We start from the raw sequence: 57,671 nt of genomic DNA, 5'->3' as shown, positions 1-57,671 counted from the left end.
ATCATCACCTTGACTATTCCAGTGTATTGGAGATTAATAGGTAGAAAGAAAGATATTCGATATAGTGAACCTGTTTGTAGTCAACAAGAGTAAAAATTTAAAAAGTAGCTATCACCAAAGTTTCTGGAGATAGCTACTTTTTTATGAAGTTGAGGAGCTACCCGGAAATTGCAACGCGTCCCCTCGGTAATGCTTTTTTTAATGTTCTATCAGTTATATTACTGGAATTAAATGGTTTGAATTAAGCAATCGTACAAATACAAGAGTTAATCATTTAAAATACTTTCTTCTAAAACCTCTGATTTATCACCGTAAACTTTGACAATATGGTTTTCTCCCCAAGTACATAAAGAATTTAATATTGCTTCTAAACTTTGTCCATATTCACTTAATTCATACTCCACTTTTGGGGGTACTTGATTATAAACGATACGATTAATAACCCCATCCTCCTCTAGTTCACGGAGCTGTTGAGTTAGCATTTTTTGTGTAATATTCGGCATGAGGCGTTTTAATTCGCTTGTCCGCTTTTTTCCATGAGTCAGATGGCAAAGGATCACGCATTTCCACTTGCCTCCAATTACCTCTAAAGTAGCTTCTACGGATATATTGTATTTCTTCTTTTGCATGGTATGACCTCCTATTTATAGGAACTAAAAAGTGCCTACGTTACTTTTTGGTATCTATATTACTTGAAAGTGCGTACTTCAATTTGTAGTTAGTATATCTCATAATAGCATTTGCCGGCTGATTCATACTACAAATTTCATTCATTTGATTATTTGTAAGAAATCATATGTTAGATAACTTCAAGAGGAGAGAATAATATGGATATGGGGAAAAGACAAAGTACCTTGGCATTACTTGCGTTAGCAATAAGTGCATTTGCGATAGGTACTACGGAATTTATCAGTGTAGGATTGCTGCCATTGATTGCTAAGGATTTAAATATTCCAGTTACGACTGCAGGGTTAACTGTTTCTTTATATGCATTAGGGGTAACTTTTGGGGCGCCGATACTGACATCTTTAACATCAAGAATGTCACGTAAAACGTTATTACTATGGATCATGATTCTATTTATTGCTGGAAATACACTTGCTGCAATTTCTAATTCTATTACTCTATTACTAGTTGCACGTGTCATATCAGCACTTTCACATGGTATATTCATGTCGATAGGGTCTACAATTGCTGCAGATTTAGTTCCCGAAAATCGGAGAGCTAGTGCTATATCGATTATGTTTACAGGTCTTACGGTAGCTACAGTTACTGGTGTACCATTTGGAACTTTTATTGGCCAGCAGCTAGGTTGGAGAGCAGCATTTATTGTCATTATTATCGTTGGTGTTATTGCTCTTATTGGAAATGGCATTCTCGTCCCATCCAATTTACGCAAAGGAGTAAAAACAACTTTACGCGATCAGGTTAAACTTGTGACAAATGGTCGATTATTATTGTTATTTATCATTACTGCATTAGGATACGGTGGAACCTTTGTTGTTTTTACCTTCTTATCACCATTACTCCAAGATATAACGGGGTTTAAAGAAAGTACGGTAGCAATTATTTTATTAGCTTATGGAATTGCAATTGCTATTGGAAATATGATCGGTGGGAAACTATCGAATAAAAATCCAATTCGTGCGTTGTTTTACATGTTTATTGTACAAGCAGCTGTCTTATTTATATTGATGTTTACAGCTCCATTTAAAATTGCTGGATTAATAACAATACTTTGCATGGGTTTATTGGCATTTATGAATGTGCCAGGTTTACAAGTATATGTAGTAATGCTTGCAGAGCGTTTTGTTCCAAGTGCAGTGGATGTGGCATCGGCTATCAATATTGCTGCTTTTAACGCAGGGATCGCAATGGGTTCTTATTTTGGAGGGCTTATTACAGATTCTATAGGTCTTATCCATACATCGTGGATTGGTGCATTAATGGTAGTAGGTGCGGCTATTCTAACGGGAGTAAGTAAAGCTTTAGAACAAAAGGATAATCTTATGAAATATAATTTGGAGGTTAATTAACAATGATTAAAAATTTACAAGATACAACAACTTTAAATAATGGAGTAAAAATGCCTTGGTTTGGACTTGGTGTTTTTAAAGTAAAAGAAGGTCCGGAGCTAGTGAATGCTGTAAAAACAGCCATCAAACATGGATACCGAAGTGTTGATACAGCAGCTATTTATGGGAATGAAGAAGGTGTTGGAAAAGGTATTAAAGAAGGCGTAGAAGAATCCGGTATTTCTAGAGAAGAGTTGTTTGTAACGTCGAAGGTTTGGAATACAGATTTAGGATACGAATCTACTATTGCTGCATATGAGAAAAGCATCGAAAAGCTTGGCTTAGAGTATTTAGATTTATATCTGATTCATTGGCCAGTTGAAGGGAAATACAAGGATGCGTGGAGAGCGCTAGAAACTCTATATAAAGAAGGTCGAGTAAAAGCAATTGGTGTTAGTAATTTTCAAATACATCATCTCAAGGATTTAATGAAAGAGGCTGAAATTAAGCCAATGATCAATCAAGTTGAATACCATCCAAAATTAACTCAAAAAGAGCTACAAGTATTTTGTAGAGAGAATGATATTCAGCTTGAGGCATGGTCTCCACTGATGCAAGGTCAATTACTAGATAACGAAGTGTTAAAAGAAATTGCTAATAAGCATAATAAAACCGTAGCACAAGTTATCTTACGTTGGGATTTGCAAAATGAAGTTGTAACGATTCCTAAATCAACGAAAGAACATCGAATTATTGAAAATGCTAATGTATTTGATTTCGAATTAACTAGTGAGGAAATGGAAATCATTCATGGATTGAATCAAAATCTTCGGGTAGGACCAGATCCGGACAATTTTGATTTCTAATTAATTTTCAAAAGAGAAAATAAAGAGCCCACACGATAACAAGTAAAAGTTTGAAGAGTATTTTTGAAAGTAGTAAAGGTAGTCATGATCAAGGAGTTTTTGATCGTGGCTACCTTTTTTAATGTAAAAACCATATTTCCTCGATGATTTACACGCCCAACCGTCTTCATCGCCATCATGTTTTGTGTCATATGGCGGGTGGTGGCTTTGATTTAAATGTTGAAACAGGTGTTTCTGGTGAAGTAGTATTAATTCTCTTCACACTGTATAAATAGTGTTTTTATACTATTGGCAATTATTATTTACTATCAAAATATTCCTGTGTTAATCTATTTATAGTAATAATACCTAAAATTTGTAACTACTTTTTCTTATTTAATAAGGGGGACAAGATGAAATTAAAAGGGATAGGGGCGAAATTAACTACTTCAATTGTTGCATTACTTTTGCTTACTTGTGGGACATTGGGGATATTTTCATATATTAATAGCTCAAACGCAGTCATTGACCAAGTAAAAACAAATTTACAATGGAAAGCTGGAGACATTTCTCATTATATAGAAGAGTATTTTAAACGAACATATGTTGAAATTGAAGCGATTGCCCAACAATCTGTTATTCAAAGTATGGAGATGGAAGACCAACTTACCTATTTAAATAAACAACTTGAGAAAAGTTCAGATTATTTAGGATTTGGAATTGTTGCAGAAGATGGCACTACCTACTACTCGGATGGCTCCACGTCAGAACTAGGAGACCGTGATTATATTCAGGAAGCATTCCAAGGTAAAACAGTTATGTCCGATACAATCATTAGTAGAGTTACAAATGAACCTGTTGTGATGATTGCTACACCTATTGACACAGTAACAGGGGAAAAGGCATTATTGTTAGCGCGTATGGATGGATATTATATTTCATCAGTCATCGAAGAAATTACGATTGGGAAAAGTGGTTATGCTTTTATTGTAAATGCTGAAGGAACAATCCAAGGACATCCAAATCTTCAATTAGTGAAAGACCAAGTTAATTTTATAACTGCTGCTGAAAATGAAGATAAAGCCAGTAAAATGACTGGTGAAAGCCTTGCGACAAAAGAAATGATTAATAATGAAGAGGGCATTTATCAATATAGTAATTCAGATGGGCAAAAACAAATCATTGGCTACTATACACTTGAGAATGGTTGGAAAATGGGCGTGATGGCTGTAGAGAATGAAGCACTCTCTGGGTTAAATGAATTAAAACAAAACTTCCTCATTACATCTATTATCATTATTGGGATCGGTATTTTATTTGCCTTATTTGTTACACGATCTGTAAGTAGACCAATCAATCACGTTGTTCGAATAAGTGAACACTTAGCAGAAGGAGATTTCACTCATGAAATTTCACCAAAGTATCTTAAACGGATTGATGAGTTAGGCGTATTATCACGTTCTTTAACAAAAATGGTTGTTAGTATGAGAGAAATGATTGTGCATGTTGAAAAAAGTGCAAGTGATGTGAATTCAGCTTCAAATGAAGTAATGAATGATGTGATGAATGTGACATCAATGACAAAAAATATTGCACGAGCGATTGTTGAAGTTGAACGGGGTGCAGAATCGAATGCAGTGACTGCTGAGGAAAGTGCAATGGCAATGGAGCAAATGGCTGCAGGTGTAGCACAAGTAGCCAATGTTGCAAATAATGTCTCCGTAAATACGGAATTTATCGCTTCTAAAGTCCATGATGGTCATGAAGCGGTTCGAAATTCAATGCAACATATGAACGAAATCCAAAAAGGAATGGATATTGAAATTGAAGTCATTCGAAAGTTAGATAAAGAATCAAAAGAAATTGGATTAATTTCTAGTATGATTTCTGACATATCTGATCAAACGAATTTACTTGCTTTAAATGCGTCCATTGAGGCAGCAAGGGCAGGAGAGGCTGGAAAAGGTTTTGCGGTTGTAGCAGAGGAAGTCCGTAAATTATCCGAACAAACAGCAGGATCAGCCATGCAAATCAATGCCTTAATTGAAAAGATTCAAGATTACACAGGAGAAGCCGTAAAAGCAGCAGAATCCGGTGAAGTGAAAATCGAGCAAGGTTTAAAATCTATCAATGCTTTAGGGGAGCGATTTGAGGAAATCGTAAACTCCGTAGAACAAATTGCTCATGAGATCGAGGAACTTAGTAGCTCAGCACAACAGATGAGTGCAAATACCGAAGAAGTAACGGCATCAATGGAAGAAATGTCTGCTACTGCCCAATCTTCAAAAGACTATGTGCATGAAGTAACGACATCAACAGATAGTCAGTTGTTATCAGTGGAAGAAATGAAACGACAAACGGAGCAATTATCCGATATGGCAAAAGCATTGCAGGTTGCAGTAAGCCAGTTTAAATTGTAAAAGCAAAAAGTAGTATTTCGGCTAAAATCGAAATACTGCTTTTTTATTAAAATCTAAAGTATAAATTGTTATTCAGCAAACTTCCATTTAATTAAAAAAGGAAAAGGTTTGTTTATCTCGCATTAACGCGCCGTAAGACTCCCGCCTCAAGACTTAAGTAAGGTGTAAAGGGTAGGCGGGAGATTAACGGCACGTAAAAGCCCGATTGGTTCAACTAACAATCAGTGGGGGATGAGGAAAACCCCCACTGATTGAAGTTTCACTTTATTTTTAAAGGAGTTTTCCTATTGTTATAGTAATATAAGTACTAAACAATAATTGGATGTGTTACTTTGACTGAACAGCTATTTAAACAATTAAAAAATATATATGGAGATTTTTCACCTATTCGTTTGGCTGGTGGCTACACAAATGCAACTTTCTTATTGGATGGAACACAACCTCTATTAGTTGCTAAAGTGTCTAATGTATATAGCCAGGATATTGATAATGAAGTAAACTGCTTAAAATTAATCCATGAAACAGGAATAGCCCCAAAATTTTATCAGTTATTTAAAATTAATGAAAATCAAATAAACGTGATGGAGTACCGTAATGGGGAAAATGGTCAATCTATTTTAGATAGTAATAATGCGGAAAATGCAAAAGAATTATATATAAGCTTAGGTGAAAATCTTGCTAAAAACATACATTCTAAAAAATATAATTCTAGTTCAAATGGAATAAAAGAATGTGACCTACACGACATAAAAATGAATTTAGATTTTGTACCTACAGAGCTTATAAATAAATCCAAGTTGATACTGCGAAAAGTTAATGATTCTAAACAGAACTGGGTTTTAACGCATGGCGATTTTGGAGTGCATAATGTGTTGTATACCGAAGATAATGTCCTTACTGTTTTAGATTGGGAATGGTCTGAATGGGCAAATCCTTTAAATGATGTAGGTTGGGTATGCTGGTTCACAAAACTTCACTATCCCGAACAAGCTAATTCATTAAATAGCCTTTTTATTGAACAATATAAAGCCAATAGCCCTATTTTATTATCGTCTGAATCATTAAAGGGTTATTGTGTTTATAAAGTGTGGAAAATATTACATAAGATTAAAAAGGCACCATTGGAAGTGAAGCAGGAATGGGTTAGACGTTTAGAATGGACAATAGAAACAGATATTTTTGATTTTATTAAATAATTTAAAAATTCGATACTATTGGTTAAATTGTATGTAATTAGCAGATGTGGATGTCCAGAAAGCACTACACTTTCTGGACATCTACGTTTCTAATAATAAAATATCGCTAAAAAGCTGTGCTCCTGCGGTAGTAACAATAAATTGTCACTATCCTCGTCGCAAAGGAGCCGTCCAAAATCTTTTTTGGACGGCTCCTTTCTTATGTTTTTAATAATTAGTCATGCTCACTTTTGTTCTGAAGTTTAATTTTTTCAAACGGTTAACTATTTTAAAACTTATTTTGGATATTTTTGGAATATTTTCTTTCTTGAAAAGTGACCAACAAGAGGGAACGGGTTGTGTTGTGTCCTCTCTGTTGGGAATAACTGTTCGTTGGTTGAAAAAAGGTTATAGCTTGTTCAACAATTATGCCATTCTTGAATAATAGCAATGCAACCTTGTAATTGAATAAAACGTATATAGAGTACCATTACATTCGGAGTTTTTGGACTGCTATACAATTCGAATAAAAAGTAGTTGGAGGAAAAGTTATGAAGGAAATCTTTCACCATATAGTAAGAGGGGTCTTAATAGAAGATAATAAAGTATTACTAGTACAATCAAAAGGGTATCTAAATACTTTTTTACCTGGTGGTCAGATCGAACTAGGTGAGAGTGCAAAAGATGCTTTAGGAAGGGAATTTGAAGAAGAGTTAGGAATAACTTGTACAGTTGGAGATTTTCTTGGAGTTGTAGAACACAAATGGGCGCACAATGGGGTGATTCATTTCGAGGTAAATCAAGTATTCGAAATAAAAGAAAGTGAATTGCAAAAAGACGTAAAACCAATATCTGCTGAATCCCATTTAGAGTTTTCCTGGTGCAACGTGAATGAATTGAGTGATAAAAATTTACAACCCTACCCATTTAGGGAATTAATAAAAAATCATTTAAACGGAAGTAAGGATATCTGGTGGGAGAGTACATTAAAAACAGACGAATCTAGTTTCGAGTAATCTATGATAAACACTGAGATATTTAAGTGAAGTAACAGACTGTCAAAGCCTTCTCGACAGTCTATGCTTTAGAAAATGAATTGCTTTACATACACACGCTTTATAAAAATACTAAAATAGCAAGTCAGCCACAACTTGAATAATTAGTAAGAAAAAGATAGATGGTAGCAAAATCTGAAGCCATTTTCCTTTTAAATAAGGGACAATTTTCAGCCCGATATGTGAGCCAACGATTGAGCCAACTGTAACAGGAATAGCAATGCCCCAATCGACAATTCCATAGAAAAAGTAAAATAAAAAAGCACTCATACAACTTGCAAACATCATAAATCGTGTCATTTCAGCGGCTTTCACATAATTAAATTGATTTTTTAGAAAGTATGTAATGTTTAAAAGTGCGGATCCTGGTCCAAACCCACCATCATAGATTCCAATAAAAAATGGGGCTAACAGGTTAGTTCGTTGTTCGCCGTCTCGTTGTTCATTGTCTTGATGATCCGTAACTAATCCAGCTTTATTATTTTTTAAAACAAATATAAACATGGCAATTAACACAATACAAGCAACGATATTCATTGTTAGTTCCGACAATCTTGTTGCGAAAAATGCACCACTTATTCCGCCAAGTCCAGCGAGTAACATGAGTGGAAGCATTTGTTTAAGTTGTACTTTCTTTTTTAATACAAGTACAAGAACTGTCGAAAATGAAGATACGCCCGTTGCAAACTTATTGACCGCAACTGTCGCATGAATCGGTATGCCGACTAATAACAAGGCCGGTAGTAATACGAAACCTGCAGCTCCAAACATGACGCCAATAATGGCTGCAAGTATACCAATGACAAATAATAAGAAACCATCGATTGATAGCCATTCCAATAGTAAGTTTTCCAAACAAATCACCCCTACACTTAAAATACTGCTATATTATTAATAAGAAAAATATATAATTTTTGTTTATTCATAAGATTAAGTTATGAATTGGGTGAGGAAATGAATTTACATACGCTACGGATTTTTACGAATGTTGCTAAACTAGGTAGTATAACCGAAGCTGCGAATTTACTACATATTAGTCAACCTGCTGTCACTGCTCAAATTCGAAAACTCGAGCGGGAGTTAGGAGTCAAATTGATCACTGGCAAGGGAAGAGGGATTCAGCTCACATCCGAGGGTGAATTTCTTTATGAGCAAGGATTACGCTTGTTTCAATTAGAAGAACAAATTGATGAAAAGTTTAAAATCTTTTTGGAAAAGCAGGAAAAAGTGCAAATTGCTTCGTCTTACATATCGACGAATTATATCTTACCGCCAATCATTGCAGGTTATAAACTAGAAAATCCAGGTGTCGATGTATATGTGTCGTTAGGGAATGTGCAGTCTGTTGAGCGCCGTGTCCTTAATTATGAAGTGGATTTTGGCTTTGTAGTCCAAAGCAACATTGGTCATGAAGATTTACACTTCGAGAAAATAATGGATATTCCATTTTGGTTCGTTGTCCATCCAACACATCCTTTAGCAGATAAACAGATATCGATTTTTGAATTAAGTGAGCATGATTTTATTTACAGGGAACGAGGCAGTTCAACACTTGATTTATTAGAAGCGATTTTTTATACCCATAATTGCCCGTTACCGAAGTTCGGCATACAAATGCAAGGCGTACTCGAATCGATCAAGGTTGTTGAGGCAGGTTATGGAATGGCACTTGCACCAGCCTGCAGCGTCGATGAGGCATTAGCACAAGGAAGACTTGCTCGAGTATTTGTGGAGCAGGTGGAAGTCAATCAAAGTTTGTACATTTGTACGAGGAAAATGGATGGGAGCGATCATCCATTCATTCGCTATTTGAGAAAGAATTTAATCGAGTGAGCAACTTAACGCTTAATCTCATTAGATGAGGCCAGAGTTATTCTATTTAATTGTAGAAGGATTAAATAAGAGGGGACGGGTTGCAACGCGTCCCCCCATTCAGATAGAACAACCTTGTTTAATTACTTTTGGAAATGGAAATTATTGGGTTGCTTGAGAATATCAAAAAAGTAATTTATAAAATTCGGTGGTTTGGTTTAGTATTTTTTCAATTCAGCAATTGTTTTTTCCATATCAATTAATCCATCTTCGGTTGTTTGAATATAGTCCATTCGTTGAGCAATTGTCATGGTTCTACCGTTTCCTAGTCTTGCAGGTCTTTGTAAGAAGAGATCTTGTTCCTTCGATTCAGATAAAACTTTCTCCATTGCTTCATTTCTTACTTTTGCTTTGTTTTCTGCATTTGTAGCATCGATTTTTATACAGAGCTTAGTTTGTTCAAGTTGTAGATAATAATAGTGTTCTTTTGAAGAATCCCACCAGAACCCCCAAAAACCACCTGAAGCATTAGAAACATAATCCCAATCTCCGGGAAGTTCTTTTTGTAGTTCTAGATAGAACCCTTGCCAAGCAAGAGCACGCCAACTTTCTATTGGAGTATTCCAAAAAGATGTAACTTCATTTTCGATTTTTTTCAAATGATTATAATAATCGATAAAAATTGTATCCTGAACACCGTTATGAATCCCATCTTCTAAAACTTTCAAGGCTTTTCTGCGATTAAATGGGATATAGCCAGCACTCTTAACCGAACTATAACTGCCTTGATCTGTAATTTTATAATAGATAGGTAATTGAATTAAATTTGGATATGCTGTTTCTATTTCTGCTCTATAGCGTATTAACTGATTTGAATGGTCCTGAGTGTAAGTTTTGTCTTCTATTAAAATAGCGTATTCATCATTGATTATTACGAGAATATCAAGCCCTTTAAATTGTTGTCTAATCTGAATGGATTCTATTGTCGGAGCGAATTTATTATGTAAAGTGAATATTTCCTTAATAAAATCCACCGCTACTACATGCAATTTTTTGTCTATAGCCTGATAATCTTGGTGGGCCCAACTCATTAACCAACATAAAAAAGCATCTTGTGATAATTCACTTGTAGCAAAATGGAATAAATTTGGACGTTCAATTTTGAGTTCGCTCTCTTTTATGGCAATTTCTAAAGCTTTCTTCCAAGTAGATAACCTATTTCGATCTCTCTCAGAAATTCGTTTTGTAACTTCTTTATAAAGATCTTTTGCAAAATGTGGGTTAATATTTTCTGGATGTAACCTTGTCCAAGGATATTGATCTAGCAGTTCAATCCCGGCTTGAAATCCTTTTACATAGCCTGAATTTGATAAATAAAGAGATACATCTTCATCAAGTGATTCTTTTAAAGTGAGTTCGTTTCGGTTTAGTGTAAAAAACCATTCGTTATTCACTTGCAATCCATGTAAAGTGATACTGCCTCCTTCACCTAAAAGTTCAATAATTGTTTCACTTTTATTCATAGTATTCTCCTTTAAGATTGATAAAAGTCTTCTTTGATTTTTACATAGTACCCACAAAATTTACGACAAACCCAGGCAGGATCGACAATTTGTATTTGCATATCTCCATTCGGAAAAAAGTCGATATAATCCCAAGCGTCCTCAATCATTTCTGACCCACAGTTCGGGCAAAACTCTGGGTATTTGTTTTTATTCATATAGGTGCTCCTAAAATATATAGTAAGTTTATATGGGGAAAATATCTAAATTTAATTATAATGTACAATTGATCTCAAATGAAAAAACATGTAAATTAACAATTATTAAAAATCAATTGGAAACAAAGGTTGTTTTTTAGTTCAAATATGAATTTAGTTTATTGGAGGAGAGTAATGTGGATTTTAAGATGGTACTACACTTAGTATTTTATAAGCTGCTGGTGTTTGTTGTTCAATAAATACAGTGCATGTTGAGAAGTAGTAAAATTACAAATTAACAAGTTGCAACGAGTAAAGTAGTATTGAAAGTTACGTAGGGATGTCTTGATATATTTAAATTTCAATATTGAAAAGGAAAACTCAGTAATTACCCATCACTGAGCTACCTCCTGTTAAATGCCTAGCATCCTACACTCTTATCTTCTTGTCAAATTGCTCAAGATACTCACATAATTGAGAAAACTCTACGGAGAAAATATCCTTTATTGCAAATTGATCTTCTATTTCGCCGATGACAGTTGCAAATTTGCGATATAAGCGTTGGGTATAATTGTGATGGCGATATGCATAAAAGCGAAACTCTTTTATATCATCCTTTTCCTCTTTCATCAGTTTTGTGAGTTGTTTAAAATAATATAAAAAGGCACGACTTCTTCGATAATTTGGTTTTAAAACAGCACAATTTACAAAAGCAATATGCTGATCTTCAAATTGATTTTCTCGCGTACCGTATGTATAGCAAGCGAATCCAATCATTTCTTCTTGTTCATCTAAAATCAACAAAACATTCTCCTGTCCAAGAATCAAGTACAGACTTCCTATTGCATCGAATAATGAATAACTTACTCCAAACGCTTCATCGAACATATTACGATTTTGCAAAAGAAAATAGACAAACCTTTCATATTCTTCTTCTTGTTGGCACTTAAGTAGTCTCACTTTCACAACTCCTTTTACTCATTATTAAACACGCCAATGAATTTTTTTACTGATAATCAGATACGAGATATAGGAGAAAATCAACAAGATGAACAATTCATTTCCCGTTGTGGTAGTCCAACCAACTGTGAGCATCCCATGTAATGCATTCGCCACATAGGTTGTCGGTAATAAATAAGAAATCCACTGTAAAATAGATGGAAGCTGATCTAAATTGACCATAACAGGTGTCATAAACGTGACAAACATTAATAAAAACTGAGACACTACATTTGTAAACTGTGGATTGGGTGATAAAAAACCGATTGAGACGCCAATTCCTACTACACTAAAAATAGAGATAAAAGTAACTGGGATTAATAACAACTCAAAATGAAGTTGAATCCCATACACTTGTTGACCTAATATAAATACAATGATAAAGGACGGTAATGAAGTTAAAATTCCATAAAAAAGCAAGGACAGAATAAAATTGATTTTACGGATGGGTAAAGATGAATAATAAGTAAAGTAACCACCAAATTTTTGATGGGAAATGTCTTGAGCTAAGACGTTCATTCCCATTAACAAAATACTAAAAACCATATTCCCAATAATGATACGTGCTAGCTTTTCAGCATTCATATCTCCCACGATAAATTCAAGGAATAAAAGAGTAACAACTGGAAACATGGTCGCCATGCCTAAAATCCATATTAATTGATAGCGAACGATTGAAATTTGGATACGAAATAAAATAAATAATTCCACAAAAAAATGAATGACGGAATGCATTTTCATAACCATTCTCCAACCTTTTGCTCATGAATTTTAGAATATACATCCTCTAAACTAGGTGGAAGCAAAGAAAATTGACGAATGTTAAAACGATCATCTTGAATAGACTCTATAGCGCTAGCCACCTGTTTCTTCTCAATTAATATACGAAATTTCGTATCTTCCATTCTTTCAATTTCTCCAAAAACTCCAAGTTGCTCTTGAATGTGAAGTGACGATTCATCTTGGGTAATGACTTCCAAGCGCATTCTTTGATCGACTCTTTCCTTAAGTTTTGTCACATGGTCGATCGCTAAAAGCTTCCCATGATTAATGACTGCCACTCGATGAACGACTTTTTCTGCTTCCAAAATATTATGGGTTACTAATATAATGGTTACACCCTTTTGATTTTGTTCTTGGATGATTTCCCACACTAATTTACGTTTTAAAGGATCTAACTCGTTCGTTGGTTCATCTAGAATCATTATGGATGCATGTCCGATTAATGCTGTACCTAGACCAATAAGCCTTCTTTGTCCTCCAGAAAGGCTCTTTAGCAATGTATGTCGGTATTCATTCATATCCAGTCGCTCTAATATCCCCTCTGTCTGACACTTCGCTTCATTTCGTGTCAGTCCTCTTAAACGTCCAGTAAAATACAGAGATTCCCATACTTTTAAAAAGGATAAGGCAAAGGTTTCTTGTGAATAGTATGCGACTTGTTTTAATAGATGTTTTGTGTCGTTTAAGATATCTTGCCCTTGAAACTTAATTGTCCCTGATGTAGGGGCTAATTGACCCATCATTTGTTTAATTAATGTCGTTTTCCCTGCGCCGTTTGGTCCTAAGATGCCAATGATCTCTCCTTTATAGATGGGGAAGGAAATATCATCATTTGCTTTCTGTACTGCTTTTTTATAACAATAACTAACATGTTCCAATTCATATATTCGTTCACCCATAGTAGAGGACCTTCCATTCATTTTTTAGAAAATTCAAGGTCTGACTTGATCATGTCAGACCTTTTTGATACTGTGGAATTTTACAAATATTATGGATTACAGTATAAGAAAAACAACCTTGATTATCTTTCTATTTTTCTATCTCCACGATCTGGTGCTGGTACTGAAATAATTCCTCTAACCATTTCCATATTTATGGACACCTCCCTTTTATGCATGTCTTTATTCACAGCAAAAATAGAAATGTTTTACACTTAGCTAGGAATCATTATTTAAAAACTGAATAAATCATCCTAACCTCAGACCATTCTATATCACAAAGGTTAAAATTAAGTTAAATTAGTCGTTATAATTTATTGAATTTCACATCGAAGTTTGTTGTCCCTAATTAAGAAAGCGCCTTAGAATTATATTCAATCTTGGCACACATATAAAAAAGCATGTTTTGTCGTCTGGCACAAAACATGCTTTCATTAATTTATTGGCTAATGATATATCTTGTTACTTCTGTGCTGATTCACAAGCCCAACCATCGCCATTCCATCATGCTTTTAAACGAAATGCTTTTTCATATGTTCAAGCAATTCTGTAGCAGCTAGTAGTTTCTCTCCTCCGCCTTGTGCAAAGGAATCACTTCCTCCACCTTTACCATTAATTAATGGAAGAACGGCATTTGATAGCTCCTTCATGCTTTTTTCTTGATTCTCTCCACGTGCAGCAATAAATTGAAGTTTATCCCCATTATCTGCTACAAGTAGAGCAATGACTTCACTATGGAGTGCTACAATTGCGCGGCCAAGCTTTTGCAATGTTTGGATGGTGCGATTTTCAAAAGTAACGGCAACAATTCCACTCACACTCTTTTCAAATAGCTCTTTTGCTTCAACCTGTAATAATACATTTTGTGCTTCATCAAGCGCTTTCTCTACTTTCTTTACGTCCGTTAAAACCTTGCGTAAAGCTTCCCCTGAATATTCTTCTGGAACACTTAACTGACGAGAAACATCGGATAAAACCTTTTTTCGCATATCTAGCTGGTCTAGTACACGTTGACCACATACAAAATGAACACGAATATTTTTCTTCATTTTTTCTGTTCCCATTATTTTTAGTGCACTAACCTGTCCTGTAGATGGTGGGTGCGTTCCTCCACAGCCGTTGTAATCAAAATCGGGGATAATTACTAAGCGAATGTCATCCTCCACTGCAACGTCTTTTCGCAATGGATACTGGGACAGTTCATCTTTTGTGATCCACTTTGTTTCAACAGGGCGATTTTCTAAAATGATTTCATTTGCGCGTTGTTCGGCAAGAGCAAGCTGTTCCTCTGTAATCGCATTTGTATTCAAATCAATGGTAACAAGCTCACTGCCAAGATGAAAACTAACTGTAGCAAAGTCAAACAACTCTACAAAGGCAGCGGTAAGTATGTGTTGACCGCAGTGCTGCTGCATATGATCAAATCTGCGTTCCCAGTTGAGTTTACCGTGAACCTCACCATTTACCGAATTGGTTGGACCATCAATATAATGGCGAATTTCATCATTTACTTTTTCAACATCCACAACAGGCACATTATTAATCCATCCAGTATCATGAGGTTGCCCGCCGCCAGTTGGGTAAAAGGCAGTATTGGAAAGAACAACATATGGTCGCTCTTTATCGATTCCAGTGCAAACCACTTGTGCTGTAAATTCCTTCATCGTTGAATTTACATAATAAAATAAATCTTTCATCCAATTTCTCCTTTAAGTATTGTATGATTATTTTGGCATATATAGGGATACATGTCATGAAACTTGAATAGAGGCTTTTGATTGACCGTGATATGTTTTTCATTATTATTATAGATAGAAATATGTTCCGATTGAAATATAAAGGAGAAAAAAGATGGAAATTACACAATTCTCATTGGAAGAAATAAAAGATCCAACAAACATTATTGAAGGCAAACGGTATGAATTTTTACTAGACGTTGAAGTAGATGAAGAAGACGAGCTTTATACAGAAGCAGGTATTGAAGTGCGTGTATTAGTTGGTCAAAAATCACCAGAAGAAACTACGATATTAAATTACTTCCTCATTGATAAAACCGATAACAAATATTTAGATTTTGGATTAGAAGATGAAGAAGAAGAAATGATATTAGCTTTTTGTAAAGAACAATTAGCAAGTGAAGCAACAGAATAAAAAAATGATAGGAGCATATTCGTGTGCTTCTATTTTTTTATTGATTTTTAAGTACTGAAAATTTAGAATATTTTATAAATATGTTATGATAAAGTAATCATTGTCGTTAAATAGTCGTAAAAAGGGGTGGGGATATGACTATTCATATTGCAGTAATTTGTTCTTCCGAGTTTGCACAACGAGTACAAACAATAGAATCAGAACTTTCTTCTATTAAATTAGATTATTATTTATATAACGAACCACAACAGGCTGCAAATCTTGTCCGTGAATTAAAGCCATGTGATGCAGTTTTCTTTTCCGGTTCAATACCGTATATCTATGCCAAGGAGATATGTGAAAGTTTACCTATTCCATCACATTATTTGCACCAAGATGAAACAGCCATTTCAACAACGCTTTTATCCATTATGAGAAGGGATGAGCTGTCTACTATTCAAGAAGTCTCAATGGATTTAGTTGAACCGCAAATCATACATAATGTTCTAGAGGATATTGGTTTTGTTTCAATTCCTAAATTATTAAAGATAGATCCAAAAATGGAAATGAAAGAGATTATCCATTTCCATCATGAATTATATGAACAAAAGAAAATTACAAGAGCCATAACGAGTGTACATGCGGTTTACGAAAGTCTAAAACAGTTAAATGTCCCTGTTGTGCGAATGATCGATCCAAAGAGCTCAATTATAAAAGGGATTATTGATACAAAAAATATGGCGTTATTAGCAAAAAGTCAGTCCGCCAAAATCGCGATAGGGTATATACAGCTCAATGGAGATACGATAGATCAAAGTAAAGAATTGCTCCTATTTAGCACCTTGTTTAAGACGAGATTAATACAGGTAAAAAACAACCAATTTATTATGTATATGACACAGGGGGATGTGGAACGGGTTGTTAATTCCTTAACGAATGAAGAGTGGAAACAGCTAAGTGCAGTGCCATTTAAATTGGCATTTGGCTATGGAAAAAGTATAGAAGATGCCACTCAAAATGCGAAAGATGCCTTGAAATTCACGAAGGAAAACTCGGTCAATATTATTACTGAGAAAAAACAATTGAAGGGACCATACCCGCATCAAAACAAATCAATCGAACTCAGAACAAAGGAACCGAAATTAGTAGAAATTGCAAAACGAACTGCTTTAAGTCCGGCGAATCTTTCGAAAGTCTTACTATTTAGTCGTACACATCCAGCCATTGAGTTTACGGCCTATGATTTAGAAAGATTTTTACAGGTAAGTAGACGAACGACCGAGAGAATCTTAAAAAAGTTAGTCGATCATCAATATGCGAAAATTGTTGGTGAGGAAATGACCTATCAGCAGGGAAGACCAAGGTCACTTTATAAGTTAAACATCCCTACGTTTATATAAAAAAAGAGATGTCCAGAAAGCACTACACTTTCTGGACATCTACGCTTCTAATAATAAAATATCGCTAAAAAGCTGTGCTCCTGCGGTAGTAACAATAAATTGTCACTATCCTCGTCGCAAAGGAGCCGTCCAAAATGACTTTTTGGACGGCTCCTTTAATCCATTTAGTTTGCAGTTTCAGCTAGTAACTCTGCATCTTTTTTGTTTAATTCAGCAATTTCAGCTTCCGTTAACTTTTGAATTGTAAAGCCTGTGAATGCGTAAATAATTGAAATAATTGGAACGACGAAGTTTAACACTGCATATGGTGCATATTCAAATGCGCCTACTCCTAATGTACCCAGTATGAATACGCCACAAGTGTTCCATGGGATGAATACAGACGTTAATGTACCGCCATCCTCTAATGCGCGTGAAAGGTTTTTCGAGTTAAGTCCTTTCTTGCGATAAGTGGATGCAAACATACGTGCTGGAACAACGATTGAAATATATTGTTCCGAACATGTAGCATTTGTTGTGAAACAAGCTAAAATTGTTGAAGCAACTAGAGAGCCTGTAGATTTCGCTGCTTTTAAAATTTGGTTCATAATCGATTGCAACATACCTGAGTATTCTAGTATTCCACCAAATGTCATCGCTACAAGAGTCATTGAAACCGTATACATCATAGAATCTAATCCACCACGATTAAATAGGTTATCCACCATTTCATTTCCTGTATCAATCACAAAGCCGCTTTGTAATGAAGCGATGGCAGTTGCTAACGTATCACCTTGAATAAATACTTGTGATAGTGTACCTAAGAGAGCTCCAATGACAAGTGCTGGAATGGCAGGTACTTTCATCACAACGAGTGCAATTACTACAACAGGGATTAATAATAACCATGGTGAAATTACAAAGCTTTCTTCAAGAGCATTGATTGTTTGTTGAATGCTCGCTGTATCAATCGAACCGTCTTTATAGTTCATGCCAATAATACCATATACCGCTAAAGCAATAAGAATCCCAGGTATCGTTGTGTACAACATATGTTTAATATGTACAAATAAATCGGTACCAGTTAAACCAGATGCTAGGTTTGTCGTATCTGAAAGCGGTGACATTTTATCGCCAAAATAAGCCCCAGAAATAACTGCACCTGCGATGATTGGAGCAGGAATTCCCATACTTAACCCAATTCCCATGCCCGCTACACCGATTGTCCCCATTGTCGACCATGAACTTCCGATAGCTAACGAAACAACAATACAAATAAGTGTGATTGTTACTAAAAACATTGAAGGTGTGATGATTTGTAACCCATAATAAATCATTGTACCGACAACACCGCCGCCGATCCAAGAACCAATGATAATCCCTACTAAAATAATGATAACAACAGCTGGTAATGCTAGTCTTATTCCCTTATACATCATTTCTTCAATTTCTGACCACTTAAATCCTTGTTTCCAAGCGACAAGGGCTGCAATCGAAGTACCGATAATTAAGGGGATATGTGGACCCTGTTCTAAATAAATGATAGTTACGATCATTGTCGCAACCATAATAAGTAAAGGTAATAATGCCCAAAATAAAGGTACTTCTTTTTTAGCTAACTCCTTTTTTTCCCCCATCTGAATTCCCCATTTCTGTTTAACCTAGTAAGTTGTGACGTTAAATAGTCGTTAATATTATTAGTGTAATAATATAAGTTTTGATATAATGTGTCAATATTTAAAAAATAGAATTTTAGGATGATAGTTAGAATATTTGAGTCTTAAGGAATGGAATTTTTGCGCGGTTAGATTTGGATGGAAAACAAAATGCCCAGCAGCCAAGTGCGGTTGCTGGGGCATTTTCACGTATATAGGGAGCTATGATAGCTCAACCTCATCTTACTCTATTTATTGTGGAAATAGGGTTATTTTACAAATTCTTAATAAAGATTAATAAACTTAAAATGAGTGCAATCAAATCTTTTCAATTAATTATATCTGTATCGTGTATATTCTTGTTAGATAGAAGCAAGTTATCTATACTTAGATTAATATATTCAGAAAAGAGTGAAAATTAAATGATACATAAACAAACTCAATCTGTACAAGTAAAAGAACTAACGGAAGAAGCACCAATCACAAGTGAATTGCAAAACAATGCTGAAGTGATACAGTCCGTTGAAACGATTTTTGTCAATGAATTTACAAATGGCGTGTTAGATCCTGCAAAGGTAATGCTAGGACCATTAAAAGATGGTGGTACAATTATTGCTAATACAGCACCTGGCTGTTGGGGGCCAATGATTACACCAAATATTCATGGAGGTCATGAAGTAACAAAACCCGTTTACATCGAAGGCGCAGAAGTAGGAGATGCAATTGTAATCGAGATTAAATCCATTCAGGTGACTTCTATGGCAACATCATCAGGAACAGATCAACCACTTCCAGAACGTTTTATTGGAGATCCATTTATTAAAGTAAAATGTCCTGGATGTGGAAAATTGGAGCCAGAGACTGTTGTAAGTGGAATCGGCAAGGGAGCGATAAAATGTGCCACATGTGATACAGAAGTCTCTCCTTTTGATTTAACAAATGGCTATACAATGGCCTTTCATCCACACGGGGAGGTCGGTGTGACTGTTGGAAAAGAGGGGGCACGTAAAATTGCTTCAAATCCTAAGCAATTTATGCGTATACCCGAACAGTCTATCCAAACACCTGTTGTGACACTTGCGCCCACAGATTTAATTGGTGTGATGGCCCGAATGAGACCATTTTTAGGGCAACTTGGGACAATGCCTTCCATAGCAATGCCAGATTCTCATAATGCAGGTGATTTTGGACAAGCCCTTTTAAATGCGCCCCATGAATATGCTTTAACAGAAGAACAACTAGAAATGCATCGAACAGATGGACATATGGATATTAACCGTGTCCGTGAAGGGGCAGTGGTAATTTGCCCAGTAAAAGTACCTGGTGGAGGAGTCTACATAGGGGATATGCACGCAATGCAGGGGGATGGAGAAATTGCAGGGCATACTACGGATGTTTCGGGCATCGTGCAATTAAAGGTAAGTGTCTTGAAAAAAGTTCCGTTAGATGGACCAATTTTATTACCGAACGTTGATGACTTACCGTATACTGCAAAACCATTCTCAAAAGAAGAAAAAAGAAAAGCAAGAGAATTAGCAGAAGAGTTTGGGCTAAAACAAATTGAAGAGGTATTCCCAATCTCGGTTGTGGGTACAGGTGAGAATTTAAACCGTGCAACAGACAATGCAATTACACGAGCTTCAAAGTTACTTGATTTAACGTCAGATGAAGTTAAAAATCGAGCAACGATTTCTGGTGGTGTAGAGATCGGGCGTTATCCAGGGGTAATAACCGTAACGTTACAAGTACCAAAGTCTATTTTGAAGAAGGCGCGTATTTATAAACTGGTAAAAAATAAATATAATTAAAAAATGTTTGTGGAGACGTCCAAAAATTCACTTTTCGGATGTCTCCTTTTCTATTATCATATATTTCTTATTTTCTCCATATAATTTTCTGATAATTTCTAATATAATGATATTTAATTCTACAATTTCATATGAACAACTGTTATAATACTGAATAACATATTATAAACTGTATTAATACAGAGTATTTAATAAATTTTTCATGTATGCAAATTTCTTTGTCAAAGGGGATGGGAAAATGATTTTAAAGGGGTTAAAAATTCTTGATTTTTCATCAATGCTACCAGGTTCATTAACAACTAAGATGTTTGCAGATTATGGAGCAGATATCATTCATATTGAGTCTGAACGTCGCGTAGATTTTATGCGAATTATGCCGCCATACGATCACGAACGGGAATCTTACATTCATCAACATATCAATCGGTCAAAAAAATCACTTAGCTTAAATATTAAAAAGCCAGAAGCCGTTGAAGTCATTAAGTCTTTAATTCAAGAGTACGACATCGTAATAGAAGGATTTCGACCCGGAGTGATGAAACGTTTAGGTCTAGATTACGAGGCATTAAAAGAGGTAAATCCACGACTAATCTATTGTTCTATTACAGGGTATGGTCAAACAGGGCCTTATCAAGATCGTCCTGGACATGATAACAATTATTTATCGGTAGCGGGTGTATTGGATTATTCTCGACTAAAAGGGAAAAAGCCGGTTGCAATGGGTTTCCAAGTGGCTGATATTGCAGGAGGTTCGTTACATGCAGCAGTAGGGGTACTCGCTGCAGCGTTACATCGTGAAAAAACAGGTGAAGGGAAATATATTGATGTTTCGATGGTAGATGCTGTTTTCACAATGAATGCTTTATATGGAACAACGTACTTAACGAGCGGCCATTTACCAGAAGCAGAAGAAGAAATATTAAATGGCGGTACTTTCTATGACTATTACAAAACAAAAGATGACCGATATTTTTCTGTAGGAAGTCTAGAACCACATTTTCGTAAACAACTTTGTGAAGCATTAGACATTCCGGAGCTTATTCAAAGTACATTTAATGATTCCGCTTACACACAAAAGCGTTTTAAGGAAGCGGTCAAAGATGCCTTTTTAGCAAAAACCTTCGAGGAATGGTTAGATATCTTTAATGAGGACTTCCATGGTTGTGTCGAACCTGTATTAACATTTAAGGAAGCATGCGATCATCCGCAAATTGCAGCAAGAAATATGATTGTGGATGTTCCAGACAGTAATGGAAATGTTCAAAAACAAATCGGTGCGGCTATCAAATTTGACCAAGTTGAGCCTACTTATAACTTTGTAGGAGCAAAACTAGGGGAGCATACAGAAGAAATATTAAAGCAAGCAGGCTATACAACAGAAGGAATTCAAGCATTAAAGGAAAAAGGAATATTAGAATAAATAGCGGTTCTTCATAGGGAAATGCGTCTCTTTTTATAAGGAGATGCATTTTTTTCGCGGATAAGTAGTATAAGTTTTATGGATATCCGCATAAGAAAAGACATCAATTTGTTGCATAGTGGCAACAAATTGTGTTTTTCTAATGAAACTTATTCATATCTTGAAACGTATTTCCATATATATCCGTCAAATATTAAGATAATCTTTATATTTTTATAAGGGATATCTTCATAAATTATTGTTATGATGTGATTTAAATATGTAATTGGTTTTTGGGAGTGATGAAGATGAGTAAGGTCGTTTATATAGTACTAACGGAGACTGGCTCTCTGTTATCAAAAGCAATTCAATTATATACACAGGAAAATTTTAACCATGTGTCGATTTCATTTGATAAAGAGTTACGTAAAATGTATAGCTTCGGGAGGAAAAGGGAAAATAATCCCTTTATCGGTGGGTTTGTCCATGAGAATCCAGCCTCTAAATTATTAAAAGATGCAAATTGTGCAGTATATGCATGCCCTGTATCAGAAGAACAATTTAGTTTATTAAAAAACATAGTGGAACATTATGAAATTAATAAACATGAATATAAGTATAATTTTATTGGTTTGTTTGGGGTTGCGTGCCGCTTAAAGTTGAGACGAGATAACGCCTTTTTCTGCTCTCAATTTATTGCAACCTTATTTGAACGAGTAGGGCTCTCCCTATGTGGAAAATGCCCATACTTTATGAAACCTACTGACTTTGCAAAGCTACCCTATATGCAATTGCGCTATATAGGCGATGTCAAAAATTATACGCATATTTATCAAACAAAACCTTTGGAGAAAATGCCGGTCTCCACAATTCAATATATCGCTTAATTTTTAACAAATAGAGAAACAAAATATCTCAACTCTTCAAAATGGTCGTCTAAATTGAGATATTTTTTATAGACTTCCATTAGTTTTTCAAAAAGCTCATATTGTTCCGTTGCGAAAAGTGCTTTTAATAAATTACATACATGCTTGGACGTTTCACGAGCAATTTCAAAATATGGGCTTTTTTCATTCTGATAATTGTTAATCCATACTTCCACTGATTGAAGGACATATTGTGGAGAATTATGGACAATATAGGCGATATCTCGTTGGACAGTAGCTTCAATTCGATGCAGTAAATCTTGATCGAAATGTTGGGCATTAAAATACTCATATATACTAATACAAGAGGCAATATCATATTTCTTTAGAAGCGTAATGACTTCATGAAACTGCTGCTTCTGTATAAGTGCCTCAATTAATAGGTAAAATATTTTTTCTAAATAATTTTTATTATACCGTTTTACTAATGTAGCAGGTTCAGGCTTTAGACTTGGTAAAACATCGCTATATTCTACGAGTAATTCAATAGAGTGGTTAATAAGCCGATCTTTATTGATTAAATACTTTCCATACTCGATTACTTTCTCAGTTTCCTTTTCTTTCGAAGCATTTACCGCCAATATATAGGTTAATAGTGTATTTTCCTTTTCCGATAATGCCCATTTTCCTTTTCCCCATGATGCAAAAATCTCTTCTATTAGTGGTTTTATTTTTCGATAATGTCGTTTTCCACCGTTAAAGTGCGTAATTAAATTGAACAAATGCAATTCTTTTAATTGATAAGAGCGAATATTTTCATGATCGACTCTTTGGATTAATTCATTTGTAAGGACAACAGATTGATTTAATGTATGGTGTTGTTGAAGGATGATTTTAAACTGTTGTATTAAATGGGTAGCATCTTGGATTGAATCTAATGGTGCTTGTAAAAAGACAGAGTAGATTTTTTTCGTAAATAGCAGATTCCAAAATTCATTTCGCTTGTTATAGATGGTATGTAAAAGAAACTTTTTGCCGATTTGATACAAATAAATTTTATGTAGTCCACCAACAGGTATATGGATTTTAATATCTTTCCCAAAGACTAAACCTATTAAATTTTCAAATTGAAAGTCATTATGAATGAGTAAGTAATCAAAAATCGATTTTTTACCATGACTAGAGGAAAGAAAAGTGTGCAACCGTTCGTTAGCGTTTTCTAAATCAATTGTTGTGGATTGGAGCACTGAATGTAACAACAAATCTACATCTCCCCAGTATTGCAAAACAGTTGAATAGATCATATTTTGAGCCTGTTCTTTACTAATTAAAATAGAATCTAATTTTAACATAGCGCCATACATGCTAGAATCCATTTCTTTGTCGGTTGGGAATAACGCTTGAATGGCATCCTCAAGAACTTGTCCAACGTTCCCTTTTGTTTTTGCAAGAAGTTGTTCGTCAATCTTTAACATGTATTAGCCTCCCTATAAAGAAAATCCTACAAAGAATATAACAAATTTTCTGATAAGGTTGAATCTAAATTTTATCTTCATTCAGCAAATAACTATTAGCTGAATGAAGATCGAGCCCTAGGCGGAGTCATGCGATTTTGTAAGAAGTGAATTGTGCAAGCACAATTCAAAATCCGGACGCAATTACGCCAAGGCGTAATTGATAAATTAAAAAACGTCTGAAAAGAACCATTTCTTAACCAGACGTTTCTATTATTTCTTACGACTTCCCACAGAGGTAATTGCAGCTAGAATCGTGGCGATATAGACGACCACAGTAAAGATTGTGTTTCCAATAGGTAGTTCACCAGTGTCCATATAAGTTTTTACAAGATTGATTGTAAAAAGGACAGATATAAATAGACAAATATAAAGATGTTTTTTCGTTTTTTTATCTTTCATCTATGTACCTCGAATTATTTTCTAATTATAGCTTATCAAGATGGCGCAACCATCGCAAAGATTTTAGTCTATAATGGAAAATAAGTTAAGAGAGAGTTTGTGAGAGGAACGAAAAAATGAATTATCTATCAATGATTTTCTTCCAAATTGTTGCACCGATTTTAGTATTATTACTGTTCGGTGTTTTATTGCAGAAGAAATTCCAGTTTAATTTAAAAGCAATGTCACAACTAATTACATATTGCTTCATGCCAGTGGCGGTTTTTCTCAATATATATGAGACAACTATTCAAATGGCAGTACTAGGGCAAGTAGCGATATTTATCACACTATTTATTGGGAGTCAAATGCTCATTAGTCACTATATTGCAAAAATACTAGGTCTAAACCGATTAGAATCTGCTGTTTTTAAAAATAGTGTCGTTCTAATTAACTCTGGGAATTATGGAATACCTGTTGCTCAAATGGTATTTGCCACTCAGCCAATAGGGGTAGCAATCCAAGTGATTCTTGTAATTTTTCAAAATATGACAACTTATACGTATGGCTTATATAATTTAATTTCGGCAACAAAATCAGGAATGGAAATTGTAAAAGATTTTTTAAAAATGCCCATTGTCCATGGTCTGATATTAGGGGTTATTTTAAATGTCCTACAGGTGGAGATCCCTCAAACTATCCGAATTCCCCTGGATCATATTTCGGATGGATTTATTGCGGTTGCGTTAATTACATTAGGTGCACAATTATCACAAATTGAAATTAAAACAATGTTAAATAAAACGATTTTAGTTAGTTGTTTTACTAGATTAGTGGTAGGCCCATTAGCAGCATTGGCGATTATTTATCTGTTAGGGATTGATGGCATTGTGGCACAATCATTGTTTATTGCGAGTGCCTTTCCTACATCAAGAAATAGTTCCAGCCTAGCGTTAGAGTATGATGTTGACTCCAATACAGCGGCACAAACCGTTTTATTTTCGACAATTGTAAGTTGTATTACAGTAACCGTTGTGATCTACTTTTCAACAATATTATTTGTTTAATAAAGAGACTCCAAAACTACGAAGAGGATGGTTTTGGAGTTTTTTATATGGTTTGTGTAAGGGGAGGGGAGAAAAGAAAAAACGCCTTGTATTCCGATTCGTGTGTCGAAATACAAGGCGCTTGGATTGGATATCAATGATGTAACTTTACAACAAGTTAAAGCTCAAACTATGAGACTAGTAAATTATTGACCTACTTTTGCAAGGTAAGGGTTTGAAAGGTCCATACCATCTAAAGTTAGACCAAGAGCTTTTGCTACACCTTCACCATATGCTGGATCAGCTAAGTAGCAGTGTAAGATGTGACGACGTTGGATAAACTCTTCAACACCTTGTAAGTTTGCAGCAGTATTGTCGAATAGACGTTGTTTTTCTTCTGCTGTCATTAAGTTAAATAATTTACCTGGTTGTTCGAAGTAATTGTTGTCATCTTCACGGAAGTCATAGATGCCAGCGCCACCATCAAGCTCTAATACAGGCTCTTTTAATTCTGGGTTGTGTTCCCATTCACCATAGCTATTTGGTTCGTAGCTTAACGTGCTTCCTAAGTTGCCATCAAAGCGCATTGCACCATCGCGGTGGAATGAACGGAATGGGCATTTAGGAGCGTTTACTGGTAATAAGTAATGGTTTACACCTAAACGATAGCGTTGTGCATCTGCATAAGCAAAGATGCGCGCTTGTAACATACGGTCAGGTGAGAAGCTAATACCAGGTACAATGTTTGAAGGAGCGAATGCAGCTTGTTCAATTTCTGCAAAGTAGTTATCAGGGTTTTTGTTTAATTCAAATTCACCAACTGGAATCAGTGGGAAGTCTTTTTTGTACCAAACTTTTGTTAAGTCAAATGGATTGTATGGTAATTGTTTTGCTTGTTCTTCTGTCATCACTTGGATGTACATTTTCCATTTAGGGAAGTCGCCTTTTTCAATTGCTTCGTAAAGGTCACGTTGAGAAGATTCACGGTCTTTACCGATTACTTCTGCTGCTTCAGCCTCTGTTAAGTTTTTAATACCTTGTTCTGTACGGAAGTGGAATTTCACCCATACGCGCTCATTTTCAGCGTTGATGAAGCTATATGTGTGAGAACCGAATCCATGCATATTTCGGTAACCAGTTGGAATACCACGATCACTCATTACGATTGTTACTTGGTGTAATGCCTCTGGTAATGAAGTCCAGAAATCCCAGTTGCTATTTGCGTTATGCATATTTGTGCGTGGGTCACGTTTTACAACATGGTTTAAGTCTGTGAAATGTAAAGGATCACGGAAGAAGAATACAGGTGTATTGTTACCTACTAAGTCCCAGTTACCTTCCTCTGTGTAGAATTTTAGTGAGAAACCGCGAATATCGCGTTCAGCGTCTGCTGCACCACGTTCACCAGCTACTGTTGAGAAACGAGCTACTAAAGGTGTTTGTTTACCAACTTCAGAGAAAATTTTTGCTTTAGTATATTTTGTAATATCATGAGTTACAGTAAAAGTACCAAATGCACCAGAACCTTTTGCGTGCATACGACGTTCAGGAATAACTTCACGATTAAAGTTTGCTAATTTTTCTACTAACCAAACGTCTTGAAGTAAAAGTGGTCCACGTTTTCCAGCAGACATCGAGTCATGGTTACTTACTACTGGAGCACCACCAGCTGTTGTAAAACGACGGCTTTTATCATTAGTCATTGTATTACCTCCTATAAATGAAAAACTCTTCATAAGTAACTATAACAAATCTAAATCATAATTTCTACTAAATTATAATGATTCTTTTTAAGAAATTTTTCTTTTTGTAGGTTTTCATAGTTTTAAGGTTATTAATAGGGCTAATTACAAATGTGTTTTAAATGTAGAAATGTCGAAATGTGTTGTAATGTCGCATAATATCTGCATTCCTTTTAAATGAGGGAAATAAATTTCAAACTTAAAATACAATAGATTTATTAAATTTTATAAAAATATTATATGAAAAAATACTTATTCTTTCATATAAAAAAGACTCTTATTGAAAAAATGCTATTATAATTGAAAATGAAAGTGTTAAATGTTTATTAAGAAAATGGGGAAACAATTAAGAATATAGAACTTATACCGAAAGTAATTGAAGTGATGAAATAGAAAGGACTTAGTAAAATTGGAATTAACACTAACTTTTATTATTTTAGGAATTACGATACTAATGTTCGTTACAAATAAAGTGAGGGGAGATCTTGTTGCTTTACTTGCTTTGCTTGCATTTGTAGTGGTTGGAATTTTAACACCAGCCGAAGCGTTAGCCGGTTTTTCAAATTCGGTTGTTATTATGATTGCGGCGTTATTTGTAGTAGGTGCCGGATTATTAAGAACAGGATTAGCAGGGATGGCAGGAAAGCTACTATTAAAATGGTCGGGTGATAATGAATTAAAATTATTTGTATTACTTCTTATTATCGTTGCAACAGTCGGGGCATTTATGAGTAATACGGGTACGGTTGCTTTAATGCTTCCGATTGTTGTGAGTATTGCCATGAGCATTCAGGTAAGTCCATCAAAATTTTTACTCCCACTTTCATATATAGCGAGTATGTCAGGGCTTATGACTTTAATTGCATCACCAACCAATTTAATCGTCAGCCAAACATTAGTGGATAATGGTTTTGATAAGTTAGGCTTTTTTTCTATTACCCCAATAGGAATTATTGCAACGATTACTGTAATTATTTATTTAGTCATTGTTCGCAATAAATTACTACCTAACGAAAAGAGTCGTATTAATACGGATGCAGGTTACAAATTGTCTCCTAAAAAAATTGTACAAAACTACCATTTGAATGACCGTTTATTTTTGATTAATGTACCGGAAACCTCAACGATTATTGATCGGCCATTAGCGGATTTAAAGCTCCCTGCAAAATATCAAATATATATTATGAATATTCATCGTCATCAACCGGATGGCAGAAAATTAATGCCTGTAACCTATCAAGAAATGGCAGGTCCATCGAGTATTATCCACCCTGAAGATGAGTTGTACGTCCAAGGAGATAAGCAAGATGTTTTAAAGTTTGTAGAAGAATATGGGTTGGATATTAAAACGATTACTGAAGAAGATGCAGGTGTTTTAATTTCTAAACAAATTGGTGTTGCAGAAGTATTGTTAACACCCCAATCGCGTTTAATTGGAGCAACTGTTAGCAATATAGGATTTCGTGAAAAGTACAATTTGAATATTTTAGGGATTAACCAAAAAGGGGAGTATTTATTAGAAAATATGGCCTCTAAAAAATTACGTTTTGGGGACGCCATTTTAGTACAAGGTTCTTGGGATGAAATTGATCTTTTATCAAAGGAAACCCATGATGTCGTTGTTGTCGGTCAACCAAAAGAACATGCAGGTTTAGCAGCAGCTACTGGGAAAGCACCACTTGCTGGAATAGTTCTACTACTAATGGTGGGGTTAATGGTGTTTGAAGTGTTTGATGCGGTGATTGCGGTTTTAATCGGTGCTGTTCTAATGATCATCACAGGGTGCTTGCGAAATATGGATGATGCTTACGGAAAAATTAATTTTGAAAGTATTGTGCTAGTAGCTGCAATGCTCCCAATGGCAACAGCTCTCCAAAAAACAGGTGGAATGACGCTTCTTTCCGATGGGATTATTGAAACACTCGGTAGATTTGGCCCCTATGGTGTATTAATAGGGATCTACTTAATTACGATTATTTTTGGTCAATTTGTAAGTAATACAGCGACTGCGGTATTATTTGCACCAATTGCATTAAATGCAGCACTTTTAATGAATGCAAATCCTTCCACCTACATGATTGCAGTTGCGGCTGCAGCAGGAATGGCCTTTGCAACACCAATTGCCTCGCCAACCAATTCTTTAGTATTAACGGCTGGTGGCTATAAATTTATGGATTTTGTACGAGTAGGCGTACCATTACAAATCGTTATGTTTGTTGTCATGATGGTGGTCATTCCACTCATTTATCCATTTTAAATTAAAAAGATAGTTTCCTTTGACTAACTCGTTCAGTTCAGTGGTACAAACATACGAAATAGCATTTAAATTAGCATCAAAATTGACATGTAAATTAGCACAGCAATTGACCTTGTAATTAGCAATCTATTTAACAAAGTAAAAGGACATAGCTTGTTTTAAACAAACTACGTCCTTTTATCATTGTTAGAGATTCTGATATTGAACTACAGCCCCGTTAGTGGAATAAGTTAGTTTTTTATAACTGTAAACTCATAGTAACTGTTCTAATGCCAAATCCCATTTTTTCATACAATTTAATTGCATGATTCCCTGCAAATGCACTTAAACGGATTTCTGAGTAACCATCTTTTTTTAGATGGTCAATACCAGCTTGCATTAACAGCTTGGAAATCCCATTACCTCTAAATTCTTTTAATACAAATAATTCGTAAATAAATCCATTCATAATATCAGTAAATTGGTCCTTGCTTTTCCCTATAAGAATCCATCCCAATAATTTTTCTCCTTCTGTTGCTATTAAATAATAGCTACCCTTTTCTAAAAGTGGTTTAACAAGTTGGTCAATTTTTTCTTTCGTAGGTTCTACTTCACCCAATGTGCCATCAAAAACAGCTTGTGGAGAAAGTGATAACACCTTTTCTAGTTCAAAATCATTAGGTTTTCTAATATCCATTAATTGAATCAGTCCTTTAATCTCTTTTTATTCAGTTTCGCATAATATCTCAATAATTCTTTTCTAAAGACTATAATTAAATTGAATTCTTCTTGTACTAACCTACCCTGTTAGTTGGACAAGTAAAATTTTAACATTTCATCTATACTATACAATTATCTAATAAATATTCCAAAAATATATCTCAAAAAATTCGTCTTAAATGCTATTCCAAGTCTTTGAGAGGATGTCTTTAACGTATCTTTTAACGTAACAATCAACAACCTGATTGGCATGTATTTATTACATTACAATAATTGTTGCTATCTTGATTTCTTGCTTGCTAATTGGGATGTTAAAAATGCTATGAATTCACTAATAATGCTTATATATCAATAAAAAATAGACTGCTAATTAGGAATCTGTTTATATGTTTAATTTTCGTTTTGTACCAGACAACTGAACAGGTTATTCCTTTGACGGGAGCTGTCTTTTTTCATGCTACTGAGATTAGGCGTTGTGGTAGATTAATCTTTTTGAAAACTTTAAGTCATATATGTAAAATACATCTTTTTCGAGTACCCAATTTTGTTGCGCAATCATTTTCAAGTCCTCAGAATGAAAGTGAGGGAGGAATCGAAATGAATTTGCAAGAGACAGAACAATTTCTAACCCAATTCCAACAAGAGACCGGTTTAAGTCATGAATGGTATGAAAATAGATTAACTGAAATAAAAAACGCCAATACATATATTCCAACAACTGAGGAGCTAGTGTTTGGTGCACGGGTTGCTTGGCGAAATAGCAATCGGTGCATTGGTCGCCTTTTTTGGCAGTCGTTACAAGTGTTTGATGAGCGGCATTTAGAAATGGAAGAGGACATATTTGAAGCACTTCTACGCCATATTGATTTTGCAACAAACGACGGAAAGATTCGACCTGCCATCACTGTATTTAAAGAGAATGAGGTTCGCATTTGGAATTACCAATTAATTCGTTATGCTGGTTATGAAACGGAAGATGGAATCGTTGGAGATTCAAGCTCTATAAAGTTTACGGAAATTTGCCAACAACTTGGATGGAAGGGGGAGGGGACACATTTTGATGTCTTACCACTCGTAATCCAAATAAATGACCAACAGCCGAAATTCTTTGATATTCCGAAAAGTCATGTATTAGAAGTATCGATTCGTCATCCGCAAATCGAATCGTTTTCAGAATTGAATTTGAAATGGTATGGAGTTCCAATAGTATCGAATATGAAGTTTAGTTGTGGGGGTATTGAATATCTTGCTGCGCCATTTAATGGTTGGTATATGGGGACGGAAATCGGTGCGCGGAATTTTGCAGACGCCGATCGATACAATATGCTACCAAAAGTAGCGGAACTTATGGGGTTAGATACGAAAACGAACATATCCCTTTGGAAGGACCGCGCACTAGTAGAGTTGAATTTAGCCGTCCTACATTCCTTTAAGGAAGACGGCGTTAGTATAGTTGATCATCATACCGCGGCACAGCAGTTTAAATTGTTTGAACAGCAAGAAGAGGAAAGTAAGCGACAAGTAACGGGGAACTGGACATGGCTTATTCCACCCGTATCTCCAGCAACAACACATATCTTCCACAAGCCGATTGCTAACATTATTAAAAAACCAAATTACTTTTACCAAAAAGAACCATTTTAAATTACTGGTACAAAATAAGAATAAACGCATAAATAGACTGCTAGAATGACAAGTAGCAGTCTTTTCTAATCCTAATAAATTTTGGAAACTCGCTGGGATTTTATTGTAAAATGATAAGGATAGCTTGAATTAATGGGGTGAGAAAAAATGATAGATTTGAGAAATAAACCGACGATTGTTGGAGAGAAAATTATTCTAAGACCTTTTAAAGTAGAAGAGGACTTTCCTTATTTAGAAGAATGCTTAAAGGATCCTGAGGTTTTAAAATTTACAGGGGCTTCACACACATTCAATCAAGAAGAGATTATCAAATGGTACACTACAAGAAATGAACAAATCGATCGTTTAGATCTGGCCATTATTGATAAATCTACAAATACTTTGATTGGAGAAGTCGTAATCAATTTATACGATAATAAAAATCAAAGTATGAATTTTAGAATACTTATTGGACCTAGAGGTAGGAATCGAGGGTTGGGTACGGAAGTTACTCAATTAATAGTCGATTATGTTTTTATGAATACGAGCCTGAATGAATTAACTTTGAGCGTTTTTGCTTTTAATCCGAGAGCTATAAAAGTATATGAAAAAGTAGGATTCGATGTAGTGAGTATCGACAAAAATCAGTTAGAGTTTGAAGGAGCATGGATAGATTCTATCAATATGAAATTGACAAGAGAAAATTGGATAAAACAACATGAAAATAAACCAGTAGATAGCTAACTTCCAATCCATTTAGAAAGACAGTGGCAGAGTAGCTCTTGCATAATTTAAATAGTTAACAATTTAGCGCGATTCCAACAGTGTGAATCTGCGCTTTTTTAGTCCTAGATTAGTTTTCGTTAATGACTGAGTATGGTGTGCCAACAATTGTAAAATACTAATTCGTTGAAGAAAAGGCGAGTTCGTTATAAAATGTTAATGTACAAAAATATCTTGAATTCGAGATATTTTTGTTGTACGTTATTACTTGAGTTGTAAAGTCATAATAATAAACGGCGTATTGAGGGGAACTATGGCTAGTAAACTGAAATAGAGGAGAAATGATCAATGTATAAAATTCCAGGTCATCATCACATCTCAATGATCACAAAAAACGCAAGCCAAAATAATCATTTTTATCGGAAAGTGTTAGGTTTACGTCGTGTGAAAGTAACGGTTAATCAAGACGATCCATCAATGTATCACTTATTTTTTGGAGATAAAACAGGCAGCCCAGGTACGGAATTGTCCTTTTTTGAAATTCCACTAGTAGGCAAAACATATCGAGGTACCAATGCGATTACTAAAATTGGGTTACTTGTGCCGACAGTCGATAGTTTATTGTATTGGCAATCACGCTTTGAGGATTTCGGTGTAAAGCACGGTCAGATTACGAAGTATGCGAATCACACGGCCTTACTTTTTGAGGATCCAGAAGGGTTACGGATGGCACTTCTTGTTTCAAATGGAGCGAAGATAGCGCATTGGGAAACGTGGGAAAAATCAGGGGTGCCAGTTGAACATCAAATTCAAGGAATGGGTACAGTTGAAATAACGGTGCGAAGACTTGATAAACTTGCCAATACACTAACAGGTCTGTTTGGCTACAAAGAGGTAAGTCGTACAGAGAAGTCCGCAATTTTCCAATCAATTGAGGGAGAGATGTTTGGAGAAATTATCGTTAATTCTTTAGATGGTCCTTCCGAAAAACCGGGTCGTGGCAGCATCCATCATTTAGCCATTCGAGTAAAAAATGATGAAGAGCTGGCATTTTGGGATGAACAAGTACGAGCGCGTGGCTTCCATTCATCGGGTATCGTGGATCGCTTCTACTTTAAAAGTTTATACTTCCGTGAATCGAACGGTATTCTGTTTGAAATTGCAACGGATGGCCCAGGCTTTACTGCTGATGGGGATGATATTGACACTTTAGGTGAAAAATTATTGTTACCACCATTTTTAGAAGACCGCCGAGTTGAAATTGAAAAAAATCTAAAGCCGATTGAAGAGTATTAATCAAACTAAAGTTGCGTTTGTTCAGGTTGAACCTTTGTATCATAATAAGAAAAGAACAAGGGGCAATTTTCTAAAATGAAAAGGCAACCTTGTTCTTTATAATTTAGAAGGCTTAATTTTACTTTTCTTACCGTTTTTTTAAAATCATCTCAATTAATTCATCACGATTAATTAAATAAACATCATTGGCTTCCGCTAACTTTTCCGCTTGCTTCGTAAAATAACTATTGGTTACAACCCAAGCTTGTGAGGCATCGTACATTTTTAAAGCGCCGATAATCTCTTGTACCGCTTTTACCCCAACAGATCCGGAATACCGTTTCGCTTGAACGGCAATAACTTCATTGCGATCCTTTAAAATTAAATCGGCACCGTAATCACCAGATGTTTTCGTAAAGGCTACTTTAAATCCACGTTTTCTAAAAAGTACACCTAAATACTGTTCAAATTCTTCGCCAGTCATCGTATCAATCTGCTTTATGCCGGCTTTTCGAAGTTTTGCATAGCCTCTTGTTTTGCGCCAAATTTTAAAACTGAGCACAAGGAAAATGAAAAGAACAATCGACGCAATAGTCCCGTTTTTTGTACCGGTATAGTACCAACCTATGTATCCAACAAGCGCTAATAGCAAAAATGGAAATAATCGAATTCGTGATTTTTTTATTTTTTTGCGCTTTCGCAAAATCGTTAACCCCTTTTATCTACAACGTTAACAACATTGTATCACAAAAGGGGTACGTATGTTTGTGTTGGGGTTAACTTAGATATAACTTTCTTTTGAGCTCATGTAGGCAGATATAAGTAGAACAATCGTTGCCACAATAAATAGCCAAATTGGTAAGTTCCAACTACCTGTAGCGTCATGTAAATACCCGAATAGAACGGGGCCAACTGCTGCAAGTAAATATCCTACTGATTGAGCAAAGCCTGAAATTTGAGCTGCTTCATAGGCTGTTCTTGTTCGTAAAGTGAAGAGCATCAAACAAAGACCAAATGATGCGCCCCCAGCAAGGCCTAATAAAACCATCCACAAAAAGGCTAAATTCGTCCATTCAAATAACAGTCCAGCAAACCCGAATAAATAACAAACAGTAAAGAAGATGACAATTGGTCGTTGTGATTTTAGTTTTTCAGCAAGAATGGGAATTATAAATGTCATAGGAATTTGGGCATATGTCATAACGGATGTCATCAACCCAGCGCCTGTTTCACTATAACCTTGTGAAATTAATATTTCAGGAAGCCATGTTGTGGAACAGTAGAAGAGAATAGACTGAAATCCCATCGCAATGGCAATCATCCAAGCTAAAGGTGACTTCCAAAGTTTCGTTTCTTCCTTTGTTGAATCAGATGAACTAAGAGAACTTAAATCAACCTTTTCTCCACGCAGTAGTGGTATCCATACAACTAAAGTAATGAGCGTTAAAATAACAGAGAAAGCCAATGCTCCTTGCCAACCAAAAGTAGGATTTGAAGCGATTGGATTACTGATTCCTATAGAAACACCTGCAGAAACGTTCATTGCTACAGTATAGATCCCTGTTAAAAGACCAATATGATAAGGATATTTAAGTTTAAAGAACCCTTGCATTAGGACATTCCCAAAAGATATAGCAATACCGATTAAAGCCGTTCCAAAAATTAATAAAGAAACTGTACCTAATGACCGTAAAACTATGCCAATCGTGAGCAAAATAACAGAATAAAATAACGTTTTCTCCATTCCAAACATACGTGAAACGCGCGGGGCAAAAGGAGATACGATGGCAAATGCTAATAGTGGAATGGTCGTTAGAAACCCGGCTAGAACATTGGATATTCCGAGTCCTTCTCGTATGTCAGATATAATTGGCCCAACTGCAGTAATGGGCGTTCGAAGCGTTGTTGCAAAAAAGATGATGGCAATAATAAAAAGAATGGTTGAAGTAGAACTGAAAAAACCTTTTTTCTGGTTTGTCGTCTTAATTGTCGCCATTTAGAAGCCTCCAGGAAAGTCTGTTTTAATGCTCAAAAAAAGATGTATGAGCCAATGATAATCATACAACTTCTTTTAAAATTAGGGTAGCGAAGTAAATCATCATCTTCTTTATTATTTGCATGTTAATTAAAATCGATGTAAATTTGTTAGTTGGGCACAATGTATATATGAAGGAGAAGACAACATGAGTGACACAGAAAATAATAATCATCCTAGCAATGAGCTCAAAAGAGGGTTGAAAAGTCGCCACATCGCCATGATTTCCCTCGGCGGTACCATTGGAACAGGTTTGTTTTTAGCAAGCGGTGCTTCCATTGCACAAGCAGGTCCAGGAGGGGCATTAGTAGCATACGCTTTAATTGGCGCAATGGTTTACTTTTTAATGACAAGCCTTGGTGAAATGGCAGCATACATGCCAACATCAGGTTCATTTAGTACGTATGCAACAAAATTTGTTGATCCAGCATTCGGTTTTGCAATGGGCTGGAATTATTGGTATAACTGGGCTATTACCATTGCTGCAGAAATTTCAGCGGTGACGCTCATTATGAAATATTGGTTTCCAGATAGTTCGTCAGCGATTTGGACAATCTTATTTATTGCCATTGTTCTAACATTTAATTTACTTTCTGTTGGCGCATACGGTGAAAGTGAATATTGGTTTGCCATGATTAAAGTAGTAACAGTCATTGTATTTATTATTGTTTCGTTTTTAATGATTTTTGGCATACTAGGTGGCAATGACCCAATTGGATTTGAAAACTTTTTTGCAGGAGATGCTCCATTTAACGGTGGATTCTTAGCGATTTTTGGAATCTTTTTAGCAGCAGGATTTTCATTTCAAGGAACAGAGCTTTTAGGAGTTACAGCTGGTGAGACAGATGATCCAGGAAAGAACATACCAAAAGCTGTTCGCTCCGTATTTTGGCGTATTTTACTGTTTTATATATTTGCAATTCTGGCTATTGGTTTATTAATTCCATATACAGATCCACGTTTATTATCAGAGGATGTGGCTGTTTCCCCATTTACATTAGTTTTTGATAAATTAGGAATCGCCTTTGCTGCGTCTGTGATGAATGCCATTATTTTAACGGCGATGCTATCTGCTGGTAATTCAGGACTTTATGCATCATCTCGTATGTTATGGCAATTGGCGGTAGATGGAAAAGCACCGAAAATTTTTGCGAAACTAAGTCGCCGTGGAATCCCTGTCTATGCTTTACTAGCTACGTTAGCAGTAGGGTGTTTAGCGTTTTTATCCTCATTCTTTGGGGATGGTGTTGTATATATGTGGTTATTAAATGCATCGGGGTTATCTGGATTTATTGCGTGGGTTGGGATCGCAGTGAGTCACTATCGCTTCCGAAAAGCTTTTATCGCACAAGGAAAAGAGTTATCCCTACTGCCATATAAAGCACGTTGGTACCCATTTGGACCACTATTTGCTCTTATAGTTTGTTTAATCGTAATTATTGGTCAAAATTATACAGCTTTCCTTGGTGGCACCATTGATTGGTATGGCGTGGCCGTATCCTATATTGGTATTCCTTTATTTTTAGTGCTTTGGATAGGATATAAAGTTAAACATAAATCAAAAGTTGTTTCTTTAAAAGAATGTGATTTAGATTAAATAAAGGGGATATCCAGAAAGCACTACACTTTCTGGATATCTATGTATCGTTAAAAAGCTGTGCTCCTGCGGTAGTAACAATAAATTGTCACTATCCTCGTCGAAAAGGGGACGTCCAAAAATAACTTCGGACGTCCCCTTTTCTCTTACAGCTTGCTATAATAGAAGTAATAAAACAAGATTTATGAACAAAGGATGTCGAAAATATGACTGTATCAACGGGCTTTTTTAAAAAGATTCAACAGTGGATTGTGGATGAAAATAGCGGGGAAATTGCCTATCAACCATTTCAAGTGAATGGCAATCCGTATAAATCGAATGTTTTTTTACTTGGTGCTATACCGGAGCCATATTTGCAAATTACCATTGAAGATTTAAAACTTTATGCAGATGCATTGGTCAATACGGAAGTTTTCCAAGAGTTCTTTCATGAGAATACATCACGTGAATATAAAGGGTGCCTAAACTTTATGGCATGGATGAAAGGTCAGCTTCAGGAAACGGTTGTATATACGAATGTAAACTGTCTTTATATGGAGAGCACAAAGAAATACAATGAATTGAAAAAACAAAAGGATCCAAGTTTTATAAAAGGTTCGGAAATTTTCCAGGAAGTCTTAAATGAGTTTACGCCAAAAGTATTAATCGTCCAAGGCACAACAGCTTGGAAGTACTTCTTAGAGGAGTATGAGGATCAATTAATTGACTACAATGGAAAAGGTTATTCTGCACAACAATTGGAAACGAATGGTGTAGTAGGGAGGCTCCCACTGGCAAATGGAGAAAATGTTAATATTTTAGTTTGTCGAAGTATGAGTTATTTCGGTAAAACCGGTACTTCCTTTGGTGATTTTAAACAAACATTAGATGAGTTGTTATCATAACTATTGAGCTTTTTTCGTTAAAAAACGAACATTCTTATAAAAAAACTTTAAATTGCTACCAATTTCCGAATAATTTGAATCGTTTTATTTTTTAATAAGTTATTGCATTCGACATAATCCGTGTTTATAATGGGGACATTCTTAACAAAATCTTAACATAGTATCGCGGGTTAAACGCGATTCATACTACTCATATAATAGCGAGAATATGGCTCGCAAGTTTCTACCGACTTACCGTAAATAAGTCGACTATGAGAGACAATGTTTAGATGATGAATGTCCTATTTAGTTTAGGGTATTTTATTATCTATTTACTTTCGAACAGATACTCGAAAGACTTGTTCCACTCATGGCGGAATAAGTTTTTCGAGTTTTTTTATCTTCATTGAGCGAATGAAGATAAAGCCCCGGGCGGATGTCTAATTTTAATTTGAAAGGGAGCTCTCAAAAATGAAATCATTAAAAGACAAAATCTTACAAGAAGGCAAAGTGTTATCAGATACAGTTTTAAAAGTCGATACATTTTTAAATCACCAAATCGATCCACTTCTAATGAAAGAGATTGGAGAAGAATTTGCTAATCGATATTCTGATGAGGTTATTACAAAAATTTTAACGATTGAATCTTCCGGTATTGCACCTGCCACAATGTTAGGGTTAACGATCGGTGCACCTGTCGTGTTTGCTCGTAAACGTAAATCATTAACATTAGCAAACAATTTATATTCTTCAAGTGTACATTCCTTTACGAAGAATGAAACAAATGAAATTTCAGTATCTCGAGATTTTCTAACAGCTGATGACAACGTACTAATTGTGGATGACTTTTTAGCAAATGGAGAGGCAGTAAAAGGGTTACTTGATATTGCCGAACAAGCTGGAGCGAATGTCATTGGTGTAGGGATTGTTATTGAAAAAGGATTCCAAGAAGGCGGAAAGAACTTACGAGAGCAAGGCATTCGTATTGAATCCCTAGCGAATATTAAATCACTTGCAAATGGACAAGTTGAATTTTACGACGAATTAATTTAAGGGGGAAATCGTTCAAATGAACAACGCAAAAGCAACCACGCTTGGTATCCAACATTTATTAGCCATGTATGCAGGTGCTATTTTAGTTCCACTTATTATCGGTGGGGAATTAGGCTTTGATTCTACACAAATGACTTATTTAGTTGCAATCGATATTATGATGTGTGGGATTGCCACATTGTTACAAGTGATGCGCGGGAAAATGTTCGGTATTGGATTGCCTGTTGTATTAGGTTGTACATTTACTGCTGTATTCCCGATCATCGCAATCGGATCCGATAAGGGAATTGGTGCGATTTACGGAGCAGTTATTACTTCAGGAATTATTGTCGTGTTAATTTCAGGATTCTTCGGGAAATTAGTTAAGTTCTTCCCTCCAGTTGTAACAGGATCGGTTGTAACAATTATCGGGATATCGTTAATTCCTGTAGCTGTTAACAACATGGGTGGGGGACAAGGTGCTCCTGATTTTGGTTCAGCTTCGAATATCGCATTAGCAATGATTACTTTGGTTATCATTTTGGTTATTTATCGTTTTGCGACAGGGTTTACACGTGCGATTTCGATTTTACTAGGTTTAGTGGTCGCTACAATTATTGCAGCGTTCATGGGTAAGGTGGATTTCTCGCCGGTAACAGACGCATCTTGGTTCCATATGGTTCAACCGTTTTACTTTGGAACACCTACGTTTGACTTAGGTGCGATTATAACGATGACACTAGTTGCAATGGTTTCATTAGTAGAATCTTCAGGTGTTTATTTTGCCCTAGGAGACATTACGAAACAAAAACTAGATTCAAAGGATTTAGCAAGAGGGTACCGTTCAGAAGGGTTAGCTTCGATTGTTGGTGGTATTTTTAACGCATTCCCATATACAACATTTTCTCAAAACGTGGGACTTTTAAAAATGACTGGCGTAAAAGAGCGTAAAGTGATCTTTATTACAGGGGCTATGTTAGTTACGCTTGGGTTCTTACCAAAAGTAGCAGCATTAACAACGATCATTCCAACAGCTGTTCTTGGTGGGGCAATGCTAGCGATGTTTGGTATGGTTGTAACGCAAGGGATTACGATGTTAGCGCCAGAAATTTCACTTTCTCCTGAAAATGCAATGGTAGCAGCCATTTCAGTAGGTCTTGGCGCAGGTGTTGTGTTTGTACCAAATATTTTTGCGGTACTACCAGAGAGCGTTTCAATTTTAACTTCAAACGGAATCGTATGTGGTTCGTTGACAGCCATTGTACTCAATATTGTATTTAATATGATTGGTCCAAAAAGAGTGGACCCAATGCACGCGGAAACTGTAGAAGTAAAATAATAGATTAGGTGTTTCTAAACTTTTCAGGAGTTTGGAAACACCTTTTTTGGTGGAATCAGATAGGGATGGATGCGCTCGCGAATGGGAGCAAGTGGTCACAAAGGAGTCCAATCGCCCTCAAATAGCGGTAAACGCCCACAACCGGTGAGTAAACGCCCACAACTAGTGATTATGTGCCCTCAAATTGCAGCAAGTGCCCACAATCGAGCAGCAAACGCCCACAAATAGCTTCCCGGAAAATACTCAACCTCTATCGCATCAGTATAACCTGATACCATCCACTCATCTAGAAAGAACCTCCTCCAAAGTAGGAAGCGATTCAATAGCACCCACTTTTTCACAAACAATGGCCCCGACTTTATTGCTAAATTGAATAATTTGTTCCCATTCCTCAAAGGAAATCGTTTGCCAATCATCTACTTTGCTTAATTGAAATAATAGGGCACCAACGAAAGCGTCCCCAGCACCAGTAGTATCAATCGCGTCAATATGGATGCTTGGTATGAGGGTTGACCGCCCATTAAAAGAAAAGAACGTACCATCTTTCCCCAATGTGACGGCGATACAATTTGCTCCTACCTTATGTAAAACTTCAGCTGCCTTGTGTAAATCATTTTCATTTGTTAGAAGTATTAATTCCTCGTCACTTACCTTTACAAAATCACAAAAAGCCATACATTCGGATGCTTGTTGGATAAATTGCTGCTCGTGACCTTTCCATAAATCTGTTCGGAAATTCGGGTCAAAGGAAATAAAACAGTCATTCTTTTTGGCTAAGGATAACAATTCGAGATAAGTTTTTTGTAAGGGCCCTGGCAGTAGAGCTGTTGCTGAACCAAAGTGCATGATTTTCATAGATTTCAATACTTCAAAGGAAATATCCTCTGTATCTAGTTGAGCGTCAGCACCTCGATTGAAAATAAAGTCTCGTTGTCCATCACCTTGAAGAGAAACAAATGCTAGTGTAGTGGGATAGTTAGAATCTTTTAGTAAATAATCAGTCTGAACGTTTAATGATTGCAAAGTACTCTCAAGAAAATCACCAAACGGATCGGCCCCTACTTTCCCCATGAAGTAGGCTTTTCCACCGAGCTTTGCAATGGCTGCACAAACATTCGCTGGGGCGCCACCCGCTTGCTTCGTAAAGGTTTGTCCTTGTTGAAGATTTACATCTCTGTCATTACAGAAAAAATCAATTAATAGTTCACCAATACATAGAATGGAATGCGTCATAGGTTTGTTCCTTTCAAGCTAAAATGCATTTATTACTTGGATTAAGAAATCTCATAAAGAAGTGAAAAATCTAAATCATCAAATTTAACATACGACATAATAAAAAATAAGTGCAACAATAACTATTTAGCACTTAATATCGAATAAGTCGTATTACAATTTTGCTTTTTAAAAAAGACAGTAGGAGATTAAGAACCGTAATTCTAAATCTCCTATGTCTCTTTTAAAAGAAAGTATAAATTTTACGAGTTTGAACAGTGTCTAGCTCCTCGGAAGTCCCCAGTTTCTTTCGGAGCTGGACGAGCGCCTTACGTTTTTCTTATTCCGCATTCGGATAAATCATTTTCTTCGGATCCACATATTCATTAAATTGTTCTTCGGTTAAAAGACCAAGAGAAATGGCAGATTCCTTTAATGTTGTGCCTTCCTTGTGTGCTTTTTTCGCAATTTTTGCAGCGTTCTCGTAACCAATATATGGGTTTAATGCTGTTACAAGCATTAGTGAGTTTTCTAAGTTTTTCTCAAGCACTTCCATATTTGGCTCAATCCCAATCGCACAGTTATCGTTGAAGGATTTCATCGCATCCGCTAATAGGCGTGCAGATTGTAGGAAGTTATAAATAATAACAGGTTTAAATACATTCAATTCAAAGTTCCCTTGTGATGCAGCAAATGCAATCGTTGCGTCATTTCCAACCACTTGTGTGACAACCATGGTTAATGCTTCACTTTGAGTAGGGTTTACTTTCCCAGGCATAATAGAGCTGCCTGGTTCATTTTCAGGGATTGTAATTTCGCCAATTCCACTGCGCGGACCACTTGCTAGCCAGCGTACATCATTGGCGATTTTCATTAAGTCCACGGCTAATGCTTTTAACGCACCGTGCACAGAAACAATTTCATCATGACTTGTTAATGCGTGGAACTTATTTTCTGAAGAAGTAAAGGTTTTCCCAGTAAGCGTGCTAATTTCTTCAGCTACCATATCCCCAAATTTCGGGTGTGCATTAATGCCAGTTCCTACAGCAGTACCACCAATAGCTAGATCTTTTAAAAATTGCGTGTTCACCATAATCATTTTCTCACACTTCATTAACATATGGTGCCAACCGCTAATTTCTTGTCCAAGAGTTAATGGTGTGGCATCTTGTAAATGGGTACGACCAATTTTAATAATATCGTTAAACTTCTCTGTTTTTTCTTTAAGCGTGGCTTTTAATAATTGAAGTCGTGGCATTAAATAGTTTTCAACAATTTCCACAGCGGCAATATGTAAAGCAGTAGGGAATGTGTCATTCGAGCTTTGCGATTTATTCACATCATCATTCGGATGAACACGATCTTGTTCACCAAGTTCTGCTAACAATTGATTTGCACGGTAGGCGATAACTTCGTTCACATTCATATTAGATTGTGTGCCACTACCCGTTTGCCATACTACGAGTGGGAAATGCTCGTCCCATTTACCAGATAAAATTTCATCAGTAGCAGTCACAATAGCGTTTGTTTTTGCTTGTGGGAGTTTCCCTAATTTATTGTTTGCAATGGCTGCTGCTTTTTTTAATGTCGCAAATGCACGGATAATCTCAATGGGCATTTTTTCTTCGCCAATTTGGAAATTTTCCTTACTTCTTTGCGTTTGGGCCCCCCATATTTTATCAGCGGGCACTCGTACCTCACCTAATGTGTCTTTTTCAATACGATAGTCCATACTATCCACTCCTTTATATAGTATATGTAAATTTCAATGAAAATTAGAATTCATAATGTAAAGTGGTAAATCCATATAAGATTTACCACTTTACATAAAATTTATTCGAGAATCTGAGGGGTTAACTCGAAATAAGAAGGTTATATGATAATAAAAATCGTTATCATTTGATTTGTCGAATAATTTAAAATAAAAAAGATAGGGGAGAAAAAATTAAACACCGCTTGTTTGATAAGCGTTTGCTTAACGAACAGGCGGTGTTTCTATTGGGTATTCACTTTTATTGTCACCTCATAAGTTTTAAATGATTTTCACATAAAAATCTTTGCCGGTATTAATTCCATCAATGCATGTGTTTTTTCGATTTTGGTAGTAGCTCGCAATGGATCTTTCTAACCCAGAATGCCCGTTTAAATAAGTGCCAGGTGCGATTTGCTTTCCGGGATTATGAAAATCAAAGTACAATTTTATATCATGGGACATGTCATTTAAAATTTCAACAAAGTCCTCAAATGGGATGTGAATACCTCTTGTATAACGGCATTCCCTTCTGTACGTATCGTGAGAAACATTGATTGGTTTTGACTCATATACTATTCTTAACTCCATAGATTCATCTCCTTTAATCTGTATATAATATTATATTTATTATAACAGGAAAATATTAAAAAGTCTGAAAATTAAGTAAATAAAAGTAAAAAAATTGTAAAGGGAGCCTTACCAATTGTTCTGTTGCATTTCTTCAGCTACCATTTGAAGGTCATAGGCATTAATTTCAATCACTTCATACATATGTGTTTCAGCGAACTTGGTGGCTAATCTTTTTACATATTTCGGAGATCCTTCATTATCCTCATCATAGACAAGTAATATGCCATCTGTGTTTTGAATAATAAATTTGTCCTTTTCAATAAACTGCCATGGTGCTTCGTAGGGGCGTTTTGTAACGCTTGTAACAAAGTCCGCTTGATTTACAACGGTGAAATATTTTTGTTGCTTTTGTTCGTTCCAGTTTTTTTCTTGCTCTAAAAAAGGCGTAATGACGGAATATTTTAAATGGGGATGCTGTTTCTTTAGCTCATGAATGACTTCCGCAGTCCATGTTTCCACTCCTTGCTGACCACTGATGACAACCCAATCTAGACCGGTATCGATTAAAGTAAGTAATTGGTTTTCAATCGCTTTTTTAATAATAGGTATACCAGGATGTTTATCGTTAAAAATGCCTAACTCATGGGGACGATAACCTGTCACGTAAACTGTTTTCATTTGTAAAACTCACCTCTGACCAATCATAACGTAAAAAAGAGGGGATTCGAAACATTTCGAATTCCCTCATGAGTACATTTCATTTTTCAGAATTGTTTGGGTGCCTGGCACTAGGCAAATACTTTTCGGATTCTTTCTAAAGCCCAGTCGATTTCTTCTTTTGAAATAATTAATGGTGGTGCGAAGCGAATAACAAAGTCATGAGTTTCTTTACACAGTAAACCAAGATTCATTAATTCTTCACAGTATTTACGAGCAGGTTCTGATAATTCAACACCGATAAATAATCCTCTTCCACGTACTTCTTTAATTGAAGGGTGATCGATGGCACGTAACTGCTCTTGGAAGTAGTTTCCTAACTCTAAAGAGCGTTCCGTTAAACTTTCTTCTTCTAAAACTTCTAAAGAAGCTAATGAAACAGCACATGCAAGTGGGTTACCACCGAAAGTTGAACCGTGAGAGCCTGGGTTTAAAACGCCTAAAACATCATTGTTCGCTAGTACGGCTGAAATTGGCATTACACCTCCACCAAGTGCTTTCCCAAGGATAATGACATCTGGTGTTACGCCTTCCCATTGGTGAGCAAACATTTTTCCAGTACGTGCAAGACCTGTTTGGATTTCGTCCGTAATAAATAGAACGTTATTTTCCTTACAAATTTGCTCCGCTGCTTTTAGGAAGCCTTCTGGGGGCATAACGATTCCAGCTTCACCTTGAATTGGTTCAAGGATAAACGCAGCAGTATTTGGCGTGATTGCAGCTTTAAGTGCTTCAGCATCACCATAAGGAATTAATTTAAATCCAGGTAACATTGGTCCGAATCCACGTTGATATTCTTTTTCAGAAGAAAGGGATACAGCACCCATTGTACGACCATGGAAGTTTCCGTTACAACCGATAATTTCAGCTTTGTTGTCTTCTACTCCTTTTACTTCATAAGCCCAGCGACGAGCTACTTTAATGGCAGATTCAACAGCTTCAGCACCCGTGTTCATCGGTAGTACCATGTTTTTTCCAGACATTTTTGTTAGTTTTTCGTACCAAGGTGCAAGTTGATCGTTATGGAAAGCGCGAGACGTTAACGTAACACGATTCGCTTGATCAACTAGTGCTTTAATAATTTTTGGATGACGGTGACCTTGGTTTAATGCAGAATAAGCCGATAGCATATCCATATATTTGTTGCCTTCAGGATCTTGCACCCAAACGCCTTCAGCTTCGGAAATTACAATCGGTAGTGGATGGTAATTATGAGCACCTAAATTTTCTGTAAGCTCAATCACAGTAGTTGATTTTTTAGTCATATCAAATTCCTCCTTAAAAAATATTTACAAATGAAAACTGGTCAATAATGCTTTAATCCAAATGATGATTGAAAAAGCCAGTATTACATTATTCATTCCCATAATTGAATAAATTATTGATAGAAGAAATAAAGAACAATGCGAAATATTAATTTCAATTTTCTTTCCTCACTTAATTATAAGCAATTTCCATGCCAACTTTTCTATTGAGCAAATTTAAGCAATTGGATCTCTTTTGCAAAGAAATTTTGCGCAAAAAAATAATGGGCGGGCTACTTTGCCAAATAATTTTGCGGTATGATAATGGTGAGGTGTTAAATTTGTTATCAAAACAAGCGATTGCATTAAAACTATACGAAGAAATTATTGAGCGTGTCGGTGTAGGCATTCACGCAGTTGACCATGTAGGGAAAACGATTATCTATAACAAGAAAATGCGTGAAATGGAAGCAATGAATGAAGAAGATGTATTACATAAAAATGTACGTGATGTGTTTCAATTTCAAGAGAACCAAAGTAGTACGTTACTACAATCGTTAGAACACGGTGAAGAAGTAGTAAATGTGAAGCAAACATACTTTAATAATCGAGGTGTTGAAATTACGACGGTTAACAACACATTTCCGCTTAAAATAGATGGAGAAATTTGCGCTGCGGTTGAGATTGCCACAGATGTAACGAAAATGGAGCGCTTAGTACGCCGAAATCTAAAGCAAACAAAGACAGAATTTACCTTTAGCCACATTATAGGAAAAAGTAGTGAACTGCTTGAAGTAATTAGCTTGGCAAAACGGGCAACTCGTACAAATTCAAACGTTTTAATTATTGGTGAAACCGGGACCGGTAAGGAACTTTTTGCACAAAGTATTCATGCCGAAAGTGACCGTGCAAATGCCCCGTTTATTACGCAAAATTGTGCGGCCCTACCAGATTCATTAATCGAAGCAATCCTCTTTGGTACAACAAAAGGTGCATTTACAGGAGCGATTGATAGTCCGGGATTATTTGAACAAGCCGGGGGAGGCACGCTTTTATTAGATGAATTGAATTCCCTAAATATTACACTTCAATCAAAACTATTGCGTGTATTGCAAGAGAGAAAGGTACGTAGAATTGGTGGAACAAAGGAATTTCCAATTGACGTACGGGTAATTGCCACGATTAATGAAGATCCCATCGATGCGATTGCCAATAATCGATTACGCAAAGATTTGTATTATCGTTTAGCAGTCGTAACGTTATTTATTCCACCATTACGAGAACGTATTACGGATATTGAAATTTTGGTAGAAGATTTCATAAAAAAGTATAACCAGTTGTTTAATTTAAATGTGCAAGGTATTTCGAATGAAGTACTGCAATTTTTTGAATTTCATAATTGGCCAGGGAACGTGCGGGAATTAGAGCATGTGATTGAGGCCTCATTAAATTTAATTAACCATGAGTCAATGATTGAGTTCCACCATCTCCCTTATCAATATCGTAAAAATGAAACAAAGAAGGCTAATGTCGTTCCCGTATTTTCGCAACCGAATAATACCGAGAATACAACCTTAGCTGACCAACTAGCCCTTTTTGAAAAGCAATATATTCAACAATTGTTACAAAAAAATCATTATCATATAACGAATACCGCCAAAGAATTGGGTATAAGTCGACAAAGTTTACAATATCGTATGAAACGATTGAATATTAAAGTTAACTAGAAAGAAGGTGTGAACAGTGGATTTGTCTATGCAACAACAACAAAAGCTTGATATGAAATTAGCATTAACGCCACAAATAAAGCAATCGTTAGAAATATTAAAGTTTTCAATGGAAGAATTAGAAAACTTCATACGAGAGGAAGCCAATTCAAATCCACTAATTGAACTAAAAGAACCTTCATCTATAGAACAGACAATTGAAATGGCTCGGTTGCAGGGGGATTATGGTGGAGGTACATCTGTATCCAATGGAGAAGCCCTCGACCCATTAAATCAAGTAGCAGGTTCAACATACTCATTAGAGCTACACTTATTGGAGCAGCTAGCGATGGAAAAAGGGTTAACACGAACTGAAAAAGAAGTAATCGTGTACTTTATCCAAAATGTAAATGAGGTGGGATATTTAGTTTGTGATTTAGAGGAAGTGGCGTTCAGGTTTGATTTGTCTATGGATGAATGTGAAAAGTTGCTTCAAATTCTACAAAGCTATGAGCCTGTTGGAATCGGTGCAAGAAATTTAACCGAGTGTTTGCTTATTCAATTGAACTATAAGAAAGATGCACCAGTCCTTGCAGCGCCGTTTGTCCAACATCATTTGGAGCAATTGGCTAACCGTGAGTTTCAAGAACTTGCAAAGCAATATGAGACGACAATTGAAGAAGTACAAAGTGTGCTTTTGTATATCCAACAACTGAATCCGTATCCAATGATTGAAGTTGAACATGAACGAACAGAATACATTGTTCCCGATTTGATTGTGGAACTACTAAATGGGGAAGTTATTATACGAATAAACGATGTATCGTTACCCCAACTATCAATTAACACCTATTACGAGGAATTACTTCGGACCAATCGTGATGAAGAGACGAATCACTATTTAAAAACGAAACTTTCGGATGCTCTGTTATTGATGAGAGGGATTGAACAGCGTCACGAAACAATTTATAAAATAACGAATTTTATTTTTCAAAGACAAAAGGAATTTTTAGTAGAAGGGCGAATCGCGTTAAAGCCTTTACGTCTTAAGGATATAGCACAGCTAGCAGAACTCCATGAATCAACCGTTAGCCGTGCGATACATGATAAATTTATCCAAACACCAAAAGGTATTTTCCCTATGAAGGACTTCTTTGTACGTGGAATAAAGACAGAGAGTGGAGAAATAGAATCGACTATTTTAATAAAAGAAAAAATAAAAACAATGATTGAACAGGAAAGTAAACCCCTATCAGATCAAAAAATCGCCAATATCTTAATGGCAGAAGGGATTCAAATTGCGAGAAGAACCGTTGCGAAATATCGTGAAGAATTAGGCTTTTTACAATCGACCAAACGAGCAAAAAAAGAGTAACGAAGGAGGTGTCCAAAAGGATTTTTTGGAACCTCCTTTACTACTTTTGGTTTGCTAGAAAACCTCCTAACTTACTGATAAACCCTAAAAGTTGATAGTGGATTTTTGCCAAATCCTCAACTGTTTTATCCTCATATTCGTTAATCCATTCTTGAATTACCCCTAGCATAGCTGATGTCATAAATGCTAATAGATATTTTCGAAATTCAGCATCGTTGTCTGTAGGATGATAGATAGCTATGAATTGTTCTATTAAAGTTTCGCCAAAGATTTGTTTAATCTTTTTGGCAAAGGAGGGGTCACCTTGATCGCCTAAAATTACTTTCAATGCATGAGCGTGCTCAAGAACAAATTGATAAATTGCGATTAATGGGGGATAAAATTGCCCATCATGAATTGCTTTAAAAGCTTCAGTTGGCGTAATACGCTCAAATCGATCATGTAAATCATTTAATAATTCCGCTTGTATTTGTTCCATGACGTCAAATTTATCGATGAAGTGTAAATAAAACGTTCCGCGATTAATTCCAGCACATTCTGCAATTTTCTTCACAGTGACATTTTGAAACCCCTGCTCTTCAACAAGTTCAAGAAATACCTTTTTAATTTCTAGTTTTGTTCTTTGTGCCATTTGTTCATGAATCTCAGCCATCTCAACACCTCTAGACTTAACAGTTTCTGTAAATGTGTTCATTGTAATTGAAAATAGCTTACCTTAAAATAAAAGTACAATCAACACGGTGTTTATTGAAAAATAGTGAATGACTGAAAGGGTGAGTGGGTTGCAAAACGCAATTCATATTCAAGACATATCGAAAGCCTTTAAAAAGAAGCAAGTCATTAAGCCGCTAAGCCTACAAATTGAAAGGGAAAGTATATACGGCTTACTAGGTCCATCGGGTTGTGGGAAAACAACATTAATTAAAATGATTGTAGGGATGATGAAGTGTGATGCGGGGGAGATCACGGTATTAGGAAAACGTGTACCGGATGCATCGTTACTTGCAGAAATTGGCTATATGGCACAATCTGATGCACTGTATACAGAACTTACGGGGCGACAAAATTTGGAGTTTTTTGCAAAGCTCTATGGCATGTCCAAGAGTGAACAAAAAATGCGTATTGAATATGCGGCAGAAATTGTTCAATTATCCAATGATTTAGATGTGTCTGTCTTTGCTTATTCGGGTGGGATGAAACGCAGATTATCCTTAGCCATTGCGCTCATACAAAACCCGAAAATTTTAATATTAGATGAGCCAACTGTCGGCATTGATCCTTTGTTGAAGCAATCCGTTTGGAAGGAGTTAGAACGGTTAAAAAAGGAAGAACAAAAAACGATCCTCATTACAACACATGTTATGGATGAGGCAGAGCGATGTGACCAAATCGGGATGCTACGAGAAGGGCAAATCATTGCAAGTGGGACACCGGTGGAATTAAAAACCCAATACAATGCAATAACTTTTGATGAAGTATTTTTAAAAATTGGGGGTGGCTTTTAATGAGAATGTTCGCATTAATCAAGCGCATCACCCAACAATTGCGTAAGGATAAACGAACGCTAGCACTATTATTTGTGGCCCCATTACTCGTGTTAACGTTAATGTATTTCATCTTTGACTCTGAACCTAGTGACTTAAAGCTGGTTGTGACGGGTAGTAATCCTATGATTAATGAAGTACTTGAACAATCGGATTTTGAACTAATGCAAAAAGAGAAATACTCGAAGGATCAGATGGCAGAAGAGGCTGTCGATGCGTGGCTACAAATAGAGAATGGGGAAATGCAATTAACTCTATTAAATGACCAGCCGCAAAGAGCGAAATCCGTGCAAATTATGCTTGCTCAAAGTATGAATGGGACAGACGCAAAGCAATCCATTGCTGCAGATTTTGTTTATGGAGATAAAAATACGAATAGCTTCGATATTTTTAGCCCGATGTTAATTGGATTTTTTGTATTTTTCTTTGTATTTTTAATTGCAGGAATCGCTCTTTTAAAGGAACGCACAACCGGAACACTGGAACGACTGCTAGCAACGCCAATAAAACGACATGAAATTGTATCAGGGTATTTGTTAGGATACGGATTATTCGCCTTAATTCAAACGGTCATCGTGGTTTTGTACGCAATAAATGTGCTGGATATTGTTTTAGTTGGTTCGATCTGGTTAGTGTTATTAACCAATATCCTAGTTGCATTTGTAGCGTTATCACTTGGGACGTTACTATCTAGTTTTGCTTCATCTGAATTTCAAATGGTGCAATTTATCCCATTGGTCATTGTACCTCAAATATTTTTTACAGGTATATTCCCGCTTGATGGCATGGCTGATTGGTTATTGCAAATCGGGAAAGTGATGCCGCTTTATTATGCATCCGCCGCATTAAATGGTGTGATGTATAAAGGATTTGAATTTCATGATATTGCTATTGACCTCTTAGTACTTTTCATTTTTGCAATTATCTTCATTACATTAAATATTGTAAGTTTGAAGAAATATCGTTCGTTTTAGGAAATTCACGCAGTAGCAGGTTCGGAACGCGCGGAACCTGCTATTTTCAATAATTACTCACCTTTTATCCGTTGCTGCCCCCCGCGTAGCTGGTCTTGAATAAAGAGATCGATCATTTCAATAATCTCCTCTGGTGTTTGCTCCATTTCGCCCAACAACCAGCTTTCCACAAGACTACCGAGTGAGAGGGTGTAAAAATGTGTTAAAAAGGACATGTATTCTTTTGGAGCCTCATATTTTTCTCCAAATTCACTCACAACTCGACCAAAGATATTATGGATGTCTGCGTAAAAAAAGCGTTTCATATGATCTCGACCTAATGAGCGTAAGGCACATAAACAGATTTCCCGATTTTCGTCCAAATAGCGAAAGAGCTGTAAAAGCCCGTCCTGCCAAACGTGGGTACTTTCATGGACGTCTAATAATTGGATTGTCTCCTGCTGAAAAGTCCACTTTAATAAGTCATAAATATCCTCAAAGTGATAGTAAAAGGTTTGGCGATTGACCCCAGCATTTTCAGTAAGTTCTCGTATCGAAATTTTTTCTAATGATTTGCCCTTCATCAGTGCCTTTAATGAAGTGGCTAATATTTTCTTTGTTTCATCACTATGTTTCATTGGATCCCCTATCTTTCAAAAACAATTTTTTAAACAAACGACCCCTAATTGTCTATATTTTAATCGATTTTGAAGTGGTAGGGTTAATGATAGCTATTTGAAAAGGAAAGGTGATACATGTTGAAAAATTGGCTGAATGTACGTACGGCATCGTTTGTCATTTGGGTAATCATTTCAGTACTGATGATTGTGACTATGCCTAATCTTGATACATTAGTACGTGAAAAAGGTCAAACAGAGATTCCGTCTTATACACAGAGTCAAATTGCTTCAAAGCTATTGACGGAGATGGAAGGGGAAGGCGCGCCAACCTATCAATTTATTGCGGTTTTTAGTAGTGGAAGTGAAGAGCCGCTAAACGATAAGCAAAAGGATGAAATTGATGAGGCAATCCAAACGCTAAGAGACCAAAGCAAAAAACTTGGTATAACAGATATACTTGCCTACTCGGATAGTGAGGAAACGAAAAAACAACTCATGTCTGAAGATGGTACAACCATTTTGACACAGATTGCAGTGGATGAAAGTGAAGGTACTGTTGAAGAAGTAGCGCAACAATTACGCGCGGCTACAGAAGTGCAATCAGTGGATTCTTACTATACGGGAACAGATATTGTATTAGATGATTTTGCGAAATCTTCACAAGAAGGAATCAAGAAAACGGAAGTAATCGCCATTATTTTCATCTTAATTGTTCTTGTCTTAGTGTTCCGTTCACCAGTAGTTCCATTAATTTCTCTTATAACAGTAGGAGTTTCTTATATTGTTTCTTTGGGGATCGTCACACAATTAGTGGATCGTTTTGATTTTCCATTCTCGAACTTTACCCAAGTATTTTTAATCGTTATTTTATTTGGGGTAGGGACAGACTACAATATTTTACTTTATACACGCTTTAAAGAGGAACTTGGAAAAGGTGGTCATATACTAAAGGCCATTACTGAAACATATAGAACAGCAGGACGTACGGTTATTTATAGTGGGATTGCTGTATTTATTGGATTTGTAGCACTATATTTAGCAGAATTTAAACTGTACCAAGCGACATCGGCTGTAGCTATTGGGGTAGCCGTTTTGTTAGTGGTTTTAATTACGCTAAACCCATTCTTTATGGCCGTGTTTGGAATTAAAATGTTCTGGCCAGTAAAGACAATTAATGGACATAGCGAGAATAAACTATGGCAATTTTTATCAAAACAATCATTTTTCAGACCAATTATTGCGTTAGTGATTATCGCGGTTATTTGTGCACCGTTTATTTTGAAATATTCGGGTCAATTAAACTACGATGATTTAATTGAAATAAGCGATGAATACGAATCAAAACAGGCCATTACAGTAATTGAAGAGCATTTTCCACCTGGATTCTCTTCGCCAACGAATTTAGTCATTCAAGCAGATAAGAGTCTTGCTACACAAACGGCACTACAGGATATTGATAAATTAGTAGATGTCATTTCAAAAGTAGATGGTGTTTCAGAGGTATATTCTGTGACACGACCATCTGGTGAAAAAATACAAGAGCTTTATACGAAAGATCAAAGTAAAACGTTAAATAGTGGAATTGATTCCGCGCAAGAGGGCCTAGGAACAATTAACAGTGGACTTTCGGAAGCAGAATCAGAGCTCGGCAAAGTAGATCAAAACGGGTTAGACAGTGTGCAACAATTAATTGATGGAACTGCCACAATGAAAGATGGTGTTGGTCAATTAATAAATGCTTTAAATGAAGTAGGAAAGGGCTTTGAAAACGGTGCTAGCGGTGCAAGGGATATCGAAAATGGGCTAGACACAGTGCAACAAAGTTTAAATGATTTACATGTTGGAGCAACTAATTTACAAACGGCTTATGCTACGTTAGAAACAGGCTTTAGTTCATTTACGGAAGTATTTAACACAGTAAGCTCTGCTATTTCGGGTGCAAGTCAAGGATATGTTGCCATTGAACAATCGATGAATGCTTTAATTGCAAGTAAACCAGAGCTAGCTTCGGATGAGAATGTACAAACGGCTCTAGGAACTGCTAAAAAAGCACAAGGAGATTTACAGGCACTTGCAACTAAATTAAAAGAAGAGATTATACCACAATACAACGTTGCAGTTAGTTCTTTTAAAGAAGCGAATATAGCCCTATCTTCAATTGCTTCCGGATTACAAAAAGTAGAATCTGGTGTTGAAGAATTAAAAGTTGGAGCGAATACGTTAGCAACAGGTTTGGATTCAGGTGCAACAGGTGTAAATCAAATTTCAACTAAAACAACAGAATTAGAAACAGGTTTATCTACAGTAAATGAGGGGCAAGAACAATTACAAAACGGTCTTGCTGGTCTTCAAGAAAAAATGGGGGCACTTCAAGAAGGACTTGCTGCCAGTACGGATGGTTTAACAGAAATTAGTGATGGGTTACTAGAAGCACAAGACTATCTTGGTGGCGTAAGTAATTCGGATTCTAACGTTTTCTACATTCCTCAAGAGGTTTTAGAAGGGGAAGAGTTCGAACAAAGTTTAGATATGTACATGTCTCCTGATCACCAGACGACGAAATTGATGATCATATTAGATGTAAATCCATATTCAAAAGAAGCAATGACGATTATTGAAGAAATCGATGAACAAATTAAAGCGACTGCAAAAAGTTTAAGTTTCAGTGATGCTGAAATCGCCCTTGGAGGGAAATCTGCAGCGAACGTGGACCTTCAACAAATTTCAAGTGGTGATTTTACGCGTACAATTGTCATTATGATGATTGGGATTGCAGTGGTTTTACTAATCATTACTCGTTCGGTGTCACAAACGTCGATTGTCATTGTATCGTTAATTTTAACTTACTATACTTCTCTAGGGTTAACAGAATTAATCAGTGAGTATGTATTGGGCCAAAGCATTTTAAGCTGGAATGTACCATTCTTTAGCTTTATTATGATTGTGGCACTAGGGGTAGACTATAGTATTTTCTTAATCATGCGCTATCAGGAATTAGAAGGTCAGGGCAGTGTGGCGATTATTGAAGCTGCCAAACATATTGGTGGCGTTGTTTTATCAGCAGCGTTAATTTTAGGTGGAACATTTGCTGCATTAATCCCATCAGGAATCGTTACATTAATGCAAGTGGCAATCTTTGTCCTAATAGGAGTAGTATTGCTAAGTTTCATCATGTTACCTGTCTTTACTCCGGCAGTAATGGGACTTTCAGATAAAATAAAAAATATAGTCTCTAAAAATAAAGAGAAGTAGGCTTACTTAAACGTAGCGGGGGATGTCCAGAAAGCACTACACTTTCTGGACATCTACGTTTCTAATCATAAAATATCGCTAAAAAGCTATGCTTCTGCGGTAGTAACAATAAATTGTCACTATCCTCGTCGCAAAGGAGCCGTCCAAAATGACTTTTTGGACGGCTCCTTGCTATTTTTTGTGGTTAAGAAAATTCAGATTTGAGCTCCTTCAAAATTAAAAAGACACCCATCGCATAGACAAGACAAATTGCTAGAGGAACAAGTGTAAAAGCCATATCTACAAAGAACCCGCCAATAATTAGTGACGATAGACATGTACCTAACGTGACAAATAAATAGGCTTTACTTTTATAGATCCACATGTACGGAAGAAAGTGAGAACCACCGAGTAAACCAATTGTAAAAGGTAAGTACTCAGGAATGTGCATATACACAATAATAAAAACAGGAATAAAGAATGCCTGAGGTGCTGCGATGATGCCACCTAGAACTCCAAGTGGGTTTTTAGTAGATAGTATGTTGATTCCAAATAATTTACTTAATACAATACCAAAAGGAAAAATTGCACCTAGTCCAAAAATCCAAATCAGATAAACCGTCGACATTGGAAATAAGAGTGGCATAAAAGTGAAAAGTAAGAAAATGATGGACCCAGATAGTAAAATGGGAAATCCTTTTTTTGATTCTGATGAAATATTAGAATGCAATTGTTCGAGGGTTTTAGTCATATGTCCTCCTATAAGTTACCAAATTATAACTATTATACTAGAATGTATTAATTTATATGAACGAATTCATTAATTGCATGTCAGTCTAAAGTAATCATCTTTGGCGACTATTTTCCTTCCATACTAGCTCCGCAATAAAGGATGACACTTTACTGATAATTTCGATCAAGTAGCAATCCCCTTTTTATAGAAGAAAGAAAATGAGTTGTAATTGGGACGGGGGTATAGTTAAGGGGTATGTTGGAGATGGATAGTACAGGATAAGCTATTCTTTTAAGGGAATGAGCTAGGTAGATGAAAATGCGGTAGAGTGAAATTGGGTTTATTATTCAAAAGTAGCAAAGGGGAGAGTTAAATTTTTTGCATTTAACTATTGACGGTTAAATATTATGTTGCTATTATTAGTAAGCCGTCGCAAATACGGCGATTGCCTAGAAGTGTTAATTAACTTCTTCAAAAAAAGTGTTGACATCATAATTGGAATGATGGTAGAATGAATTTCGTGTCACAACGCAAAGGAAAAACTTTCCTGAAATAGTTGTTGACAGAATGAAGTGAGTTTTATATAATAAAATCCTGTCCGGTAACGTGACGGAAAATGAACTTTGAAAACTGAACAACAAAACGTTAATGAAATAGAGTTTCTCATTAAGTTGAGAAACAAAATTTGGACATCATAATTGATGCCAGCAAGAAATTTGAGCTAATCAAATTTTCTCTTTTATGGAGAGTTTGATCCTGGCTCAGGACGAACGCTGGCGGCGTGCCTAATACATGCAAGTCGAGCGGATCTTAAGGAGCTTGCTCCTAAAGGTTAGCGGCGGACGGGTGAGTAACACGTGGGCAACCTGCCCTATAGTTGGGGATAACTCCGGGAAACCGGAGCTAATA

At 36.0% G+C, this 57,671-nt stretch carries 49 protein-coding genes, 1 rRNA gene and 1 riboswitch (1 of these 51 running past the window's edge); of the genes, 27 read left to right on the top strand and 23 right to left on the bottom strand.

The annotated features are described in order from the left end of the window. A protein-coding gene (locus EK386_RS14345) for an MFS transporter (protein ID WP_342774265.1) crosses the window boundary here: on the top strand, positions 1 to 93 show its end. It extends 1,119 nt beyond the left edge of the window; 93 of the gene's 1,212 nt are visible here — the last part of the coding sequence; the start codon falls outside the window, past its left edge; its stop codon occupies positions 91 to 93. 173 nt (positions 94 to 266) lie between these two features. Here the strand turns inward: EK386_RS14345 and EK386_RS14340 are convergent, their stop codons facing one another. Continuing rightward, positions 267 to 629 carry a winged helix-turn-helix transcriptional regulator gene (locus EK386_RS14340; protein ID WP_126659868.1) on the bottom strand — a complete coding sequence of 121 codons (363 nt, stop codon included), beginning with the start codon at positions 627 to 629 and terminating at the stop codon, positions 267 to 269. A gap of 198 nt (positions 630 to 827) precedes the next feature. On the opposite strand from EK386_RS14340, the gene EK386_RS14335 reads away from it, so the two are divergent. From EK386_RS14335 to EK386_RS14315, 5 genes are all read left to right on the top strand, one after another. Further along, positions 828 to 2,036, top strand: coding sequence for an MFS transporter (locus tag EK386_RS14335; protein ID WP_126659867.1), 1,209 nt, complete (start codon positions 828 to 830; stop codon positions 2,034 to 2,036). A 2-nt stretch (positions 2,037 to 2,038) separates the two neighbouring features. Then, complete coding sequence (gene pgoN, locus EK386_RS14330) at positions 2,039 to 2,881, top strand: glyoxal/methylglyoxal reductase (protein WP_126659866.1); 843 nt, start codon at positions 2,039 to 2,041, stop codon at positions 2,879 to 2,881. A 392-nt stretch (positions 2,882 to 3,273) separates the two neighbouring features. Further along, positions 3,274 to 5,280, top strand: a complete 2,007-nt coding sequence (locus tag EK386_RS14325; protein ID WP_126659865.1) for a methyl-accepting chemotaxis protein — start codon at positions 3,274 to 3,276, stop codon at positions 5,278 to 5,280. 332 nt (positions 5,281 to 5,612) lie between these two features. Beyond that, on the top strand, positions 5,613 to 6,476 hold the full coding sequence (locus EK386_RS14320) for an aminoglycoside phosphotransferase family protein (RefSeq protein ID WP_158674437.1): 864 nt from the start codon (positions 5,613 to 5,615) through the stop codon (positions 6,474 to 6,476). A gap of 530 nt (positions 6,477 to 7,006) precedes the next feature. Then, a complete protein-coding gene (locus EK386_RS14315; RefSeq protein WP_126659863.1) occupies positions 7,007 to 7,471 on the top strand; it encodes an NUDIX domain-containing protein in 465 nt (154 codons plus the stop codon). Positions 7,472 to 7,582: 111 nt separating this feature from the next. Here EK386_RS14315 and EK386_RS14310 read toward each other — a convergent pair whose 3' ends face one another. Then, positions 7,583 to 8,374, bottom strand: a complete 792-nt coding sequence (locus EK386_RS14310; protein WP_246027679.1) for a sulfite exporter TauE/SafE family protein — start codon at positions 8,372 to 8,374, stop codon at positions 7,583 to 7,585. A 90-nt stretch (positions 8,375 to 8,464) separates the two neighbouring features. Between EK386_RS14310 and EK386_RS14305 the strand changes: the two genes are divergently transcribed. After that, positions 8,465 to 9,343: a LysR family transcriptional regulator gene (locus tag EK386_RS14305; RefSeq protein WP_126659861.1), complete on the top strand. Its 879-nt coding sequence runs from the start codon at positions 8,465 to 8,467 to the stop codon at positions 9,341 to 9,343. Between the two features lie 197 nt (positions 9,344 to 9,540). Here EK386_RS14305 and EK386_RS14300 read toward each other — a convergent pair whose 3' ends face one another. The 6 genes from EK386_RS14300 to EK386_RS14275 all read right to left on the bottom strand — a co-directional run bounded on the left by EK386_RS14300 (position 9,541) and on the right by EK386_RS14275 (position 15,438). Further along, a complete protein-coding gene (locus tag EK386_RS14300) occupies positions 9,541 to 10,845 on the bottom strand; it encodes a PD-(D/E)XK nuclease family protein (RefSeq protein WP_126659860.1) in 1,305 nt (434 codons plus the stop codon). A gap of 11 nt (positions 10,846 to 10,856) precedes the next feature. Beyond that, positions 10,857 to 11,042 (bottom strand): hypothetical protein, encoded by a 186-nt coding sequence (locus EK386_RS14295; protein ID WP_126659859.1) that lies wholly within the window; start codon positions 11,040 to 11,042, stop codon positions 10,857 to 10,859. A gap of 408 nt (positions 11,043 to 11,450) precedes the next feature. Further along, on the bottom strand, positions 11,451 to 11,981 hold the full coding sequence (locus EK386_RS14290; protein ID WP_126659858.1) for a hypothetical protein: 531 nt from the start codon (positions 11,979 to 11,981) through the stop codon (positions 11,451 to 11,453). A gap of 24 nt (positions 11,982 to 12,005) precedes the next feature. After that, complete coding sequence (locus EK386_RS14285) at positions 12,006 to 12,761, bottom strand: ABC transporter permease (RefSeq protein WP_246027678.1); 756 nt, start codon at positions 12,759 to 12,761, stop codon at positions 12,006 to 12,008. Next, a complete protein-coding gene (locus EK386_RS14280) occupies positions 12,758 to 13,702 on the bottom strand; it encodes an ABC transporter ATP-binding protein (protein ID WP_126659857.1) in 945 nt (314 codons plus the stop codon). Before EK386_RS14280 ends, EK386_RS14285 begins: the two co-directional genes overlap by 4 nt. A 551-nt stretch (positions 13,703 to 14,253) precedes the next feature. Continuing rightward, positions 14,254 to 15,438, bottom strand: a complete 1,185-nt coding sequence (locus tag EK386_RS14275; protein ID WP_126659856.1) for an alanyl-tRNA editing protein — start codon at positions 15,436 to 15,438, stop codon at positions 14,254 to 14,256. A 154-nt stretch (positions 15,439 to 15,592) separates the two neighbouring features. On the opposite strand from EK386_RS14275, the gene EK386_RS14270 reads away from it, so the two are divergent. Further along, positions 15,593 to 15,892 (top strand): DUF6509 family protein, encoded by a 300-nt coding sequence (locus EK386_RS14270; protein WP_126659855.1) that lies wholly within the window; start codon positions 15,593 to 15,595, stop codon positions 15,890 to 15,892. Positions 15,893 to 16,026: 134 nt separating this feature from the next. Continuing rightward, entirely contained in the window at positions 16,027 to 17,271 is a 1,245-nt protein-coding gene (locus EK386_RS14265; protein ID WP_126659854.1) for a transcriptional regulator, read from the top strand. A 164-nt stretch (positions 17,272 to 17,435) separates the two neighbouring features. Here the strand turns inward: EK386_RS14265 and nhaC are convergent, their stop codons facing one another. Next, on the bottom strand, positions 17,436 to 18,887 hold the full coding sequence (nhaC, locus tag EK386_RS14260; protein WP_126659853.1) for a Na+/H+ antiporter NhaC: 1,452 nt from the start codon (positions 18,885 to 18,887) through the stop codon (positions 17,436 to 17,438). A 530-nt stretch (positions 18,888 to 19,417) separates the two neighbouring features. On the opposite strand from nhaC, the gene EK386_RS14255 reads away from it, so the two are divergent. The 3 genes from EK386_RS14255 to EK386_RS14245 all read left to right on the top strand — a co-directional run bounded on the left by EK386_RS14255 (position 19,418) and on the right by EK386_RS14245 (position 22,999). Then, a complete protein-coding gene (locus EK386_RS14255; protein WP_246027680.1) occupies positions 19,418 to 20,713 on the top strand; it encodes an acetamidase/formamidase family protein in 1,296 nt (431 codons plus the stop codon). A 238-nt stretch (positions 20,714 to 20,951) separates the two neighbouring features. Next, positions 20,952 to 22,133: a CaiB/BaiF CoA transferase family protein gene (locus EK386_RS14250; protein WP_126659851.1), complete on the top strand. Its 1,182-nt coding sequence runs from the start codon at positions 20,952 to 20,954 to the stop codon at positions 22,131 to 22,133. Positions 22,134 to 22,420: 287 nt separating this feature from the next. Then, positions 22,421 to 22,999 (top strand): hypothetical protein, encoded by a 579-nt coding sequence (locus tag EK386_RS14245; RefSeq protein WP_126659850.1) that lies wholly within the window; start codon positions 22,421 to 22,423, stop codon positions 22,997 to 22,999. Here the strand turns inward: EK386_RS14245 and EK386_RS14240 are convergent. Then, on the bottom strand, positions 22,996 to 24,453 hold the full coding sequence (locus EK386_RS14240; protein WP_126659849.1) for a hypothetical protein: 1,458 nt from the start codon (positions 24,451 to 24,453) through the stop codon (positions 22,996 to 22,998). The two genes, EK386_RS14245 and EK386_RS14240, sit on opposite strands and share 4 nt — an antisense overlap. 252 nt (positions 24,454 to 24,705) lie before the next feature. Next, positions 24,706 to 24,894 carry a hypothetical protein gene (locus EK386_RS14235; RefSeq protein ID WP_126659848.1) on the bottom strand — a complete coding sequence of 63 codons (189 nt, stop codon included), beginning with the start codon at positions 24,892 to 24,894 and terminating at the stop codon, positions 24,706 to 24,708. Between the two features lie 116 nt (positions 24,895 to 25,010). Here EK386_RS14235 and EK386_RS14230 point away from each other — a divergent pair, with 116 nt between their 5' ends. After that, positions 25,011 to 25,940 carry an AEC family transporter gene (locus EK386_RS14230; protein ID WP_126659847.1) on the top strand — a complete coding sequence of 310 codons (930 nt, stop codon included), beginning with the start codon at positions 25,011 to 25,013 and terminating at the stop codon, positions 25,938 to 25,940. Positions 25,941 to 26,125: 185 nt separating this feature from the next. Here EK386_RS14230 and EK386_RS14225 read toward each other — a convergent pair whose 3' ends face one another. After that, on the bottom strand, positions 26,126 to 27,622 hold the full coding sequence (locus EK386_RS14225) for a catalase (RefSeq protein WP_126659846.1): 1,497 nt from the start codon (positions 27,620 to 27,622) through the stop codon (positions 26,126 to 26,128). A gap of 448 nt (positions 27,623 to 28,070) precedes the next feature. On the opposite strand from EK386_RS14225, the gene EK386_RS14220 reads away from it, so the two are divergent. Beyond that, a complete protein-coding gene (locus tag EK386_RS14220; protein WP_126659845.1) occupies positions 28,071 to 29,918 on the top strand; it encodes an SLC13 family permease in 1,848 nt (615 codons plus the stop codon). 238 nt (positions 29,919 to 30,156) lie between these two features. On the opposite strand, the gene EK386_RS14215 is transcribed toward EK386_RS14220, so the two are convergent. Continuing rightward, positions 30,157 to 30,594: a GNAT family N-acetyltransferase gene (locus EK386_RS14215; protein WP_126659844.1), complete on the bottom strand. Its 438-nt coding sequence runs from the start codon at positions 30,592 to 30,594 to the stop codon at positions 30,157 to 30,159. Between the two features lie 620 nt (positions 30,595 to 31,214). Between EK386_RS14215 and EK386_RS14210 the strand changes: the two genes are divergently transcribed. The 3 genes from EK386_RS14210 to EK386_RS14200 all read left to right on the top strand — a co-directional run bounded on the left by EK386_RS14210 (position 31,215) and on the right by EK386_RS14200 (position 34,259). Continuing rightward, positions 31,215 to 32,261, top strand: coding sequence for a nitric oxide synthase oxygenase (locus EK386_RS14210; protein ID WP_126659843.1), 1,047 nt, complete (start codon positions 31,215 to 31,217; stop codon positions 32,259 to 32,261). A gap of 147 nt (positions 32,262 to 32,408) precedes the next feature. Continuing rightward, positions 32,409 to 32,984 (top strand): GNAT family N-acetyltransferase, encoded by a 576-nt coding sequence (locus tag EK386_RS14205; protein WP_126659842.1) that lies wholly within the window; start codon positions 32,409 to 32,411, stop codon positions 32,982 to 32,984. Between the two features lie 327 nt (positions 32,985 to 33,311). Beyond that, positions 33,312 to 34,259, top strand: a complete 948-nt coding sequence (locus EK386_RS14200; protein ID WP_126659841.1) for a ring-cleaving dioxygenase — start codon at positions 33,312 to 33,314, stop codon at positions 34,257 to 34,259. Positions 34,260 to 34,386: 127 nt separating this feature from the next. Here EK386_RS14200 and EK386_RS14195 read toward each other — a convergent pair whose 3' ends face one another. Then, positions 34,387 to 34,941, bottom strand: coding sequence for a restriction endonuclease (locus EK386_RS14195; RefSeq protein ID WP_126659840.1), 555 nt, complete (start codon positions 34,939 to 34,941; stop codon positions 34,387 to 34,389). 78 nt (positions 34,942 to 35,019) lie between these two features. Further along, the gene (locus tag EK386_RS14190) at positions 35,020 to 36,234 is read right to left on the bottom strand and encodes a CynX/NimT family MFS transporter (protein ID WP_126659839.1); all 1,215 of its coding nucleotides are present in this window, start codon (positions 36,232 to 36,234) and stop codon (positions 35,020 to 35,022) included. Positions 36,235 to 36,421: 187 nt separating this feature from the next. Here EK386_RS14190 and EK386_RS14185 point away from each other — a divergent pair, with 187 nt between their 5' ends. The 4 genes from EK386_RS14185 (at position 36,422) to EK386_RS14170 (ending at position 41,104) form a co-directional block, all read left to right on the top strand. Next, positions 36,422 to 37,870, top strand: coding sequence for an amino acid permease (locus tag EK386_RS14185; protein WP_126659838.1), 1,449 nt, complete (start codon positions 36,422 to 36,424; stop codon positions 37,868 to 37,870). Between the two features lie 206 nt (positions 37,871 to 38,076). After that, on the top strand, positions 38,077 to 38,754 hold the full coding sequence (locus EK386_RS14180) for a hypothetical protein (RefSeq protein WP_126659837.1): 678 nt from the start codon (positions 38,077 to 38,079) through the stop codon (positions 38,752 to 38,754). Positions 38,755 to 38,924: 170 nt separating this feature from the next. Beyond that, positions 38,925 to 39,026: riboswitch (purine riboswitch) on the top strand. 178 nt (positions 39,027 to 39,204) lie between these two features. Next, positions 39,205 to 39,786: a xanthine phosphoribosyltransferase gene (locus EK386_RS14175; RefSeq protein WP_126659836.1), complete on the top strand. Its 582-nt coding sequence runs from the start codon at positions 39,205 to 39,207 to the stop codon at positions 39,784 to 39,786. A gap of 16 nt (positions 39,787 to 39,802) precedes the next feature. After that, complete coding sequence (locus EK386_RS14170; RefSeq protein WP_126659835.1) at positions 39,803 to 41,104, top strand: nucleobase:cation symporter-2 family protein; 1,302 nt, start codon at positions 39,803 to 39,805, stop codon at positions 41,102 to 41,104. 282 nt (positions 41,105 to 41,386) lie between these two features. Here the strand turns inward: EK386_RS14170 and EK386_RS14165 are convergent, their stop codons facing one another. The 5 genes from EK386_RS14165 to EK386_RS14145 all read right to left on the bottom strand — a co-directional run bounded on the left by EK386_RS14165 (position 41,387) and on the right by EK386_RS14145 (position 46,621). Then, positions 41,387 to 42,337 carry a carbohydrate kinase family protein gene (locus tag EK386_RS14165; protein WP_126659834.1) on the bottom strand — a complete coding sequence of 317 codons (951 nt, stop codon included), beginning with the start codon at positions 42,335 to 42,337 and terminating at the stop codon, positions 41,387 to 41,389. 319 nt (positions 42,338 to 42,656) lie between these two features. Further along, entirely contained in the window at positions 42,657 to 44,048 is a 1,392-nt protein-coding gene (gene fumC, locus EK386_RS14160) for a class II fumarate hydratase (protein ID WP_126659833.1), read from the bottom strand. Between the two features lie 300 nt (positions 44,049 to 44,348). After that, positions 44,349 to 44,657 (bottom strand): hypothetical protein, encoded by a 309-nt coding sequence (locus EK386_RS14155; RefSeq protein WP_126659832.1) that lies wholly within the window; start codon positions 44,655 to 44,657, stop codon positions 44,349 to 44,351. A 108-nt stretch (positions 44,658 to 44,765) separates the two neighbouring features. Next, positions 44,766 to 45,317 (bottom strand): SLOG family protein, encoded by a 552-nt coding sequence (locus tag EK386_RS14150; protein ID WP_126659831.1) that lies wholly within the window; start codon positions 45,315 to 45,317, stop codon positions 44,766 to 44,768. 110 nt (positions 45,318 to 45,427) lie between these two features. Then, a complete protein-coding gene (locus EK386_RS14145) occupies positions 45,428 to 46,621 on the bottom strand; it encodes an ornithine--oxo-acid transaminase (RefSeq protein WP_126659830.1) in 1,194 nt (397 codons plus the stop codon). A 320-nt stretch (positions 46,622 to 46,941) separates the two neighbouring features. Between EK386_RS14145 and EK386_RS14140 the strand changes: the two genes are divergently transcribed. Together EK386_RS14140 and rpoN are read left to right on the top strand one after the other, a co-directional pair. Next, positions 46,942 to 48,327: a sigma-54 interaction domain-containing protein gene (locus tag EK386_RS14140; protein ID WP_246027677.1), complete on the top strand. Its 1,386-nt coding sequence runs from the start codon at positions 46,942 to 46,944 to the stop codon at positions 48,325 to 48,327. Positions 48,328 to 48,343: 16 nt separating this feature from the next. Beyond that, a complete protein-coding gene (rpoN, locus tag EK386_RS14135) occupies positions 48,344 to 49,681 on the top strand; it encodes an RNA polymerase factor sigma-54 (protein WP_126659829.1) in 1,338 nt (445 codons plus the stop codon). Between the two features lie 40 nt (positions 49,682 to 49,721). On the opposite strand, the gene EK386_RS14130 is transcribed toward rpoN, so the two are convergent. Then, a complete protein-coding gene (locus tag EK386_RS14130; protein ID WP_158674436.1) occupies positions 49,722 to 50,333 on the bottom strand; it encodes a TetR/AcrR family transcriptional regulator in 612 nt (203 codons plus the stop codon). A 130-nt stretch (positions 50,334 to 50,463) separates the two neighbouring features. Here EK386_RS14130 and EK386_RS14125 point away from each other — a divergent pair, with 130 nt between their 5' ends. Beyond that, positions 50,464 to 51,186: an ABC transporter ATP-binding protein gene (locus EK386_RS14125; RefSeq protein ID WP_179966043.1), complete on the top strand. Its 723-nt coding sequence runs from the start codon at positions 50,464 to 50,466 to the stop codon at positions 51,184 to 51,186. Continuing rightward, positions 51,186 to 52,199 (top strand): ABC transporter permease, encoded by a 1,014-nt coding sequence (locus tag EK386_RS14120; protein WP_126659826.1) that lies wholly within the window; start codon positions 51,186 to 51,188, stop codon positions 52,197 to 52,199. The genes EK386_RS14125 and EK386_RS14120 overlap by 1 nt, the downstream gene beginning before the upstream one ends. Before the next feature lie 53 nt (positions 52,200 to 52,252). Here EK386_RS14120 and EK386_RS14115 read toward each other — a convergent pair whose 3' ends face one another. Further along, positions 52,253 to 52,816 (bottom strand): TetR/AcrR family transcriptional regulator, encoded by a 564-nt coding sequence (locus EK386_RS14115; protein WP_126659825.1) that lies wholly within the window; start codon positions 52,814 to 52,816, stop codon positions 52,253 to 52,255. Positions 52,817 to 52,933: 117 nt separating this feature from the next. Here EK386_RS14115 and EK386_RS14110 point away from each other — a divergent pair, with 117 nt between their 5' ends. Then, the gene (locus EK386_RS14110) at positions 52,934 to 56,050 is read left to right on the top strand and encodes an MMPL family transporter (RefSeq protein ID WP_126659824.1); all 3,117 of its coding nucleotides are present in this window, start codon (positions 52,934 to 52,936) and stop codon (positions 56,048 to 56,050) included. Between the two features lie 184 nt (positions 56,051 to 56,234). Here EK386_RS14110 and EK386_RS14105 read toward each other — a convergent pair whose 3' ends face one another. Beyond that, positions 56,235 to 56,780 carry a DUF7010 family protein gene (locus tag EK386_RS14105; protein WP_126659823.1) on the bottom strand — a complete coding sequence of 182 codons (546 nt, stop codon included), beginning with the start codon at positions 56,778 to 56,780 and terminating at the stop codon, positions 56,235 to 56,237. Positions 56,781 to 57,500: 720 nt separating this feature from the next. Between EK386_RS14105 and EK386_RS14100 the strand changes: the two genes are divergently transcribed. Beyond that, positions 57,501 to 57,671, top strand: a 16S ribosomal RNA gene (locus EK386_RS14100); the annotation flags it as partial.

This window comes from Lysinibacillus antri (genome assembly GCF_003977595.1).
In the GTDB taxonomy this organism is placed as follows: Bacteria; Bacillota; Bacilli; order Bacillales_A; family Planococcaceae; genus Ureibacillus; species Ureibacillus antri.
This window is presented reverse-complemented; position numbering and strand designations above follow the sequence as displayed.

Excerpts from the sequence above, each read along its gene's own strand:
- EK386_RS14115 (WP_126659825.1), bottom strand. The coding sequence starts at position 52,816 with ATGAAACATAGTGATGAAACAAAGAAAATATTAGCCACTTCATTAAAG.
- EK386_RS14240 (WP_126659849.1), bottom strand. The coding sequence starts at position 24,453 with ATGTTAAAGATTGACGAACAACTTCTTGCAAAAACAAAAGGGAACGTT.
- EK386_RS14180 (WP_126659837.1), top strand. The coding sequence starts at position 38,077 with ATGACTGTATCAACGGGCTTTTTTAAAAAGATTCAACAGTGGATTGTG.
- pgoN (WP_126659866.1), top strand. The coding sequence starts at position 2,039 with ATGATTAAAAATTTACAAGATACAACAACTTTAAATAATGGAGTAAAA.
- EK386_RS14175 (WP_126659836.1), top strand. The coding sequence starts at position 39,205 with ATGAAATCATTAAAAGACAAAATCTTACAAGAAGGCAAAGTGTTATCA.
- EK386_RS14225 (WP_126659846.1), bottom strand. The coding sequence starts at position 27,622 with ATGACTAATGATAAAAGCCGTCGTTTTACAACAGCTGGTGGTGCTCCA.
- EK386_RS14190 (WP_126659839.1), bottom strand. The coding sequence starts at position 36,234 with ATGGCGACAATTAAGACGACAAACCAGAAAAAAGGTTTTTTCAGTTCT.
- EK386_RS14265 (WP_126659854.1), top strand. The coding sequence starts at position 16,027 with ATGACTATTCATATTGCAGTAATTTGTTCTTCCGAGTTTGCACAACGA.
- EK386_RS14230 (WP_126659847.1), top strand. The coding sequence starts at position 25,011 with ATGAATTATCTATCAATGATTTTCTTCCAAATTGTTGCACCGATTTTA.
- EK386_RS14295 (WP_126659859.1), bottom strand. The coding sequence starts at position 11,042 with ATGAATAAAAACAAATACCCAGAGTTTTGCCCGAACTGTGGGTCAGAA.
- EK386_RS14325 (WP_126659865.1), top strand. The coding sequence starts at position 3,274 with ATGAAATTAAAAGGGATAGGGGCGAAATTAACTACTTCAATTGTTGCA.
- EK386_RS14170 (WP_126659835.1), top strand. The coding sequence starts at position 39,803 with ATGAACAACGCAAAAGCAACCACGCTTGGTATCCAACATTTATTAGCC.
- EK386_RS14150 (WP_126659831.1), bottom strand. The coding sequence starts at position 45,317 with ATGAAAACAGTTTACGTGACAGGTTATCGTCCCCATGAGTTAGGCATT.
- EK386_RS14185 (WP_126659838.1), top strand. The coding sequence starts at position 36,422 with ATGAGTGACACAGAAAATAATAATCATCCTAGCAATGAGCTCAAAAGA.
- EK386_RS14275 (WP_126659856.1), bottom strand. The coding sequence starts at position 15,438 with ATGAAAGATTTATTTTATTATGTAAATTCAACGATGAAGGAATTTACA.
- EK386_RS14270 (WP_126659855.1), top strand. The coding sequence starts at position 15,593 with ATGGAAATTACACAATTCTCATTGGAAGAAATAAAAGATCCAACAAAC.
- EK386_RS14280 (WP_126659857.1), bottom strand. The coding sequence starts at position 13,702 with ATGGGTGAACGAATATATGAATTGGAACATGTTAGTTATTGTTATAAA.
- EK386_RS14145 (WP_126659830.1), bottom strand. The coding sequence starts at position 46,621 with ATGACTAAAAAATCAACTACTGTGATTGAGCTTACAGAAAATTTAGGT.
- EK386_RS14335 (WP_126659867.1), top strand. The coding sequence starts at position 828 with ATGGATATGGGGAAAAGACAAAGTACCTTGGCATTACTTGCGTTAGCA.
- EK386_RS14215 (WP_126659844.1), bottom strand. The coding sequence starts at position 30,594 with ATGGATATTAGAAAACCTAATGATTTTGAACTAGAAAAGGTGTTATCA.
- EK386_RS14305 (WP_126659861.1), top strand. The coding sequence starts at position 8,465 with ATGAATTTACATACGCTACGGATTTTTACGAATGTTGCTAAACTAGGT.
- fumC (WP_126659833.1), bottom strand. The coding sequence starts at position 44,048 with ATGGACTATCGTATTGAAAAAGACACATTAGGTGAGGTACGAGTGCCC.
- nhaC (WP_126659853.1), bottom strand. The coding sequence starts at position 18,887 with ATGGGGGAAAAAAAGGAGTTAGCTAAAAAAGAAGTACCTTTATTTTGG.
- EK386_RS14130 (WP_158674436.1), bottom strand. The coding sequence starts at position 50,333 with ATGGCTGAGATTCATGAACAAATGGCACAAAGAACAAAACTAGAAATT.
- EK386_RS14235 (WP_126659848.1), bottom strand. The coding sequence starts at position 24,894 with ATGAAAGATAAAAAAACGAAAAAACATCTTTATATTTGTCTATTTATA.
- EK386_RS14315 (WP_126659863.1), top strand. The coding sequence starts at position 7,007 with ATGAAGGAAATCTTTCACCATATAGTAAGAGGGGTCTTAATAGAAGAT.
- EK386_RS14210 (WP_126659843.1), top strand. The coding sequence starts at position 31,215 with ATGAATTTGCAAGAGACAGAACAATTTCTAACCCAATTCCAACAAGAG.
- EK386_RS14205 (WP_126659842.1), top strand. The coding sequence starts at position 32,409 with ATGATAGATTTGAGAAATAAACCGACGATTGTTGGAGAGAAAATTATT.
- EK386_RS14200 (WP_126659841.1), top strand. The coding sequence starts at position 33,312 with ATGTATAAAATTCCAGGTCATCATCACATCTCAATGATCACAAAAAAC.
- EK386_RS14120 (WP_126659826.1), top strand. The coding sequence starts at position 51,186 with ATGAGAATGTTCGCATTAATCAAGCGCATCACCCAACAATTGCGTAAG.
- EK386_RS14155 (WP_126659832.1), bottom strand. The coding sequence starts at position 44,657 with ATGGAGTTAAGAATAGTATATGAGTCAAAACCAATCAATGTTTCTCAC.
- EK386_RS14165 (WP_126659834.1), bottom strand. The coding sequence starts at position 42,337 with ATGACGCATTCCATTCTATGTATTGGTGAACTATTAATTGATTTTTTC.
- EK386_RS14285 (WP_246027678.1), bottom strand. The coding sequence starts at position 12,761 with ATGAAAATGCATTCCGTCATTCATTTTTTTGTGGAATTATTTATTTTA.
- EK386_RS14245 (WP_126659850.1), top strand. The coding sequence starts at position 22,421 with ATGAGTAAGGTCGTTTATATAGTACTAACGGAGACTGGCTCTCTGTTA.
- EK386_RS14110 (WP_126659824.1), top strand. The coding sequence starts at position 52,934 with ATGTTGAAAAATTGGCTGAATGTACGTACGGCATCGTTTGTCATTTGG.
- EK386_RS14250 (WP_126659851.1), top strand. The coding sequence starts at position 20,952 with ATGATTTTAAAGGGGTTAAAAATTCTTGATTTTTCATCAATGCTACCA.
- EK386_RS14300 (WP_126659860.1), bottom strand. The coding sequence starts at position 10,845 with ATGAATAAAAGTGAAACAATTATTGAACTTTTAGGTGAAGGAGGCAGT.
- EK386_RS14340 (WP_126659868.1), bottom strand. The coding sequence starts at position 629 with ATGCAAAAGAAGAAATACAATATATCCGTAGAAGCTACTTTAGAGGTA.
- EK386_RS14105 (WP_126659823.1), bottom strand. The coding sequence starts at position 56,780 with ATGACTAAAACCCTCGAACAATTGCATTCTAATATTTCATCAGAATCA.